This is a genomic window from Helicobacter salomonis (assembly GCF_017979425.1).
Lineage (GTDB): Bacteria > Campylobacterota > Campylobacteria > Campylobacterales > Helicobacteraceae > Helicobacter > Helicobacter salomonis.
Genome location: NZ_JAERIS010000004.1, coordinates 1 through 57,671, shown reverse-complemented (window position 1 = coordinate 57,671; position 57,671 = coordinate 1). Strand labels below are relative to the sequence as shown.

Annotated in this window: 61 protein-coding genes and 2 pseudogenes (1 of these 63 running past the window's edge); 37 read left to right on the top strand and 26 right to left on the bottom strand. The window is 43.0% G+C overall.

Annotation, left to right across the window (positions count from 1 at the left end; all coding sequences use genetic code 11):
* Positions 1–1,237, top strand: the 3' portion of a protein-coding gene (locus KCO92_RS01745) for a replication initiation protein (protein WP_158653570.1). The gene continues 485 nt to the left of window position 1, outside the view; 1,237 of the gene's 1,722 nt are visible here — the last part of the coding sequence; its start codon lies off the left edge, out of view; the stop codon is at positions 1,235–1,237.
* A gap of 353 nt (positions 1,238–1,590) precedes the next feature.
* Positions 1,591–3,912 carry a coiled-coil domain-containing protein gene (locus KCO92_RS01740; RefSeq protein WP_199766179.1) on the top strand — a complete coding sequence of 774 codons (2,322 nt, stop codon included), beginning with the start codon at positions 1,591–1,593 and terminating at the stop codon, positions 3,910–3,912.
* Between the two features lie 169 nt (positions 3,913–4,081).
* Here KCO92_RS01740 and KCO92_RS01735 read toward each other — a convergent pair whose 3' ends face one another.
* Both KCO92_RS01735 and KCO92_RS07560 read right to left on the bottom strand, forming a co-directional pair.
* Positions 4,082–4,465: a type II toxin-antitoxin system death-on-curing family toxin gene (locus tag KCO92_RS01735; protein ID WP_104695721.1), complete on the bottom strand. Its 384-nt coding sequence runs from the start codon at positions 4,463–4,465 to the stop codon at positions 4,082–4,084.
* Positions 4,466–4,591 (bottom strand): hypothetical protein, encoded by a 126-nt coding sequence (locus KCO92_RS07560; protein ID WP_013470077.1) that lies wholly within the window; start codon positions 4,589–4,591, stop codon positions 4,466–4,468. It lies immediately after the preceding gene.
* Positions 4,592–5,389: 798 nt separating this feature from the next.
* On the opposite strand from KCO92_RS07560, the gene KCO92_RS01730 reads away from it, so the two are divergent.
* A complete protein-coding gene (locus KCO92_RS01730; protein WP_210647444.1) occupies positions 5,390–5,608 on the top strand; it encodes a hypothetical protein in 219 nt (72 codons plus the stop codon).
* A gap of 821 nt (positions 5,609–6,429) precedes the next feature.
* Here the strand turns inward: KCO92_RS01730 and KCO92_RS01725 are convergent.
* From KCO92_RS01725 to KCO92_RS01700, 6 genes are all read right to left on the bottom strand, one after another.
* On the bottom strand, positions 6,430–7,824 hold the full coding sequence (locus KCO92_RS01725; protein WP_104695718.1) for a DNA double-strand break repair nuclease NurA: 1,395 nt from the start codon (positions 7,822–7,824) through the stop codon (positions 6,430–6,432).
* Between the two features lies 1 nt (position 7,825).
* On the bottom strand, positions 7,826–9,739 hold the full coding sequence (locus KCO92_RS01720) for an ATP-binding protein (protein ID WP_104695717.1): 1,914 nt from the start codon (positions 9,737–9,739) through the stop codon (positions 7,826–7,828).
* Between the two features lie 3 nt (positions 9,740–9,742).
* Positions 9,743–10,927 carry a DNA methyltransferase gene (locus tag KCO92_RS01715; RefSeq protein ID WP_104695716.1) on the bottom strand — a complete coding sequence of 395 codons (1,185 nt, stop codon included), beginning with the start codon at positions 10,925–10,927 and terminating at the stop codon, positions 9,743–9,745.
* Between the two features lie 662 nt (positions 10,928–11,589).
* On the bottom strand, positions 11,590–12,717 hold the full coding sequence (locus KCO92_RS01710) for a hypothetical protein (RefSeq protein ID WP_158653568.1): 1,128 nt from the start codon (positions 12,715–12,717) through the stop codon (positions 11,590–11,592).
* A 232-nt stretch (positions 12,718–12,949) separates the two neighbouring features.
* Positions 12,950–13,813: a DUF262 domain-containing protein gene (locus KCO92_RS01705; RefSeq protein WP_104695714.1), complete on the bottom strand. Its 864-nt coding sequence runs from the start codon at positions 13,811–13,813 to the stop codon at positions 12,950–12,952.
* On the bottom strand, positions 13,810–15,531 hold the full coding sequence (locus KCO92_RS01700; protein ID WP_267892246.1) for a DUF262 domain-containing protein: 1,722 nt from the start codon (positions 15,529–15,531) through the stop codon (positions 13,810–13,812). The genes KCO92_RS01705 and KCO92_RS01700 overlap by 4 nt, the downstream gene beginning before the upstream one ends.
* A gap of 1,173 nt (positions 15,532–16,704) precedes the next feature.
* Here KCO92_RS01700 and KCO92_RS07360 point away from each other — a divergent pair.
* The 3 genes from KCO92_RS07360 to asd all read left to right on the top strand — a co-directional run bounded on the left by KCO92_RS07360 (position 16,705) and on the right by asd (position 19,536).
* Positions 16,705–17,175 carry a methyl-accepting chemotaxis protein gene (locus tag KCO92_RS07360; RefSeq protein ID WP_104695712.1) on the top strand — a complete coding sequence of 157 codons (471 nt, stop codon included), beginning with the start codon at positions 16,705–16,707 and terminating at the stop codon, positions 17,173–17,175.
* 64 nt (positions 17,176–17,239) lie between these two features.
* Entirely contained in the window at positions 17,240–18,550 is a 1,311-nt protein-coding gene (gene hisS / locus KCO92_RS01690) for a histidine--tRNA ligase (protein WP_104695711.1), read from the top strand.
* Positions 18,547–19,536: an aspartate-semialdehyde dehydrogenase gene (gene asd / locus KCO92_RS01685; protein ID WP_104695710.1), complete on the top strand. Its 990-nt coding sequence runs from the start codon at positions 18,547–18,549 to the stop codon at positions 19,534–19,536. The genes hisS and asd overlap by 4 nt, the downstream gene beginning before the upstream one ends.
* Here the strand turns inward: asd and KCO92_RS01680 are convergent.
* Both KCO92_RS01680 and KCO92_RS01675 read right to left on the bottom strand, forming a co-directional pair.
* Positions 19,533–20,042 carry a DUF2147 domain-containing protein gene (locus KCO92_RS01680; protein ID WP_104695709.1) on the bottom strand — a complete coding sequence of 170 codons (510 nt, stop codon included), beginning with the start codon at positions 20,040–20,042 and terminating at the stop codon, positions 19,533–19,535. The two genes, asd and KCO92_RS01680, sit on opposite strands and share 4 nt — an antisense overlap.
* A 10-nt stretch (positions 20,043–20,052) precedes the next feature.
* Positions 20,053–20,613, bottom strand: a complete 561-nt coding sequence (locus KCO92_RS01675) for a YhcH/YjgK/YiaL family protein (protein ID WP_233710473.1) — start codon at positions 20,611–20,613, stop codon at positions 20,053–20,055.
* A 287-nt stretch (positions 20,614–20,900) separates the two neighbouring features.
* Between KCO92_RS01675 and KCO92_RS01670 the strand changes: the two genes are divergently transcribed.
* From KCO92_RS01670 to KCO92_RS01635, 8 genes are read left to right on the top strand one after another with little or no spacing between them, the layout of a single operon-like run.
* Positions 20,901–21,476: a DUF3943 domain-containing protein gene (locus tag KCO92_RS01670; protein ID WP_104695707.1), complete on the top strand. Its 576-nt coding sequence runs from the start codon at positions 20,901–20,903 to the stop codon at positions 21,474–21,476.
* Positions 21,477–21,535: 59 nt separating this feature from the next.
* Entirely contained in the window at positions 21,536–22,123 is a 588-nt protein-coding gene (ribA, locus tag KCO92_RS01665) for a GTP cyclohydrolase II (RefSeq protein ID WP_104695706.1), read from the top strand.
* Complete coding sequence (locus KCO92_RS01660) at positions 22,123–22,344, top strand: MoaD/ThiS family protein (RefSeq protein WP_104695705.1); 222 nt, start codon at positions 22,123–22,125, stop codon at positions 22,342–22,344. The genes ribA and KCO92_RS01660 overlap by 1 nt, the downstream gene beginning before the upstream one ends.
* Before the next feature lies 1 nt (position 22,345).
* A complete protein-coding gene (locus KCO92_RS01655) occupies positions 22,346–22,786 on the top strand; it encodes a molybdenum cofactor biosynthesis protein MoaE (RefSeq protein WP_104695739.1) in 441 nt (146 codons plus the stop codon).
* A gap of 9 nt (positions 22,787–22,795) precedes the next feature.
* Positions 22,796–23,326, top strand: a complete 531-nt coding sequence (gene mog, locus KCO92_RS01650) for a molybdopterin adenylyltransferase (RefSeq protein WP_104695704.1) — start codon at positions 22,796–22,798, stop codon at positions 23,324–23,326.
* Complete coding sequence (moaC, locus tag KCO92_RS01645) at positions 23,323–23,802, top strand: cyclic pyranopterin monophosphate synthase MoaC (RefSeq protein WP_104695703.1); 480 nt, start codon at positions 23,323–23,325, stop codon at positions 23,800–23,802. Before mog ends, moaC begins: the two co-directional genes overlap by 4 nt.
* 4 nt (positions 23,803–23,806) lie before the next feature.
* Positions 23,807–24,559 carry an HpaA family protein gene (locus tag KCO92_RS01640; RefSeq protein ID WP_104695702.1) on the top strand — a complete coding sequence of 251 codons (753 nt, stop codon included), beginning with the start codon at positions 23,807–23,809 and terminating at the stop codon, positions 24,557–24,559.
* A complete protein-coding gene (locus KCO92_RS01635) occupies positions 24,559–26,682 on the top strand; it encodes an LTA synthase family protein (RefSeq protein ID WP_104695701.1) in 2,124 nt (707 codons plus the stop codon). The genes KCO92_RS01640 and KCO92_RS01635 overlap by 1 nt, the downstream gene beginning before the upstream one ends.
* Here KCO92_RS01635 and flgL read toward each other — a convergent pair.
* Positions 26,673–29,204 (bottom strand): flagellar hook-associated protein FlgL, encoded by a 2,532-nt coding sequence (flgL, locus tag KCO92_RS01630; protein ID WP_104695700.1) that lies wholly within the window; start codon positions 29,202–29,204, stop codon positions 26,673–26,675. The genes KCO92_RS01635 and flgL overlap by 10 nt on opposite strands.
* A 119-nt stretch (positions 29,205–29,323) precedes the next feature.
* On the opposite strand from flgL, the gene rplU reads away from it, so the two are divergent.
* Genes rplU through KCO92_RS01585 form a run of 9 tightly spaced genes read left to right on the top strand, consistent with a single transcriptional unit; the run spans position 29,324 to position 36,266 of the window.
* On the top strand, positions 29,324–29,635 hold the full coding sequence (rplU, locus tag KCO92_RS01625; RefSeq protein ID WP_104695699.1) for a 50S ribosomal protein L21: 312 nt from the start codon (positions 29,324–29,326) through the stop codon (positions 29,633–29,635).
* Between the two features lie 12 nt (positions 29,636–29,647).
* Entirely contained in the window at positions 29,648–29,905 is a 258-nt protein-coding gene (gene rpmA, locus KCO92_RS01620) for a 50S ribosomal protein L27 (protein ID WP_104695698.1), read from the top strand.
* 37 nt (positions 29,906–29,942) lie between these two features.
* A complete protein-coding gene (locus KCO92_RS01615; RefSeq protein ID WP_104695697.1) occupies positions 29,943–31,526 on the top strand; it encodes an ABC transporter substrate-binding protein in 1,584 nt (527 codons plus the stop codon).
* A 15-nt stretch (positions 31,527–31,541) separates the two neighbouring features.
* Entirely contained in the window at positions 31,542–32,546 is a 1,005-nt protein-coding gene (locus KCO92_RS01610; protein ID WP_104695696.1) for an ABC transporter permease, read from the top strand.
* The gene (locus KCO92_RS01605; protein WP_104695695.1) at positions 32,546–33,403 is read left to right on the top strand and encodes an ABC transporter permease; all 858 of its coding nucleotides are present in this window, start codon (positions 32,546–32,548) and stop codon (positions 33,401–33,403) included. The genes KCO92_RS01610 and KCO92_RS01605 overlap by 1 nt, the downstream gene beginning before the upstream one ends.
* 9 nt (positions 33,404–33,412) lie before the next feature.
* Positions 33,413–34,285, top strand: coding sequence for an ABC transporter ATP-binding protein (locus KCO92_RS01600; RefSeq protein WP_104695694.1), 873 nt, complete (start codon positions 33,413–33,415; stop codon positions 34,283–34,285).
* On the top strand, positions 34,282–35,082 hold the full coding sequence (locus KCO92_RS01595; RefSeq protein ID WP_104695693.1) for an ABC transporter ATP-binding protein: 801 nt from the start codon (positions 34,282–34,284) through the stop codon (positions 35,080–35,082). Before KCO92_RS01600 ends, KCO92_RS01595 begins: the two co-directional genes overlap by 4 nt.
* 3 nt (positions 35,083–35,085) lie before the next feature.
* Positions 35,086–36,084 (top strand): GTPase ObgE, encoded by a 999-nt coding sequence (obgE, locus tag KCO92_RS01590; RefSeq protein WP_210647443.1) that lies wholly within the window; start codon positions 35,086–35,088, stop codon positions 36,082–36,084.
* An 8-nt stretch (positions 36,085–36,092) separates the two neighbouring features.
* The gene (locus tag KCO92_RS01585; protein ID WP_199766192.1) at positions 36,093–36,266 is read left to right on the top strand and encodes a tetratricopeptide repeat protein; all 174 of its coding nucleotides are present in this window, start codon (positions 36,093–36,095) and stop codon (positions 36,264–36,266) included.
* A 369-nt stretch (positions 36,267–36,635) separates the two neighbouring features.
* Here the strand turns inward: KCO92_RS01585 and KCO92_RS01580 are convergent, their stop codons facing one another.
* Positions 36,636–36,899, bottom strand: coding sequence for a hypothetical protein (locus KCO92_RS01580; protein WP_104695967.1), 264 nt, complete (start codon positions 36,897–36,899; stop codon positions 36,636–36,638).
* Positions 36,900–36,978: 79 nt separating this feature from the next.
* Positions 36,979–37,281, bottom strand: coding sequence for a hypothetical protein (locus KCO92_RS01575; protein ID WP_104695968.1), 303 nt, complete (start codon positions 37,279–37,281; stop codon positions 36,979–36,981).
* A 268-nt stretch (positions 37,282–37,549) separates the two neighbouring features.
* Here KCO92_RS01575 and KCO92_RS01570 point away from each other — a divergent pair, with 268 nt between their 5' ends.
* Complete coding sequence (locus KCO92_RS01570) at positions 37,550–37,795, top strand: hypothetical protein (protein WP_199766193.1); 246 nt, start codon at positions 37,550–37,552, stop codon at positions 37,793–37,795.
* A 318-nt stretch (positions 37,796–38,113) separates the two neighbouring features.
* Here the strand turns inward: KCO92_RS01570 and KCO92_RS07355 are convergent, their stop codons facing one another.
* The 9 genes and pseudogenes from KCO92_RS07355 to KCO92_RS01530 all read right to left on the bottom strand — a co-directional run bounded on the left by KCO92_RS07355 (position 38,114) and on the right by KCO92_RS01530 (position 42,387).
* Positions 38,114–38,317, bottom strand: coding sequence for a hypothetical protein (locus KCO92_RS07355; protein WP_233710501.1), 204 nt, complete (start codon positions 38,315–38,317; stop codon positions 38,114–38,116).
* A gap of 86 nt (positions 38,318–38,403) precedes the next feature.
* Positions 38,404–38,508: pseudogene (locus tag KCO92_RS07555) on the bottom strand (hypothetical protein); the annotation flags it as partial.
* Positions 38,483–39,400 carry a DUF2779 domain-containing protein gene (locus KCO92_RS07550; RefSeq protein WP_267892250.1) on the bottom strand — a complete coding sequence of 306 codons (918 nt, stop codon included), beginning with the start codon at positions 39,398–39,400 and terminating at the stop codon, positions 38,483–38,485. The gene KCO92_RS07550 and the pseudogene KCO92_RS07555, both read right to left, overlap by 26 nt.
* Before the next feature lie 42 nt (positions 39,401–39,442).
* Positions 39,443–39,628 carry a hypothetical protein gene (locus tag KCO92_RS01555; protein ID WP_199766194.1) on the bottom strand — a complete coding sequence of 62 codons (186 nt, stop codon included), beginning with the start codon at positions 39,626–39,628 and terminating at the stop codon, positions 39,443–39,445.
* 33 nt (positions 39,629–39,661) lie between these two features.
* Positions 39,662–40,015, bottom strand: coding sequence for a PI-PLC domain-containing protein (locus tag KCO92_RS01550; protein ID WP_199766195.1), 354 nt, complete (start codon positions 40,013–40,015; stop codon positions 39,662–39,664).
* Between the two features lie 16 nt (positions 40,016–40,031).
* Positions 40,032–40,454, bottom strand: coding sequence for a hypothetical protein (locus KCO92_RS01545; RefSeq protein ID WP_158653580.1), 423 nt, complete (start codon positions 40,452–40,454; stop codon positions 40,032–40,034).
* A gap of 269 nt (positions 40,455–40,723) precedes the next feature.
* Entirely contained in the window at positions 40,724–40,981 is a 258-nt protein-coding gene (locus KCO92_RS01540) for a hypothetical protein (RefSeq protein WP_158653581.1), read from the bottom strand.
* Between the two features lie 256 nt (positions 40,982–41,237).
* On the bottom strand, positions 41,238–41,516 hold the full coding sequence (locus KCO92_RS01535; protein WP_104695972.1) for a hypothetical protein: 279 nt from the start codon (positions 41,514–41,516) through the stop codon (positions 41,238–41,240).
* A gap of 166 nt (positions 41,517–41,682) precedes the next feature.
* Positions 41,683–42,387 (bottom strand): Fic family protein, encoded by a 705-nt coding sequence (locus KCO92_RS01530; RefSeq protein WP_104695973.1) that lies wholly within the window; start codon positions 42,385–42,387, stop codon positions 41,683–41,685.
* A gap of 140 nt (positions 42,388–42,527) precedes the next feature.
* Here KCO92_RS01530 and KCO92_RS01525 point away from each other — a divergent pair, with 140 nt between their 5' ends.
* From KCO92_RS01525 to KCO92_RS01465, 12 genes and pseudogenes are all read left to right on the top strand, one after another.
* Positions 42,528–42,776, top strand: a complete 249-nt coding sequence (locus KCO92_RS01525; RefSeq protein WP_104695974.1) for a hypothetical protein — start codon at positions 42,528–42,530, stop codon at positions 42,774–42,776.
* A gap of 344 nt (positions 42,777–43,120) precedes the next feature.
* The gene (locus tag KCO92_RS01520; protein ID WP_104695975.1) at positions 43,121–43,366 is read left to right on the top strand and encodes a hypothetical protein; all 246 of its coding nucleotides are present in this window, start codon (positions 43,121–43,123) and stop codon (positions 43,364–43,366) included.
* A gap of 14 nt (positions 43,367–43,380) precedes the next feature.
* The gene (locus KCO92_RS01515) at positions 43,381–43,863 is read left to right on the top strand and encodes a hypothetical protein (protein WP_104695976.1); all 483 of its coding nucleotides are present in this window, start codon (positions 43,381–43,383) and stop codon (positions 43,861–43,863) included.
* A 46-nt stretch (positions 43,864–43,909) separates the two neighbouring features.
* A complete protein-coding gene (locus KCO92_RS01510) occupies positions 43,910–44,362 on the top strand; it encodes a hypothetical protein (protein WP_104695977.1) in 453 nt (150 codons plus the stop codon).
* Between the two features lie 1,085 nt (positions 44,363–45,447).
* A pseudogene (locus KCO92_RS07660) lies at positions 45,448–45,507 on the top strand (hypothetical protein); the annotation flags it as partial.
* Between the two features lie 194 nt (positions 45,508–45,701).
* Positions 45,702–46,925, top strand: a complete 1,224-nt coding sequence (locus KCO92_RS07655) for an N-6 DNA methylase (protein WP_233710499.1) — start codon at positions 45,702–45,704, stop codon at positions 46,923–46,925.
* Positions 46,925–47,632, top strand: a complete 708-nt coding sequence (locus KCO92_RS01490) for a DUF3800 domain-containing protein (RefSeq protein WP_104695979.1) — start codon at positions 46,925–46,927, stop codon at positions 47,630–47,632. Before KCO92_RS07655 ends, KCO92_RS01490 begins: the two co-directional genes overlap by 1 nt.
* 44 nt (positions 47,633–47,676) lie before the next feature.
* Positions 47,677–48,129 carry a hypothetical protein gene (locus KCO92_RS01485; RefSeq protein WP_233710500.1) on the top strand — a complete coding sequence of 151 codons (453 nt, stop codon included), beginning with the start codon at positions 47,677–47,679 and terminating at the stop codon, positions 48,127–48,129.
* 127 nt (positions 48,130–48,256) lie between these two features.
* Positions 48,257–48,979 carry a hypothetical protein gene (locus KCO92_RS01480; protein WP_104695981.1) on the top strand — a complete coding sequence of 241 codons (723 nt, stop codon included), beginning with the start codon at positions 48,257–48,259 and terminating at the stop codon, positions 48,977–48,979.
* A gap of 150 nt (positions 48,980–49,129) precedes the next feature.
* On the top strand, positions 49,130–49,549 hold the full coding sequence (locus KCO92_RS01475; protein ID WP_104695982.1) for a restriction endonuclease subunit S domain-containing protein: 420 nt from the start codon (positions 49,130–49,132) through the stop codon (positions 49,547–49,549).
* Between the two features lie 23 nt (positions 49,550–49,572).
* Positions 49,573–50,532, top strand: a complete 960-nt coding sequence (locus KCO92_RS01470) for a restriction endonuclease subunit S domain-containing protein (protein WP_158653582.1) — start codon at positions 49,573–49,575, stop codon at positions 50,530–50,532.
* A gap of 725 nt (positions 50,533–51,257) precedes the next feature.
* Positions 51,258–52,328: a hypothetical protein gene (locus KCO92_RS01465; protein WP_104695984.1), complete on the top strand. Its 1,071-nt coding sequence runs from the start codon at positions 51,258–51,260 to the stop codon at positions 52,326–52,328.
* A gap of 47 nt (positions 52,329–52,375) precedes the next feature.
* Here KCO92_RS01465 and KCO92_RS01460 read toward each other — a convergent pair whose 3' ends face one another.
* The 4 genes from KCO92_RS01460 to KCO92_RS01445 all read right to left on the bottom strand — a co-directional run bounded on the left by KCO92_RS01460 (position 52,376) and on the right by KCO92_RS01445 (position 54,919).
* Positions 52,376–52,699: a hypothetical protein gene (locus KCO92_RS01460; protein ID WP_233709718.1), complete on the bottom strand. Its 324-nt coding sequence runs from the start codon at positions 52,697–52,699 to the stop codon at positions 52,376–52,378.
* A gap of 442 nt (positions 52,700–53,141) precedes the next feature.
* Positions 53,142–53,405 carry a type II toxin-antitoxin system YafQ family toxin gene (locus KCO92_RS01455; RefSeq protein WP_281728030.1) on the bottom strand — a complete coding sequence of 88 codons (264 nt, stop codon included), beginning with the start codon at positions 53,403–53,405 and terminating at the stop codon, positions 53,142–53,144.
* 45 nt (positions 53,406–53,450) lie between these two features.
* Entirely contained in the window at positions 53,451–53,687 is a 237-nt protein-coding gene (locus KCO92_RS01450) for a hypothetical protein (protein WP_104695985.1), read from the bottom strand.
* Positions 53,688–54,340: 653 nt separating this feature from the next.
* Positions 54,341–54,919 carry a hypothetical protein gene (locus tag KCO92_RS01445; protein WP_104695986.1) on the bottom strand — a complete coding sequence of 193 codons (579 nt, stop codon included), beginning with the start codon at positions 54,917–54,919 and terminating at the stop codon, positions 54,341–54,343.
* A 922-nt stretch (positions 54,920–55,841) separates the two neighbouring features.
* On the opposite strand from KCO92_RS01445, the gene KCO92_RS01440 reads away from it, so the two are divergent.
* Positions 55,842–56,105 carry an SEL1-like repeat protein gene (locus KCO92_RS01440; protein ID WP_158653583.1) on the top strand — a complete coding sequence of 88 codons (264 nt, stop codon included), beginning with the start codon at positions 55,842–55,844 and terminating at the stop codon, positions 56,103–56,105.
* Positions 56,106–57,671: the final 1,566 nt, after the last annotated feature.

The following is a 57,671-nucleotide window of genomic DNA, read 5'->3' as shown; positions in this document are numbered from 1 at the left end:
CAAAGCAATGGTACATGCGGTTAAAATCAGTAAGAATGAATTAAGTAGTGTGGTCAAAAGACTTTGGAAAAACATCAGACTAGCTAACTTTTGGATACTCCTACCCAAGAGAGATGAAAGCTACATGCTCTTTAAGACTTTTGCCATCAACTACCACGACACCAAAAAGACACAAGTCAAGAGCATAGAAATCCAAGTAAACATGCCTTGCTTTGGTTATTTGCTCAATTTTTTGAACGCTAACTTCACTTCTTTTGAATTGCTAGAGTTTCAGAATATTCGTAGCAAATACGCTAAGACCCTATATCGCCTTCTTAAGCAATGGAGAAGCACAGGAGTGCCTCCAAAGAAAGAGTGGAGTGAGTTTAGGGAGTTGATGGGAATACCAGCGAAAGTCAAGTTACTTGAAGTAGTTGAACGCGCCATCCTCAAACCCGCCCTCAAAGAACTCAGCAAACTCCCTCACTTTGAAAATCTTTGCTACAAAAAGCTAAAAACAAAGGGCATGGGCAATCGTATCACTCACATTCAATTCTACTTCCAACCTCTCACTAAGACTAGCAAAGAGAAAGAACAAGCCCAACATGATCTAAGAACCATTGCATGGCATATCCGCAGTGAAAAAACCATCAAGCAACTTCAAAAACAAATGAAGCAGAGACACCAACATGGCGAAGCTATGAAAGTCTTAGGTTTATGTTTTTATAAACCTGAACAACCTGAGATCGTTCTTGCTATTGATAGTGTGCAACCCACTCCAGAGGGTTATGAGTTTTTAGTCAAATATTACCAAGATGGTCAAGTGTTTAAAGAGAGATGCGCTGTAGCACCCAACAAAGAAGTTTTGTTAGCGCAAATATTCCAATCAGGTTATCAAAAACTAGAAATACAAACAGACTACACACTACAACAACAAGCACAACCAACACTAGAGCTACAAGAACACAATGGTTTTAAGACTTTGCAGGGCTTGATAAAGCCAAAGAAAGCACAAAAGTCCAAACAAACTCAAGTCTCAAACTCTAACAATGATTTAACAGAATACATTGGTAGAAATCTCTACATGAACACTAATGGCATTCCCTCTAATCTTAAAATCAAAAATATCTCTACACTAGAGAGTGGACAAGTCCAAGTAGAGATTAAAGATGTAGACAAACCGCGCAAAGCTTTAGAATCTTTTAGTTTTAAGAGTGTCAAACATTTTGAGAATTGGTTTAAGAAGTATGAAGAGTAAGAGTATTTTAAACTAACAATCACCACATACAAAGAAAATTTCTCAAAGCCCCCATAGCATTTGAAGGGTAGATAACAATCAAATTAAACAGCGCAATGGAACACCCCAAGACACTAAGATAATACAAATTTTGATTTTTTAGATGATTGCCTTATAATGATTTTTTGAGCCTCCCCGGCATTTGAGGGGCATATTAGGCAAGCGAACTTGTGAGCGCACCCTTTAGGGTCGCCTAATTTGCTAATTTGCTAATTTGCATATTAGGCGACCCTAAAAGGGTTTCGTTCGCAAGCTCACCGCCTAGTTTGCCCTTGCAGGGGGCTTTTAGAGAAAATTTTAGAGGCATTGACTAAATGAGTAGCATTGCATCAATCAACTTTAAACCCACAAATAACATACAATTACACCATAACGACCGCACAATACCACCTACATATTTGCTAGCCAAAGAATTGGATTATGGCTGTGAGTGTGATAGAAGCGGTGATGATGCGTTAGCATTAAGACATGAACTAATTACTCAGGCTATTAAGAGGTATAGGCGCACTTTCAATCAGCCCTTTAAATCTGAAAGTTACCTTTGGAGCGCTGTTATCAATATCAAGCCTGATAGCACCATGCAAGACCTAGAAAAGCTTGCAAAGCACTTTAAAATAAAATACGGGTTTCAATGCTACCAAATCGCCATCCATAGAGATGAAGGGCATATAAATGACGAGGACAAGGTGCAGATCAATCACCACGCCCACATGGAGTTTGTCATGCTTGATGAGCTCACGGGTAAAAATGTTTTTCGCACCATAAAGCACAAACACCTTAGAGAGATTCAAAGTGAAGTTGCCGAGATTTTGGGTATGCAAAGGGGTATAGACAAACGCATTAGCGGGGTTAAACGCGTTGAGCCTAGAGCTTATGCCAAGCTCATGGAGCAAGAGAAATCCAAGCGGATTACGCTAAAGCACAACCAAGACAAAGAGGTTACAAAACACAAAGTACAAATCGAGGACTTGCAGGCAAGTGTAGAGAACACCCTAACAAAGCTACACGCCCTACAACAAGAAAAGACAACGCTAGAACAAACCAACACCACTTTAACACAAGAAAATCAAAGACTCAAAGACAACCAAGTAGAGTTAGAGAGCACACTCATAGACCTTGCTACCATCTTTGATCTACAAGATAAGCAAAACAAGAAACTTACCCTTAAAGAAGCCAAGCCACTCATAGAGAGTGTAAGAAAGCAAATGATTACCATTAATCAAGGCTTAGGCGATCTCAAACTCTTTACACAAGAGGATTACAAAGCTTTAAGAGCTTTGAAAGATGAGGGTTTAAGCATTGCTGATCTGAAGAAACGCATTACACAGATAGAGCAAGAAGCTAAGAAGCGTTATGAGAAATTGCAAGAGCAATACAAAGACTACTTAAACCCCAAGCAAGTAGAGGACAAGATAACAGCCACAAAAGCCCTATACAAGGATTATCTAAGTCCTAGTGCCATGCAAGAGCTCGAACAAAAATACACTCAAGAGCTTGAGATAAAAGAGCAAAGCCACACCAAAGCTTTGCAAGAAAAGGACATAGAACATGCTAAGGCATTAAAGGACAAAGATAAAGCTTTAGAGAAAGTGACACAAGAACTGGAGGCTAAAGAAAGGCAAGTGCAAGAGCATGCTAGAGATTTGGCTGATAGGAACAAAGACTTAGAGAAACTAACACAAGAACTAAAAGCCAAAGACACAGAGTACACCAAAGAGTTAGAGATACTGCGAACACAGCATGCCAAAGAACTAGAAAGGGCAACAAGAGAGATTGATAAAGAAACCAAGTTGCAAGAGTATGTTGTTAAGGTAGAAACCCTGTTGCAAAGGTTTGTGGATCAAGTCATGAATCCTATGTTAGAGAAACTCCAAACAGAGAAAGGGGCAGAGCTTGAAGCTGTGATCCAATGGAAAAAGGACAATGAAAAAGAGAAAGCAGAATACCACGCATACCTAGCAGCCTTTGCAGATAATTTACTTGCAGGAAAATTCTCTACAATCAACGCTATGGCAAAACTATTTGGCAAGGGTGTTAAAGACGCGATGAGCCCAGAATACTTTGAGAGCATCGCCAAAGATAGGCGAGATAGGTTTTTGAACAAACACATCAATGAAATTGAAAAAAGCCTCAATCAAGAACTCAAGCCCATTCTTGCCAAGATAGAACAAACTAGAGAGTGGGAGCACAAAGCCTTGTTAGAGGGGATAAGAGGATTAGAAAATGGCATAGCCAAACTAGCTGAAGAGTTTAAAAACAGCGATACATATGGGCAAATGCTAGAGACAGCCAAAGGGGATACCCAATACTATAAGGGCAAAACCTTGAAACTCACAACAGAACTAGAAGAGAATGGTAAAAAGATTAAAACCCTTGAGGAGGAGAACACCAAGCTTAGAAACACCGATCTACGATTGGAGAATAAGGCACAAAAAGCCAAGATTACAGGGCTTGAAAACCAAGTAGAGAGCTTGCAAACACAAAAAGATGATTTACAAAGAGAGCAAGACAAATTACAGACAGAGCTGACAAACACGCAAACGCAATTAAACGAGCAAATTGCCATAACTACACAGCTAAAGGCAGACTTAAAAAAATCTTTAGCGAGTCAACAAGGCAAGGGGAGAGGGATTTGAATAAATATTGATAAAAATGTTTTTTAGCCACGCTAGAGGCCATTCCAAGTGGCGAAAGAGCTTGAAACAAGGGTGGTTTATGAATGACTTAAAACCTAAAAACCCTAGCAAGACACAAGACAACACCATACAAGGCATGTTTTGTTGTTTTTTAGACTTTAATCTAGAGCTAATCTAGCTTTTGTAAATGCTCTGCAAGGATTATCTCTAGCTGTTTTTTATTGATTTTGTCTGTGGCTATATCTAAAACTAAGGGCTCAAAAAATTTTTCACAATCTGCGCTGATAGGCTTGTCATTGAACTTTAAAAAGTGGATTGCCAAATACACGGCTGTGCGTTTATTGCCATCGACAAAAGGGTGGAACTTCACACAAGAAAAGACAAGATGCGCCAATTTAGATTCAAAAGTGGGGTAATAAATGTCGTTTTGAATATTGTTTAAAGCACTCTGTAAATACCCAAGGCTTGTGCGATTGTAACCCCTTAACCCTTGCGTGATCTCTAGGATTTCATCATGGATTTCAACCGCAGTTTGTAGATCGAGATAAAACACCTACTTTTGCGCCAATCGTTGATAAACCGCCAAGATTTCGGGGTTTTTTAGTCTCTCTTTACATTCGGCACGCACCTTTTGGAGCTTTTTAGCGTATTCTTGGGAACTTGGTTTTTGTGATGGCATGGACATCCTTTTAAAAAGGCATTCTAGCATAACTAAACCACTCTAAAACCAAGCCACGCTAGAAACCACTCTAAAGAACCTAGAGAACACAAAGACTAAACTAGAGACAAGCCAAGCAAAACTAAAGCAAATGCAAAGCGATCTATGGTTTTAGAAACGCTAGAGAGCAGCATACGCGTCACAATTTAGTCAAGTAGTCTAGTATAAAGTAGAAGTGGCATGAGCTGGAAGCAAAAGCATAAACAGTGTTTAATGGGTTTGCCGACCTTAGTTAATGTGATTCCTGATCCTAGTATAGAGAGATTCAGCAAGCATTCTGCAAAACCACAGTCAAAAGCTACAAAACACGAATGAAAGTGCTCATAAAGGTTAGAGAACAGACAAAGCAATTTGGGGACTTTGGAGACACTGGAGGGCAAATATACCACAATTAGCCAAATAGGCAAGACAAGTCCTGAAGTGACAAGAGAACTAGGAGTGATGGCGCTAGTGGCTTTTAGTGACTTTGGCAACCTTAAAGAGGCTTGCCTAAAGCTTTGGCACAAGTGAAAGCCATCCAAGAGCAACAAGGGCAAGGGTAAAAGGGGGATGGGGCAAGCATATTTAGTACTTAGTCTTGTGCTTTCAATATCAATTTCTACTAAAAATATGCGAAAAAATACACAGAAATAAGTTAGATTTTGTATATTTTGTTCTTTAAATTTACCAAAATTCTAATAAAAAGCGTGCCTAGTTAAGGATTAGAGAAATGGAATTAAAAGTATGTTAGACATAGAAAACCTATTATCAAAAAGGCGTTTGGACTCTTATGGTGGAAATTTGCAAGCACACCTAGAAAATCTAAAACTCATAGGCACATACACGCATAAAATCGCCCTTATAGAGATTGCCTTGCGTAACCCTTTAAACCACTTGCTTAGTGCCAAAGATATAAATTGGATCAATAATTCTACAGACTCTCGTGTGATCCAAGTAAGAGAAAAGGCTCTTGAAAAAAGTAAGGGGGGTATCTCTTGACCATGAGAATTGTCTCTCCAAGATGACTTTAGTGTGGTGACCCACATCATCGAAAAAGAGAGATTATTTGCGCGTGTTTTAAATGCAGAAAAGATTCAGTTTGAGCAACTATAACAAGGTTGAAGTGACTTTGAACTTATTCCACATGCTGTACAATCGCTGTTATCATTGGGAGAATATCACAAAGACAAGACAGAAAAAAGAGGGGAAACCATATCCAAGAATAACAACGAAAATATTCAACATTTACATAGGCATATATCCAAACAAAATAGAAAGATTCCTAGACGGCCTGATGACAGCCTTTAACGAAGATCTGCTGAGACACTCCAACTGTCTATAAACAAGCAGTTGATTGGCGAAAGTCCGCCTTAAGAATTGGGGGTTATCATGGCGAAACACACATAAAGGCTTGCTAAGCTGAAAGAAGCCCAACGAGGATGAGAGTTTGACAGTCAAAACTTGTATTAACACCACTAGATCAATGCTATTTTCAATATTGGTTGTTATTGAAAATGACAAGGGATTAAGACAAAAGCGCAAAGCTAGGGCTATAGCCAGCCTTGGTGAATGCGAATCTTAAAACACAAAAGCTAAATGAGTCATACCCCCGGCTTTGTCTAACAAGGGCAAATAAATATCTTAAGTATAGTAACAATTAAATATGCAAAATTAATTATTATTCTTTAATTAAGTATTTTTAGCGCACATGCCTAATAACACTTGGGAGATCATACGAGGGGGGCAAAATTATAAGTCACAGAATAAAAGAGGTGATGAGGCAAATCATTAAATGGGAGAAGCATTATAGGGCAACCACTTTACTTGTTCCCTTGTTCGCCCGTAGTTCGATCCAAGAGCTCCAGCGAAAAGCTTTTTAGAATCCTCTGACCCGGTTTATCAGAGATCGACACGAGTTTATTGAGCATTACAACGGGAACGAAGGATTGTTGATACATGTCACACCTCAAATCTTTCAAAATTTCTAAGATATTTTTGAGAGCTAAGAAATCCTCAATATTGGGATTTTCCAAATAATGTTGGTATGTCATATCCAAGCCAAAGGGAACAGCTACATTCAACACAAAAGCACGATCGGACTTAACCAGCATTTTAATGCCAAAATAAGTGTTGAGTCCAAAAATAGAGTCCGTATCGCCGGTGATATACTTTTTGATGTAGGCAGAGTTAGGCAAAACAAGGCTTTCTGCTGGAATTTTATACTCCAAGTTTTGTAGGTGATCCACAAATAAGCCACTCTTATCTAAACCAATCCAATTAACATAACTGGCATTATCTTTCAACGATCGATCGTAAAGATATTGTAAAAACACTCGCACCACTTTAAAGGCAAAATCATCTAATCGGCTAAAAAGAGCCAAGGGACCATCTTGAATAAAAAGAATTTTAGACAACCATTCCCACTGGCTAGTCTCTATCAAAAATCTAAACACAGAGAGCATAAGCACCACCTCAAACACCCTCATCACATAGGATTCTATAGCCCCAGCCCCTAAAATTTCATCGACCAAAGTGTGCAATTCAAAACAATCGGTGATATAAATTTTTGCCCCGCAAGAGCAATCCAAAGAATCGTTTTGCAAATCTTTGTAAGACACACCTTGTTTTTTCATAAAGGTGTGCCCACTCCCACAACCTGCACATGCAATCTCTATAGACCCATCTCTCCCTTTGTATTCTTGGAACACAAGCCATTTAAGGGTATTTAACAGAGAGTCATCATCCTCATTAAGACTATTTTCCCTAAAAATTTCATAGAGTCTCTCTCTAGTCGTGGTGATAAAATCTTTTTTGTCATGGCAGTAGCCCTGAATGGAGAACACAAAAGAAAAACGTTGGAAATCTTTTTCCAGCCTCCCTAAGTCATCAGGATTAACACTCTGTTGTTTTGCAAGGGATTTTAAATCTTTGAGTGAAAAGGTTAAAATTCCCACATTGTAGTAACAAAGCCTTTTAGAAGGGAACTTATCATCAACACAAACTTCTTGATAACCCCCATCCACAACAATAAGACGTTCGATCTGAGAAAGTGCCTGGTTTTGGATTTTAGATAAATCAATGGCAACACTTCGACAATCTAACTCTGCTAGTGCATTGTCTACAGTTCCGCATCTAGTCAAATACGCCTTCACTTTCTCGTTTTCAACAATGTGTTGGTGGTTGATCTTGGATGCTCTCTCCCCGCGATAACCCATACTAATCCTTATCCTTGAATTTATCGATCTGCACGGGGATAATAAAGTTATTGGAATAGGTTTTGACTCGCGCAAAGCCCACATCATTGTTCTTAATAATGCTTTGGGAAAAGTCACTAAAGTCGTAGTATTTTTCCAAAACTTTAATTTCATCCTTGTTGTTTAGGTGCGAGATGAACCAATTTTGGGTGTTCTTCAAAATGCTAGGAGCGATGGAGCTGACCTCTTGGGTGGAATAGCTAATCCCAATATTAAGTTTAGCTCCCTCTTTGGCTAGGCGGTTGTAGATGTTTTTGAGGTCTTTGTCATCTTTAGGGAAAATGTTATGCGCTTCCTCAAAATACATCTGTATGAACTCGGGGGGTTGATCATTGGTGAACCTTCCCATAGACTCAGCAAAAATGTGCGCACAAAGTCTTGTGATGTATTTTTCCTGCACTTGTGTAGAAGCTGTGGAGAGATCAACCAAAACAACTTTTCCTGCACGCAGAGCAGAATCTATTTCTTGCTTGTAGTCCTTACCTCCCTGCGCAGAATGCAAATGTCTTAAGCCCATCAAAGCCTTATACCCGCTCACACGCGTGGCTTGCAAGACTTTTAGCAAGGCTTCGTAATCTTTGTCATCTTTGTATTTCTTATCCACATTTGTAAAATCCAAATGCTCAAAATATTGGCATGCCTCTTCAAGAGAGATTCCCTCGTGGGGTTTATGGTATTCCTTATCTTCTTTGTCTTGTTTTTTATCGGCAAGCTCAAAACGATAAAAACGCACTCTATAGTCGGTAGGTTCAAATCCAGCCCTATGTAAGATACACTTATAAATAGCTCGTTTTCTTTGATTGGCACGTTTCTTGCTCCCACATTTCTTGTTGACCTCTTCCTCTTGATCTTCCTCACGATCAAACATGCGCACCCCCATAAAAGCCTTAAAATAATCTGCCTGTTTTAACAGCGCAATTTCATCGCACAGCAACTCAAAGGATTCCTCTAAAGTTTCCTCTTTGTAAAAATCATATTGGATCACCTTCACATCTTCATGGTCCTCTACCTTGCGTACAGATGTGCTAAAACGCAACGCCCTATCTTTGAGCTTGTCGTAAATACAGGTGTTATCTTGTTGGTTAGCAAAGGTGTATTCTCCATTCACATCAAAGATAATCTGCCCAATTTGTGGCTCATGGCGCTTATTGCGTTCTTGGTTGAGTTTTTCAATCGCCATGACCACAATCTTGATCGTGTTGGATTTTCCGGTACGAGTCATCCCAAAAAAGGCACTCCTACGTGCCACAACATCTTCTACACGCAAATAGACATTGGGGGCATAATCCCCCTCTTTGTCATAAGATTGGCTTGAGGCGTATCTAAGCTTACCTATTTGTTGGCGCAGATGATCGCTATCTTTGGTGTTTTCATTAACAATGGTGTTTAGCTCTGTCTTTTGGGGCTTATACACCCTGTAATGATGTACACCTAAAAAATTTTCTATATCAGTCCCAAAGACAAGTTTGTCTTGCTCTACATAAAAGGTCCCCAAAACACGGCACAACAAACCTGAAAACTGGTAAAAATATTTAGTAATTGCATCGGGCTCTAAGAGCTCTTTTCTGTTTTCTTTTCTATCAATGTGGGCGTTAGTGAGGGTCTCCATAATCTCTTTTGTCTGTGGAATTTCAGCAGTCCCCACTACCCTAAGTAAAACCCCCTCTGTCTCATTCTCTCGCAACTCATTGCTATAAATCGCCACCAAAAAGCAACCCAAAGGCACTCCCTTGACCTGATTCTTGTCATAATCATTGAGTAAAATTTTAGCCTGTGCGTAGTCTAATTCATAGAGATTACCCACAAAATTCTCTTCTTGCTTGATTTTTTCAAAAAAATCCAAGTTTTTTGTAGTTGCAAAATCTGTAAATGCCATCTACTAATCCTTTTTTAACATTAAAATTCGATCTACTTTAGTCGCTTGCCCCTTTTTAGCCCCCCAAATTCTTGTTGTTTTTCCGCTATACTCTGGGTTATCCTCTAACATAGATTCCAAACGCAACGCACACCCTCCATTAGCTTGTATCCAATCCCAAGTTTTTTGGGCTAAATTGAGTGTGTGCAGATCGCCAATGACCACCACTGCGCGCCCGCCGGGTTTAAGCACTTCTGCCCAGCTATTAAAGAGCTCTTGCAGATAATGGGCATACTTTTCAAAAATTAAATTGTCTTTGAGCCCATCAAGTCTGTATTTATTCTGCTTAAACCCTTCAAAATCCTCTTGGAATAACCAAAAGCGAATCCAGTTGTATTTGCCATAGGAGATATTTTTAAGATAGGGCGGGCTAGTGATGATCAAAGAAATGGCGTTTTGACCATACTTTTTTATCACTTTTTGGGAACACTTTAAGGCATCTGTGCTAAAGCAATATCCCCTTTGATAGTGGCTCATATTCTGCTGGGGGTATTTGGAAGGCGTGAATAAAGAGTCTATTCTATGCTCTAGTAATTGAAACACATCTTGGCGTAATTTCTTAAGATCGTGTTTGGCGACAAAACCCCTAATGTAGTTGGGTGCCATGCTAAAGGTGTTAGGCATATCAATGCTACAATACATCGAAGTGCCATCTTTGCGGCACTTACCATGCAAAATCCCTGCTAGAGTAGCCATGATGAAATTATCTACAGACCTAGAAAGTTTTAAGCTTTGCTTGAGATAGACTAACTGCGGGAGTGTTAAGCGCTCTTCAAAGAGCACTTTAATGTCTGTATCCACTCCCTCAATATCGGGAGGTGCGTAGTGGCGCGCTAAATCCTTCAAGCGTCTTTTAATTTTACTCGTCTCTGGAATATTTATTTTGGCTTTGATCAAACAAAAAGCTAATGGACTAAGATCGTTGCCAATACCAATGCGTCCCATTCTACAGGCTTCAAAGGGAACCGTTCCGCGTCCAGCAAAGGGATCGTAAATCAAATCGTTTTCTTGAGAATACTGGGCAATGAAAAAATAGGGCAGTATTGGGGGGAACATCGCCAAATAGGAAGCCATAGAGTGAATTTTAGAAAACTCTCTATAAGAGTGCTGTTTGCATGTTTTGTAAGCCTTAACACAGAAGTCTTGCATGACTCACTCCTCTGATAACATTCGTTGACATGATACTCCTGGTATTTTTTGAGTATTCTTGGTCAATGCCATGACCATTTCCATATGCACTCTTTCTCTGCATAATCTCTAGCACCTCCTACTCGATCGCAATTTTCCTCAAGAGTAGAAGAATATCGATCTACCACTTTCCATTCGGTAATATAAAAAGCTTGACAATACATCGCTACATCACACATCCCACATTTTCTTAAATGGGTTAGTAGTGATCGTATCGTAATGAAAAATTCTTATATCTCCTACAACCCCTCTAACCGTACTCAGACCCAACCACCAACCATCCGATTTATAACTCCCTGAAAGCGATTTAATGGCCATATTTGTTTTGCCCTATTCTCTCTAAGGCTTGATTTCTCCAAAATCTTTAAACTATGTAGTCTTTGATTTCTACTTCAATATTTATATTTTACACCGTCACTCAGAAAAAAAACAATTCATTGAACACAGACAGCACCGATAAAGCACTCACACTACCCACAATATGATTCAAAAACATTATCGCCCAACAACTTAGAATTTGCGATTATCACCTATCGACAATACCCTTCACTCTCACCTAACTTCGATCATTCTCGTCCCTTGACCCCTTGCGTTCACCCACACTCCTTAGCCTTATCTTTTTGTTACTGATGGACAACTTTTTGGATTTGAACCACTGCCCTTTCAAATTCTTGAAACACATCCGTGTTTTGGAGATTGAGCGGGATAAATTTAAGTGCTGTTGCATCCTCTTCCATGGTATCCGTAGCATTAGTATCTGCAGTATTAGTAAGTCTAATGCCTTTAGGTTCCACATATACTGCAAAGTTTTGAATAACAAATTGGCGTTCGCCAAACTGCCCACCCTCATATTCTCCCCCTAACCCCTCTAACCTCTTCCTTTGACAATATTTGTAAAAGGCATAGCCCAACAAATCTACATAAGGACTTCTCTTGTTTATAGCTTGCAAAAGATAGACCTGCCCTCCGTCCATCTTGATTCGCCCACAGTCTTTGCTTTGGTTAGCATTGATATATTTAAACAATTCTTCGTCTTGTAGAAGGCACTGCTCCCACCAAGACCTTTTGATCAGTTCTTCTCTTTGGGCTATATAATCCCTGACAATAGAGCGCATTCTCTCCACCAAATCTTGTTGAGAGGCCTTTAATAAGTAGTCTAAAAAATTGCGGAAATAGGTTTTATTGGCAAATAACTTAAATACCGGATTTCTAAACCGAAACGCCCCCACTTGATGACGGTTACCAAAAAACTTGTTATCCACCTCAATGCCGTAATCCCCAAAACACAACCAAGCTCTTTGCAACACACCTAAATCGTGACTGCTTTCGAGAAAAAATGTGTCTAAAATTTGTATAGTGAGTTGGGTATAAGCCTTGAATTTTTCAAAATTTTCTTGGCCACTTTTTTGACTAAAATCCAATAAAAAGTCCACATAGCCCACTAGGTAGGAGTGTTCGCTTGTGATCCGTAACATCTCCTCCCAATCCTTACTCCCCTTAGATTCTCGACTCTTGAGAATCAATTTAGCTTTTCTTGCCTCTGGCTTAAACTTATCGGTGCCCCCTTTAAAATGTTCAAATTGTTGAGCTAAAAATGCATAAACACCACCCTCTATATGTTCGCTAGAAAAGGCATTAGACACAAAGTCTAAGTGCCTGAAAAACTTTGGGATATCCCTATCTTGGATATTAACATCATTCTCGACAAGATGTCGCACCACTCTAAAATAATCTCGCAAGTTTTGGTTCAACTCGACCTTTGGGTGTTTTTTGAGTACAAATAACAATGCGAAAAAATAACAAATTTCCTTTTTTTCAAGTTTATTGGTGAAAAAATCATGGCTTTTGAATATAGGATTTAGATCTCTTAAATCACGCCATGTTTGCAACGCATCTATCACTCTATCCAATAAAGATAGGTTGGCTTCTTGTCGCAGAGGGGTGTATAACTTGTCTATGGGGTGCTTTATGTCAAGTATGGGCTTAATCTCTTTCTCTATCTCTTGTTCTGTCTTTTCTCTGCACAATTTGTCTAGCATAAAAAAAAGCATTGGCGTAGTGTAAAAAGTGAAAAGAGCGCGGATCAAAAGTCTCTGGCTGCGTTGAATCAAAAAAGTAATCACTCCATTTATTGTCAATAGCACACAAGAGATCATGAGAAATATTAGTCTGCTCTATAAAAGCTTTAAGATTTTCAAATTTGCTCAAGAGTTTGCCACGCGCATTTAACTTAATGTAAAGCTCTTCACCCAATCCTAATGCGCCCATGTTAATCACACTAAAAGAAATGTGATCTAATCTGCTTTTTAAGACATTTATATTCTTTAAGGACTCCATGTCCTTGGTGGGACGCAAGTGTTCGTATAGGCGATCGAGGGTGCGGATCATGGCTTTAATAGTGGCATCGTTTCTAAGATTCTCTTTACTCCCAAATTTCCCTCCTTGTAAGATCGTCTTACTGGGTTGTTGGTCAGTTGAAAAAGAATCAGATTTATTTAAAAGTTTTTCACAAAACTCCTTAGAGCTCTCCCGTGTATGATAGGTAAACTTGGCTAGCTGTCCTCTTATGGCACCTAACCCTTCTGCCCTTCTATACAAAAGAAAATGCAGAAGCCACAGAGTCGTGATGCGTTGCTGTCCATCGATGAGTTTGAATATTTTTCCATCTTCATAGCCATAGATGAGATCAAGGTGCAAACGTTTTCCACCATCCATCACAACTTGAAAAAGGGCATGTAGAAAATTATCAGCTACACCTTCTTGGGATCGTCTTCCTTGTGCATAATCTCTTTGCAACATGGGGACTTCTATATGGGCAAAACGATCTAAAAATTCTAAAAAGGTCATCCATTGTCCTTATTGATGCCGTACTTTTCCAAGTACTCTATGATTTTGTCCAAATAGTCTTCTTGATCTTTTGTTGTAAAAACATCCGGGTTGCCTATATTTTGTGAAAAAGCCTTTTCAAACACTTTTTGTGTACAAATGGGGATTAACTTATCTTGGTGTTTGCGCTTTTCAATTTCCTTTCGCTTGTGACTAAAGATGAGGTTGCCTATCGCGCTATTGGATTCCACATCTAGTAAAGTGAGATTTTGTAGACGGTGCAACGACCGGTGGTCGCTAAAATCCTTATCGATCATGCCTAATAAGTTCTGACTTCCCAAATATTGAAAAAATTTCTCTCCTGTTTTTTTAAGAGAAGTAGATATCTTCCTGTAAAGCAGATCGTTTTCTAAATATTTTTGTACCTCCTTGAGCCACTCCTTGATTTCTTCCTCTTTTTCCTTAGCTTGCCGTTGATCTTCAGTAGAACACACACTTTTAGAGTTTTGTGCATAGATGTGCTCTAAGCTCCACTGCTCTAAGACAAAGCGGTTGAATTGAAAATAGACATTAGAAGACTGGTCAGCAATGAGATAAGCCAAGTTAAAAAGTAAGAGGAGAGTTTGTAGAGTCTGCTTATCTTTATCTTCATGATAGGTCAATTCTTCTATTTTCTTCTTATACAACGAGGATTGGACTTTCTTTTGCACCTGTTCAAAAAGGTAGTTAGCAAACTCTTGTTCATCAGGATGCGTCAACCATCGTTTGTACAAATCATATACCCTGCCACCGGCATAAATTAAAAAGCCGAGATAGTGAAAAATTTGTCGCTCTACAAGTTCACTACCCTTATTCGAAGCAAAGCCAGAAAGCGTGTCCATCGCCTCTTCAAGCTTCCCCCATTCACCACTCATAGATCTATCTTTATATTGTTTATAAAAATAATCAAACAGATAATCCGCCTCGTCTCGATAGGGCACAACTGCCTTTAGATAAGCCGTAATCCTCTGGATGTCGTCTGATAAAACTGGCTTCTTATCCCCCACAGACTCTGTTGTGCGCATGATGTCTTTTGACTCTACACGCTCTAACACACAAAAAACAAAATCCCTATTCTCCCTAGCCCCCTTCTCTGCCATGTACCATTTTTCAGCCCTTCTCTTGACCTCCTCTTCACAATCCTCATCTCTCTTAATCAAAAATAACGCCTTGATCTTTTCTGCTTCCATTGGGGGGATCTTTCCGCTATTAAGACGTACAAACACCTCTTTTTCTTTATCTTGACTTTCATGCCAAAGCACTTTGCACCTATCATATAAAGTGTCTAAAAATTCCTGTTTTTTAGTATCAAAAAATTCCTTTTTCTCCTCTTCTACACATTTTTTAATCGCTCTGTAAGCCTCGCTAAAATGGTAAAAATCAATATTCAGACTTTTGTTTTGTGCGGATTGCTCTTGGATATTTTGTAAAAATTGAAAACTTCCCCCCCTTGTTTCATAATGGAGGGTGAATAAATCCCTACCCTCGAAATATTTGATAATTAAAAAAATCGTGGTGAGTCGTTGTTGTCCATCGATGACATGGTAAATCCCGCCTTCCTCTATTTTTTTCACAACAATGGGCTGTAGGCTATAAAAGTCTTTCTCTTGCTTGCTTTCTTGAATGAAATCTACAACATCTTCTAACAAAGCTCGCACTTCCTTTTTGGTCCAACGATAGCCCCTTTGATAAGCAGGGATTTTAAAGACACGCCCTTCCAGACCGCGTACATGAAGTGGTTCATCTGGATCTCACCGCTGTGCACTAAACCTCCTCTTTAGAATCTACGGAATTCATGTTAACAAAAACCAGTAATGATATCACAAATGGATGGAACATCTCCCATGTAACAACGAACACCCAGTGGGCTTATGAGTACTTCAGGTTCACTGCTAGGCTCTAAGCCTAATGTTCGCCTATATGATTTCTGCTCTTAAGAACATAAAAGCTAACAATCTAGACAACCCATAACCCACTCAAGAGAATACATAGCGTTTTCAGCCCTATACAAGCTCATAGAGCGCAACTTAGACAAAAACCATACCTAGACCCCCTACCCTCAAATGCGCTTAGAATCGATTTTAGAGCGTTTTAGAGCATATAACCCAAAAACTCTCCTATCTACAAGTTTCTACAAGCTCACCTAACCGCTAATTCCCCCAATGTGTTGCCTAGTTCTACACTGCCCAATCTCTTAAAATCTCACTTTCAAAGCCTATCTCAAACCATATAAGTGTGTTGTAGAGTGTCTCCAATGTGTTATGCTCTATGCCTTGTATGCCTTGTCTTTACTCCCAAAGAACACCTGATCTCCCCTCACTCCAAAACACCCTCATAAACCCCTCTAAAAAGCTCTACAATCAACACAACACCCTCAACCCATACCAACTACTTACACCCCAAAAGCGTTCTATGACCTTCTAATCTCAATTTTCTCATCTCAAAAGCTAAAGGGGGGTGTGGGGGGTTTTCCCCCCACAGACAATATGTAAGCAGTGCGTCAGCACTGCATTCCGATCTTAATCCAGGGATTTGCAATTTTTTCGTTTAAGCAAACTGACTCCTCTTGGGGCTGATCCACCTTCACGGGCGCATGCGCGCGCGCGATTTTAACCTTTTAAAAATGAGGGAACAAAGCTTTCTAATGACATCAATGAGGTTAACATCAATGTTGAAGGGGTAATCGCGGAACTTGGAAAGGCATTGGTGTTATTGGAGGAAAGTAAAAACGGCGTGCATAGATTGCATGAGGCGATTTTAGAGGACGCGCACAATGAAAGAGAGCTCGCTCTTCAGATGGGAACATTAAATCAAAGTGCGAATAACGCTAAGAATATTTTGCAAACCATTGATGAAATTGCCAAGCAACGGATTTGTTCGCGCTCAACGCAGCTATTGAAGCGGCACGCGCGGGCGAACATGGAAGAGGTTTTGCTGTAGTGGCACAAGAAGTTAGCAATCTGGCTGCGCGCACCCAAAAAGCATTGATGGAAGTTAGCACCACTATCTCGACCATCATGCAAGATGTGGACGAGGTTGGAAATAAAATGGGGCAACAAACCTCGCGTATTGAAGAGGCTAGTGCCTTAAGCGCATCTGTGCAAGAAAGCTCTATCAAAACTTCCGCGTATTTGGCAAATCTGATCGAGCGCATCAAAGAGGTCAATTTGGTCTTTATCAAGCTTGGGCACAATACGCAAGCAATTATAGGCGATGTGGTTTCTGTGGAAGTTTCTGCGAGCGACACGCTTAAGAATGCTAATAAAATGGAGCTTATGATGGAACACTCTAAGAGTGTTGTCGAACAAATCTACCATAAAACCAACGAATTTAAGACGACATAAAGAAGGACTCTTTTAGTCCTCTTCTAAAATTGCTATAATTGGCCCATTTCAATAAAGGATCGTTATGATCACCCCTAAAACCTTGAGTGGCTTTAGAGATAGACTCCCCAAAGAGGCGATGGCTAAGGGAGCGGTGCTAGATAAACTAGCCAGTGTGTTTAGAAGTTTTGGGTTTGTGCCCATTGAAACTCCTCATTTGGAATACGCCTCCATCTTAACCCAAGAGGAGGGGGAGATTCAAAAAGAAATCTACTTGTTTAAAGATCATGGCAAAAGAGAAGTGGGCTTGCGCTTTGATCAGACCATCCCCCTAGCCCGTTTCATCGCCCAGCACCACCACGCTTTAGGTCTACCCTTTAAACGCTACGCCATTGGCAATGTCTTTAGAGGGGAGCGTGCCCAAAGAGGGCGTTATCGAGAGTTTACCCAATGCGATTTTGACTTCATCGGGAGCAAGAGCTTGCTCTGTGATAGCGAGATCATTCAGGTGATCATCGCTAGCCTGAAAGCTTTAGGCTTAGATGAATTCAGTGTGTGGATCAACCACCGCAAGATTTTAAATGGCCTATGTAAACACTTTGGTTTGCACACTCAAGAGGAAATTCACGCGCTCTTGCGGGTGGTGGACAAACTGAGCAAGATCGGTCAGGAGGGCGTGCTCTTGGAGCTCAAAACCCTTTTCCCGCAGTTGCAGTTTGCAGACCTGCTAGAAATCATCAACACAAAGCAAAATGGCGACCCCTTAGAATTTTTTAAAAGCGTGGCTTATTTGAAAGCTTATAACTCCACTTTAAAGGAGGGCTTGGAGGAGTTAGAGAGCCTCTTTAATCTCCTCCTCTCTTTAGAAATCAATCCTGAGCATTTTAAAGTAGATTTCTCCATTGCTAGGGGGCTTGGGTATTACACCGGGATCGTCTATGAAACCACCCTCAATGCCCTAGCGACTTTGGGAAGTGTATGTTCAGGGGGGCGTTATGATAATCTTTCTAAGAGCTTTAGCACCCAGAGTTTGCCCGGTGTGGGCGCATCTATTGGGCTAGATCGCTTGCTAGTGGGTTTAGAGGAGCTCGAATTAGTGGAGAGTAAATCCACGAGCGCGCGGGTGTTAGTGGTGTGCATGCACCCCTCCCACTTCGCCTATGCTAGTCAAGTTGCCCAAAAATTCCGCCAAAGTGATGTGAATGCAGAACTCTACCCTGAAATCGAAAAACTCAAAAAACCCTTCAGTTATGCTAACCAAAAGGGGCATGAATTTGTGGTGGTTTTAGGAGAAGAAGAAGTGCGTAACAAGAGCTTAACCCTCAAGAACATGACGACGGGGGTGCAGGTGAATCATTTGAGCTTTTTGGGCGCATTGGCGATGGTGAGCGAATGAAGGGCTATAATGTCGCCCTTGTAGGGGCAAGCGGGGCGGTGGGCTTGGAGATCATCACACTTTTAGAGCAATGGCATTTTCCTCTTAAGAGTTTCAAACCCCTAGCTAGCAAGAGAAGTGCTGGGACAAAACTCACACTTATGGGGCAAGAATATGAGATTTTACCAACCACCCATGAGAGTTTTGAGGGTATAGACATCGCCTTTTTTAGCGCGGGGAGTGGAGTGAGTAAGCTCTTTGCTCCTAGTGCGGCTAAGGCAGGCGCGCTGGTCATTGATAACACTAGCTTTTTTCGCCTAGAAAAAGACATCCCCTTAGTGGTCCCAGAGGTCAACGCGCAGGATTTAACAAATTGCCCTAAAAACATTATCGCTAATCCTAACTGCTCGACTATCCAAATGGTGCAGGTGCTTGAACCCCTACATCAAGCTTTTGAAATTGAGCGGGTTTGTGTGAGCACTTATCAGGCCGCTAGTGGAGCTGGCAAACGAGGGATCGAAGAACTGCAAGCCCAAATGGCAGGTAGCCAGCAGAGTCAAGTCTTTCCCCACCCCCTAGCCTTAAATGTGATTCCTCAAATTGATATTTTCATGCCCTCTGGCTACACTAAAGAAGAGATGAAAATGGTGCAAGAAACCCATAAGATCATGCATGCAGATTTTCCCATCAGCGCGACCTGTGTGCGTGTGCCTGTTTTGCGTAGCCATAGCGAGAGTATTAGTATTCATTTCAAACAGACTATAGACGCCTATCAAGCCCAAGAAGTGCTCAAAAGTGCGCCTAATATCGTGCTCTTAGATGATCCTAGCAAAAATCTCTATCCCATGCCCCTTAGTGCCAGTCATACAGATCAAACCTTTGTAGGGCGTGTGCGATCCGATCTCTTCGATCCTAAAATTTTGCACTTGTGGTGTGTAGCTGATCAGCTCAGAGTGGGCGCGGCCAGCAATGCGGTGAAAATTGCTCTCAGATATCTAGGACTTTAAGAACCCTCCCGCTGGATTTCTTTGAGAGTTTCTAAGACTCTGGAGAAGTCTGGCTTAGTAATGCCATGCTCTTTGAGATAGGCATCGTCTACTTTTTTCCAGATGAAAGTTTTGCCAAAAAACCCGCGCCGATCGAAGCTAGGTAAGAATTTTAAGTCACCGTTCTTCTTTTGACGCACCTGCACATAGTAAGTCCGCCCATCGTAGAAATTATAGGCTTTACCATTCTTGTAGGTATTCTCATCCACATAGGTTAAATCGTAAAGAAATACCACTCCCTTATCACTGCGATCGCGCAGAGCAGGATCTCTATTATAAATATCTTTTTGGGCTTTTGAACCATCCACATTGGCGATTCCATAGGCATAATACTTGCCCTTATACTTGAAAAATTCCACATAAGAACTCTTCATATAAAGAAAGGATTGGGTTTCATACACCCCCTCCAGAGTGCTAGCCCCCAACACTCCAAACATCCATCCGATCACAATCCAACATAGTCTCATCGACACGCTCTTATAGTTTCAACTTGATCAGGTCTTTGGGTACTTTAGCCACCACCTTGCGCACAATCTGCTCATTGTATGGCCGCGTTGTGTGGGCATCGTTCTCTAAAAAAATACCCAGCATCCCCGCGCGCATGCGCAATTCAGACACATCTAAACTAGACTCATAGGTTTCCTGGTCTAGTTTAGCATCATAGGGGTTCTTGACCTCTAAATCGTGGCGATCTCCCCACACCACCAGCTCGCTTCCTTGCACCACCAATAAAAAATCGACATAGTGCCTATGTGTTTCTAAAACCCCATGCACAGGGTAGTAGACGATCTCCATAGCATGCATCCCATGCGTTAACTCCCGCCTAAAAGACCCCACCTCTTGCCGCATAAGACCTTGATGATGCGTGTGCGTCTCCTCCAACACGCTGTGCAGGTATGCATATAGAGATTCCAACTCCAAAGTTTTACCAAACAAGGGCTCAAGAGAATCCAACTTGCCAAAGACTGCCATATTTCCTCCAAAAACAAGAAAGAAATATAGCAGTAAAATCTTAATGATTTTTAACAAATCTAGCAAAAAATTCCAAAATACTTACATTTTGTGCTCTAAAGCCCACAAACCTAAAGCATGGGGACATAAGACTGCATGTGGCAAATTTGTGCTATAAATACGGGAAGTGCGGTGTGTAAAGAGTTGGGGTGTTAACTCTTGGAGTGGGGGTTATAAGGTCTTTTGGGTGGGAGGCCATCCCTGATTTTTGGCTATGGGAGGTGCGTCTCACATTTGCCGTGGCGGTGCGCGTCCAGATCATCACAGAAAGGTTGTTGTAGAGATTGATTCCTAGGCACCTAAAACCCGTCGTCATGCGCTACTATATCCCCAATCATCGTTTCAAATACCTAAGTGCAAGTGTGGGGATTTTAGGACTGTGTTTTATTCTAGGTATTGTGGGATTGTACCTCATGCCTGAGAGCATCACACATTGGAGTAAAGAAAAGTTTGGATGGCTGAGTTGGTGTCAAAATGTACTCTTGGGGCCACAGCTTGATCACGATCTCTTTATCTTTAATGGAGTTTTGCACCCCTATTTTGGCGCGATTTACTACATGCAGGCTAGAGTGGCAGGGTATCGCAAGCGCGCCTGTGTCTTTTTCACCTTTTTAGTATCTACTTTTTTTTGGGAATATGGCCTAGAGGCCTTTGTAGAAATCCCCAGTTGGCAAGACCTCATCTGCACACCCACTATGGGACCTCTACTAGGAGAGCTATTCTTCCATGGAACCCGCTACATTCAAAACCGTCATGGGAGGTTATGTGACTCTAAAGGCCTTGGCACTCTTGCGCTCTTTGGCATGGATTTTATTGGCTTTGTGATCCAAAACCTAGGGTTGGCAAGAGCATTGGGAATCCACAACAAAAACACTTTCAAGCAAAGTTAAGCGATTTTCACCATAATATCACCTTCAAGTGGTGGAATACCACCTTTAAAGGCAGTTTCATGGAGCGTTGTGTACAGGTTTCCAGCGAAGCGGGGTTACCCACTAAGTTTGGGGAGTTCCGCATCCAATCTTTTAGAGAAACCAAGGAGGGTCAGAGTTTCGATCATCTCGTGGTGTTCACTGCACATTTATCCAGTCCTCCCTTGGTGCGCTTGCATTCGGAGTGCTTAACTGGAGATGTATTTGGATCACAAAAATGCGATTGTGGTGAAGAATTAGAGATGGCTTTGCAGAGAATTCAAGCCCACCCTCAAGGGGGCATGCTTATCTATTTGCGCCAAGAGGGGCGTGGCATCGGGCTGTTTAATAAAATTAATGCCTACGCTCTGCAGGATCAGGGTTATGACACTATCGAAGCCAATCGCGCTATTGGCTTTAAGGATGATGAGCGCGATTATGATATTGTCAAAGATATTATGGAGCATTATGGCATCCAGCACATCCACTTACTCACCAACAATCCCCAGAAAGTGCAGGCTCTGAGCGCCTTTGTGAGAGTGGAACGGCATAGTATTATTGTGCAGAGTAATTGCCATAATAGGCAGTATTTGGAAACTAAGAAAAATAGAATGGGGCATTTACTTTGATGATTAGTGTAGAATTTTTAGGACCTATTCCAGAAGAGGATATGCAGCTTGAAATAGGCGATCTTAGCGCGCTCAAAGCCATTTTAACGCAAAAGGAGAGCCTCAGACCTTGGTTACCCCTCAGTGCCATTGCGATCAATGGGGTTTTAGTCGAAAATATCCACACACCTCTCAGAGACGGCGATAAGGTGGTGATCTTGCCTCCTGTGTGTGGAGGATAGTTTGCTAGAGATTTTTGAGGGTGGCTTGGACACAACAGGGCTTTATGCGCAGTGGGAGCGCGAGTGTGCTACGCATAATTACGGGGCTTTGTGCGTCTTTACGGGCGTGGTGCGTGCTCAAGAAGAAGATTTTAGGGGGTTGAGTTTTGAGCTGTACATGCCCTTATTGCAAGCATGGTTTGAAGGATGGCAGCGCAAAGCGCAAGCTCGAGGAGTGCTGCTCAAAATGGCGCATTCAAGGGGGGATGTCGCTCTGCACCAGAGTTCTTACATGGTGGGATTGATAGCCAAACACCGCAAAGCCCCTTTGGAAATTTACGGCGCTTTCATTGAAGATTTCAAGCAGAGTGCGCCTATTTGGAAGTATTATTTGCAAGGCGAGCAGAGGGTTTACGCGCAAGATCAGGGACATCCCTTGAGGGGAAGTGGGTTATTAAGCTGAAAGGTATGCATGGAGTGTATTAAGGTTGGGATTGTCGTAACCAGTGATCGCGCGTCCTTGGGAGTGTATGAGGATTTAGGGGGACCAGCAATCCGCGAAGTTTTGCAGGGTTATATCTGCAACCCTTTGGAATTTGAATACGCGCTCATAGCCGATGAACAGGAGAGTATTACACAAACCCTAATACACCTGAGTGATGAAAAGCGTTGCGATCTCATTGTAACTACGGGAGGGACGGGGCCCGCCCCCAGAGATGTAACTCCTGAGGCCACGCAGGCGGTGTGCTCTAAGATGTTGCCCGGCTTTGGGGAATTGATGCGCATGGCTAGCCTAAAATATGTTCCCACCGCCATTTTATCCCGCCAGAGTGCAGGTATCAGAGGTTCAAGCCTCATTGTCAATTTGCCCGGTAAACCCAAAAGCATTAGAGAATGCCTAGAGGTGGTTTTTCCTGCTATCCCTTATTGCATCGATTTGATCGGAGGAGCTTATATTGAGGGTAACTCTGAGAATATCCAAGTGTTTCGCCCTCAAAAATGACACTCAACCATTTGGATCGTAGCCACAACCCCACCATGGTCGATGTGAGCGCTAAGGCTTCTACACAACGCGTAGCCATTGCCAGTGGCAAGATTTACATGAATGCTCAAGTATATCAGGCTATCTTGGACAACGCACTCAAAAAAGGGCCTGTGATTCAAACGGCCATCATTGCGGCCATCATGGGGGCTAAACAGACCAGCGCACTCATTCCCATGTGTCATCCTCTGAATTTGAGCGGGGTGCACGCGCAGGTGCTGGAATGTCCCTCTGAGAGTGCCCTGTTGGTGCGGGTACAAGTGCAATGTCAGGGGCAAACGGGTGTGGAGATGGAGGCCCTTATGGGAGTGAGTGTAGGGCTCTTAACGATTTATGACATGGCCAAGGGCATGGATAAAAGCATGGTAATGGGAGAGATACAATTAGAGCATAAAAGTGGGGGAAAGAGCGGCAATTATACCATTGACAAGGAGTAAATAAATGTGGAAACGGCGATTACTAGGGGCAGGGTTGTGTGTGGTACTGGCAGGGTGTGGGCCTGAGATCACCATCACTAATGAAGTCCCCCTGCGACTAACCTACCAAACTAGTGCGCATCAAGCCCCGATGACTCACGAGCAAATTATTCTCTTAAAGCCTGTCTTGCAGTATAGTGATAATGTCGCCAAAGAATACGAGAATCAATTCAGGCAACAGCTCGCGCTCAAGATTCAGGATTTGCTCAAAAATCAGGGTTACAAGGTAAATCCTCTTGATGTGAGCGATAAGAGCGATTTGACTTTTGCGCAAAAACGCGACAACTATCTAGCCCTAGAAATCAGTGGGGAAATTGTGCTCAGGCCAGACCCTAAAACCACAGAACAAAAAAAATCCAGCCCCGGACTCATCTTCTCTACGGGCATGGATGTCATGAAGGGCACATTATTGGCCATGGGATATGTGAAAGTGGTGTTTGTAGAACCCGTAAGCGGGGAGTCTGTAGATTCGTTTATGATTGATTTAAGTGAAATTGATGTAAAAGAACCCTTTGTCAAATCTAGCCGATCGGAGCATACTGGTGGCTTGTTGAGCTCCATGTATAAGGGAAAAGACAATTCTAACGACGCGGTGAAAAAAGCACTCAATACCATCTTTCAAGCTGTGATGCGACACCTAGACTCCAAACTCACCCAAGAGAGAATTAAATCCTATACCAATGATATTGCTGAATTAAAAGCACGCAAACCAGAGTGATGGCACGGCACCCCCGCACACCTCTCTCCCAACAACTTTTAAATCTTGGCCTAGGGGCGTTATGCTTTAGCTTGTTCTTGAGCGCATTTTTTATCTGCTTGCGACTGGGTTTTATTGCTTACACAGGCATTTACAAGGGTGCGCTTGCCCAGAGTGTTAGTACACTCTGGGGGGCTATTTGGCAGGTGCTAGGCGATGGAGTCAAATATGACAATCGCATTGTAGCCATTTTTGGCCTTCTCTTCTTACTTCTAGGACTTTTTACCCCCACACGCTTACGATCTAAGTTACTTGCTTCCTATGCCTGTTTTAGTATCGCGTTCTGTCTGCTCCTACAACTTGCCAACATGACTTTTTATAGCATTTATGGCGATGTCTTTAATGCAAATTTGCTTGAAATCTTGGACGAGAGCCCTAAGACACTCTTGAGTATGGCGGTTACGGGGGAGTATTTCATCGGCACAAAAGTTTTAATCTGGCTGGTTTTAAGTGCTTTAAGTTTTAGGCTCTACCTAAAAGCTACGCACCTAGCGACCCATGCATACACAATTCTCCAAGTCTTCCCCCCTAAATTTGCCCTGAGTGCTGTATTATTCTCTTTTACGCTCTTTATGCTCGTTTCAATCAATTCACGCTTGGGGCTGACCGGGGTATCCTTGGATTTTATAGTCCAACCCGCTGAAAATCCTTTCTTGCGCAAAGTAACTCCCGGGGCGTTTCGCAATCTCTATCTGGTCTTTAAGGATTATCGCAAAAGTCGCCAGATTCATTTTGCTAGCTTTAGCTCTAAGCCACTCTTGCAGGCGACTCAAGAGTATTTTCATCTCCCTCCCAGAACTTCTTTTCCCCTCGATCTTAGAGAATTACTCAAACAACAGAGCCACAATCCCCTATCCCCTCACATCACCCATGTTTTTTACATTGTCTCAGAATCCCTCTCCACATGGCATTTTGATCCCAAATTTGACTCGATCGGGTTAGTCAGCGCACTCAAAGGGCTCAATGACCACCAACACGGCTTTATTTTCCCGCTGTTTTTAGAAAATGCAAGGCGCACGGTGAAAAGCCTCGATGTGCAAATCACCGGGCTTTTTAATATTAACGACACGAATTTTGTCAATATGGGAGTTAAAATCCCCTCTCTGCCCACTGCCATTGGTAACCAGATGAAGGGATTGGGGTTTCATAATCTCTTTTACTATGGGGGCAGTGGGATTTGGAATCGTTTGGATAGCTTCACCAAAACACAAGGGTTTGATGGACTGATCTTCAACACCCGCTTGCTCGAATTTGCTCACCATAAACTTGCCACAAATCCCACGGCTTATCCAAAACCCTTGGAGAGCAATTGGGGTGTGCATGACAATATCTTGTTTGACTATATTTTAGAGGCAACTCCCTCAGATCAAAACACATTCACTATGGTGATGACCTTGAGCAACCACACAACCAGAAATGTCAACCTAAAAGCCTTTGGGGTGCCTGTGGAAGAGATTCAAGCTTTTGTGGATCGTACCCCCGCATCGGAGAATTTACCCGATGCGAACTTTCTAGGCCATGTCTATTGGTATGATAAAATCTTGGTGGACTTCATTAAAAAGGCGCGTATCAAGTTCCCTCACTCTCTCTTCGTCATCACTGGCGATCACTTCGATCGCAGTTTTGATTATGCCAAGAATAATTTCTACATGACAAAGAGTGTGCCCCTCATTCTCTACGCCCCCTCTTTAGAACCCAAACAGGTTCGCTGTATCGGCGCGCATATCGACATTGCGCCCACAATTATGGAACTTGTCGCACCTAAGGGTTATACTTATGCCAGCTTTGGCAAGCCTCTCTTTAGCAATGCCAGCATACCCCAAGAGTGCGCCCATGACCATGCGTTAGGTTTTGATGTGGTGGGAGCTAGGGGGGTAGATGGGGTGGATTTTGTCTATGGGAGTGGGGGGTTAGAGGGGCTAAATTATGTGCAAAACCAACTTTGGATCAAACACTCCCCCAGTGCTCAGGATTTGAAACTGGCCGAAAACCTCATGGAGCAAGAGAGAATTGCCAATGGACTAAGCTGGTATTATCTCTTTAAGGGACCGGTTTTACGCGAACCCCCAGTGCCTCATAAGTAATTGCTCAATGCCATTTGATTGATCTTGCTACTTGAAGAGAGCACGGCATCGTAATTATTGCGCAACTGGGAAAACTTGTTATAGGTTTCTGCGATGTCTGTGCCCACCGTATCGCCCCGGATAGATTGCACTTGGGATTTGAGCACCTCATTGCGTCTTAGAATATGCGCAAAACTACGGCTATGGGCTCCATTAGCGGCGATGACCTTTTCGATATGATCACTCAAGTGATCCACCAACTCAATATTATTCTGAATCCCTAAATTACGCATGTGTTCATTGTAATTATCTTGCAGGGCATCGGGACGGTAAATCCCTCTGCGCACTGAATCGATCACGCCATCTAACTGCTTGAAAAAGTTAATGTGGGGTTGATCGATGGTGAGCGCGTTATTGGCGTTCAAACGGATGGAAGGTGCGTCCTTTTGCAACACATGGGCAGAAAAATCATCAGATTGACTATCAAAGAACATGAATTGCATTAAAGTTTTAGAGTGGATTTTATCGTGAATCACCACCTGTCCATTTTCGTTTAAATTGACATCTACGCGCGTATCGGCTTGTTGAAGCAAGGCTAGAAACGCCTCTTTACTCTCATCAGAGGGCACATGGGCTTGCGCGCGTGCATAAACTTTAGTGTCTTGGTTGCTGTAATTCATTGCTAAGGTGATGGCATCCATGAGCTGGCGGTAAGTAACTTCATTGGGTTTAGTAAGAGTGGGTGGATTTTGATTGCGGTTATACAAGGGGATGTGATAGGGTGCACCCCCGTTTTTGTTGGGCAATTCTAAGAACGCGCCACGATCTTCCAAAGACAAGCGCGCTTGCAAGGGCACGCCATTGTGGTCTTGCAATTTGAGGATATAGCTTTGTTCCCCAATTTGCGCTCCCATTACCTCAGAGAGTGTTGTGGCCCCCGTGGCATAATCCATGCTTTTGGGCACTACCTGAGAAACATTACCTACTAAACGCGCGCCTGAGTGCGTGAAGTAGGTTTTTTGATATTCACTAGCATAATCTGTGGGCAAGGCTTTGACCTCTTGTCCTTTGGCATCTAAACTTCTAAGCGTTAGACTAAGACCATGGGGGCCATCAAAGGGAGGGGTGTTACTATCATGGGCGGTGTTTTTGACATTGTGATCGACAAGGCGCAATCTCCCATCTTCAGAGATTTCAACCTCCAAATTTCCCTGAAAGTGCCCTTTGATAGCGTTTATCACATCTTGTAGAGTGGATTGTGTGCTTAAGACAAGGGGTTCTAGGGGAGTTGTATTGATGGTCCCATCTGGATTGTTGGGGCGTGTGCCACTAATTTCCAGAGCAGCGGCATTAGGACCCAAAATTGCGCTCAGCTTTGTGTTGCGGTTGGCTGGGATATTGTCTTGGGTGATAAATGCGCTGGAGAGATCGAGCATGCGGCGATCGTAAGGATCGCTCACGCCATGTAAAGTTGAAAGACCACGATCGGTGAGAAAGGGGCTTTTGACATAGTGGGTAACACGCGCGTCACTGGCGCGCAATTCTTCAAGATTGTCCACATCTTTATCACTAGAGATCATGTGAAAATCAATTGTAGCATTGCCACTAGTGAGGTCTTTAATTTCGATCTCTCCCCACGCATTCAAACTTACATCCACGACTTTGTTAGTCGAGGTATTACCATAAGCCTTCCCGATTTGCTCTAAAAGATCACTGATGGTAGTGGCATCCTCTTTTTTAGTATATGCCTTGTCTAGGGCGAACTTCGACTTAAAGGCGTTGCCATCAGGGCGCACCCCCTGCAAATAGAAATACTCTTTGGGGTCGTTGCTAGGGTCATCATCGCTGTCCCCAATGAGATCACGCAGAGTATCATCTGCCTGCACAAAAACCTCACTAGGTTCAGCAGTTTTATTGAGCGCGTCCATAATATCAGGGTGTAATTTATTTTGATTGAACATGCGGATATTAGTGGTGATGTGCTTTTGCTTATCTAAATCTTTGCCTAGAAATAAATCTTGACCGGTTACATTATAGGGCACGAGATTATTGGCACTCACTAAAGCGTTGAGATCCTCATCATTACCATAGTAATTACCCGTACTATCAAAGGGTTTGCGATCGACTTTACTGCCTCCAAATAGGTATTCACCTCCAATGGAGGTATTAGCCACATTGATCATGTGAGCCTTGAGCTTTTCTAAATCGAGGGCAATAGCTTGGCGGGAGGTGGTAGAATGCACATCGCTAGCGGCTTGAATCAATTTGGTTTTAAATTGCTCCATCGTACTGGAGAGCTCACTTAAAGCTTTATCGGCATTGAGCGTAGCGGTGTGGGCATTCTTGGCCACATCAATGCCTTGATCTAGAGTATTTTCTTCAAAACCATATTTGAGATTCTGGTTATTGACATTGCTATCTTGGTAACCATATTGTATTTTTAGACCCGAAGCAATTTTGGTATTAGCTGTGTTGAGTTTATTTTGCAATCCGTTTTGGTAATAGTTCATCTGGTTATAGCGGCCACTATCACTAATGCGCATAACTTCCCTTTTATGTGAGTTATTAATGCACACATGCAAGATGTATACCAGTATGGTGGCTGATCTTTTAAGCTTTTTCGTGTTAGAATGGGGAGAAATTTTGTTTTTTAGGATTTGGTATGTACGCAGTGTTTAAAAATGGGGGCAAACAGTATAAAGTACAAGAGGGGGATGTGGTTTTACTGGACAAGCTCGATCTAGAGCCTAAGGCGCATGTGGAGCTAGATCAGGTTTTGGCGGTGTCAAAAGAGGGGGGGGTTGTTTATGGCACACCCCTAGTGAGCGGAGCTAAAGTGGAAGCTGAGGTGATCAATGAGGGACGGGGCAAAAAAGTGATTATTTTTAAGAAACGCCGCCGTAAAGATAGCAAAACCAAAAGAGGCTTTAGGCGGGATTTCACTCGCGTTAAAATCACAAAAATCGTAGCATAAAGGATTTAAAGCATGGCACACAAGAAAGGTCAGGGGAGCACACAGAATAATCGCGATTCGGCTGGAAGGCGTTTAGGGGTTAAAAAGTTTGGTTCGGAGTTTGTCAGGGCGGGTAACATCATCGTGCGCCAGAGGGGTACTAAGATACACCCAGGAAAAAATGTGGGCATGGGTAAGGATCACACGCTCTTTGCTTTGGTTGATGGCTTTGTGTGTTTTAGCCACAAAGATAAAGAACGCAAGAAAGTGAGCGTATTAGCGGAAAAGTAAGGCGTTAACAGAACTAAAGGAGGGGAAGGAGTAGTGGATGAAGAATTGGCTTGTGGGTTTTTTAGGGTTGTGGCTGTTGTTGTGGGGGAATTTAGGGGCGCAGGGTAAAAACGGAGGAACTCTGATCTATGCACGGGGTGCGGATGGCTCGAGCATGGATCCGGCATTAGTAACTGATGGTGAGAGCTATGCGAGCACAGGCAATATTTACGAAACTCTTGTGCGTTTCAAATATGGCACTACGGAAATTGAGCCTGCCCTAGCAAGCAGCTGGGATATTTCTAGTGACGGTTTGGTATACACTTTCCACCTACGCAAAGGGGTTTATTTCCACACCACCAAATACTGGGACAAAAAAGTTGAACTCACCGCTAAGGATGTGCTCTTTTCTTTCAGACGCCAAATGGTAGGAGGCGATCCTTACTACAAGGGGCGGAGTTACATCTATTGGGAAAGCATGGGAATGTCTAACATTGTCAAGAGCGTTGAAGCCCTAGATAAATATACCGTCAAGATTACACTTAAGAAGCCAGAGGCTCCCTTTCTGGCAGATTTAGGGATGGATTTTCTCTCGATCTTAAGCCAGGATTACGCGCAACATTTAGCCAAGCAAGGTAAGCAAGACGAGCTTTCCAAGAAACCCATTGGCACGGGCCCTTTCAAGTTTGTTCTTTGGCTTAAAGACGATAAGGTTGTCATGGTCAAAAATCCTCAGTATTGGGGTCCTAAAGCCTATTTGGATAAAGTTGTCATCCGTGTGATTCCCAATCCTTCTTCTCGAGCTCTCGCTTTGGAAAAGGGAGAAGTGTCCGTGATCAAATCTCCTAATCTCAGCGAAGTACCCCATTTGCAAAGTCTTCCTAACGTGGTTGTTGACAAAGCCCCCTCCTTGATGACTGTATGGCTCAGTCTTAACACTCAAAAGAAGCCCTTTGACAACCGACTTGTGCGCCTTGCCCTCAACTACGCCATCAATGCCGACGACTACATCAAGGTCGTGTATGCAGGCTATGCTAAAAAGGCAGTCAATCCCCTACCTCCTGGCATGTGGGGTTATAACACCAGTATAAAGCCCTATCCCTATGACCCTGAAAAGGCCAAACAGCTTTTAAAACAAGCGGGTTATCCCGATGGGTTTGAAACCACTCTCTTCACTGCAGCACGGCATAATAAAAAGGGTGCAGAATTCGTCCAAGCGCAACTGGCCAAGGTGGGCATTAAAGTCAAGATTGAGTTTTTTGAGTGGGGAGCTTATTTGAAAAAGGTGGCTATGGGAGAGCATGCTATCGCCTTCAGTGGCTGGATGGCAGATACGGGCGATCCTGATAATTTTCTCTACACGCTCTGGAGCAAACACGCAGCTCTGCAGAGCCCCTCACAGAACCACTCTTTCTACAAGAGCGATGCCTACTCTGATTTAGTCACCCGTGCCAAGGAGATCACGGATGAAAAGGAACGCACAAAGCTTTATGAACAAGCGCAGGAGATTTTCCACAAAGATGTTCCATGGGTTCCCCTGGCTTATCCAGATGAAGTTCTCCCACATTTAGCCAGTGTGAAAGGTTTGAAGGCAACTGGAGTACAGTTGAACCGCTTCTCCAGTGTGTATTTTGACAAATAAACTAGCGAGAACGCCTTGCTAAGTTTTATCCTCAAGCGGGTTTTTTGGACTATCCCTACTTTGTTTGGGGTGAGTATCATTGTCTTTGCCATGGTACACTTGGTGCCAGGAGACCCCGCGTTGGTGATCTTGGGCGAGCATGCTAGCAAGGAGGCTGTGGAGGCCCTGCGAGAACAAATGGGCTTGAATAAACCCCTCTTAGAGCAGTATTTTCTCTATATCAATCACATTTTCCATGGGGATTTTGGGAAGTCTTTGATGTCGGGTGAGCCGGTGATGAGCGAGTTTTTGCAGCGTTTTCCCGCCACGATTGAACTCTCCCTAAGCGCCCTTGTAATTGCCATTGTACTGGGACTCTTTGCAGGCATTGTAGCGGCTATCAAACGCTATAGCGTTTTTGATTACACTAGTATGGGAGTGGCTTTAGCTGGGGTATCCATGCCCGTTTTTTGGCTAGGTTTACTACTCATCTATTTTTTCAGTGTCAAATTAGGCTGGTTTCCGGTTTATGGGCGTTTGAGCGATGAGTTTTACCTAGATGGACCTACCGGGTTTTATCTCATAGACAGCTTGTTAGCCCATGATTACGATGCCTTTCTTGACACGATCAAGCATTTAGTTCTGCCCAGCATCGCTTTAGCAACCATTCCCACCGCCATCATCGCACGCATGACTAGGGCCAGTATGTTGGAAGTGGCTAAAGAAGACTATGTGCGCACGGCTAAGGCCAAGGGATGTTCTCCCTTTAGAGTGGTTACTATCCACACTTTGCGTAATGCGCTCATTCCCGTTACCACCATTGTAGGCTTGATGCTTGCGGGCTTACTAGGGGGAAGTATTCTCACCGAAACCACCTTTGCATGGCCGGGGGTGGGCAAGTGGATGGTCAATGCACTCAACCAACGTGATTTTCCCATTATCCAATCCTCTAGCTTGATCATAGCAGTAATCTTCATCGCTGCAAATTTGATCGTAGACATTCTATACGCCTTCATCAACCCCAGAATAAGGCTTTCATGATGGAACGCATCACAGAGTTTTGGGGGCGATTTAAGAAAAATAAAGCGGCCGTGGTGGGAGCATGGATTGTGCTTTTTTTAATCCTATGTGCCCTGCTAGCCCCTGTGATCAGCCATCATGATCCTTATGCACAAAATGCCCAAGAGAGGCTAGCCCTGCCTGCCTGGGACAAAGGGGGGAGTGCTAAACACCTCTTGGGTACAGATGACTTGGGGCGGGATATCTTCACCCGCCTGCTCTATGGAGCGCGCATTTCTCTGACTATTGGAGTGATTTCCATCGGCATTGCTGTCTCTTTTGGGATTGTCTTTGGGCTCTTGGCGGGTTATTTTGGCAGGCGCACGGACATGATTATCATGCGTTTGATGGATTTAATGTTGGCTTTACCCTCCATTTTACTCATTATTATCGTGGTAGCGATCTTGGGGCCCTCCCTGTTTAACGCGATGTTAGCTATCGGTATTGTGGGGATTCCCGGGTTTGCCCGCATTGTACGCGCCTCTGTCTTAGCCGAAAAAGAAAAAGAATATGTCATCGCCTCCAAAGTCAATGGCTCGGGGCATTTGCGCCTGATGTTTAGGGTCATCTTCCCTAATTGCGCCGTGCCCATCATTGTGCAAGCCACGATGGGCTTTGCCTCTGCTGTGTTGGAGGCGGCTGGTTTGAGCTTTTTGGGCTTGGGCGCACAGCCCCCCACACCCGAATGGGGCGCGATGCTCTTGGACGCGATGCAATACATCACCACCGCTCCCTGGCTCATCATCTTCCCGGGGGGTATGATTTTTTTGACGGTGATGGGCTTTAACTTGCTGGGCGATGGGATCATGGATGCGCTCGATCCCAAACACACGCGTTAGGGAGTTACTATGTCTGAAACCCTACTCAAGGTGGAAAACCTTAAAACCTACTTCTTTACTGATAAGGGAATCAATAAAGCCGTGGATGGGGTGAGCTTTGAGCTCAAGAAATCTCAAACTCTGTGTATTGTTGGAGAGAGTGGGAGTGGGAAAAGTATCACCTCGCTTTCCATTCTAGGTCTCATTGACAAGCCCGGTAAAATTGTAGATGGGGTGATCGAGTTTAGACAGCAGGATTTACTCAAGCTCAGCCAGAAACAAATGCAACAAGAGATTCGGGGCAAGAAAATCAGCATGATTTTTCAAGAACCCATGACCAGCCTTAACCCCTCTTACACGATCGGCTTTCAAATCAGCGAGGCGCTTAAAATCCACCACCCCGATTTGAACCGCAAAGAACGCTACGAGCGCGCTTTGGCCGAGTTGGAGCGTGTGGGTATCCCGCATGCCAAAGAACGCTACCATGACTACCCCTTTAAACTCAGCGGGGGGCAACGCCAAAGGGTGATGATCGCCATGGCAATGGTGTGCGCTCCAGAACTCTTGATCGCCGATGAACCCACTACCGCTTTAGATGTTACCATTCAGGCCCAAATTTTAGAACTCATGCAGGAGTTACAAGCCACTAAGGGGACTTCGATCCTCTTTATCACCCACGATCTAGGCGTTGTCGCCCAGCTAGCGGACGCGGTGGTGGTAATGTATAAGGGACATGTGGTAGAAAAAGCCAGTGCCAAAGAGCTTTTCAGTAATCCGCGCCACCCCTACACCCAAGCCCTGCTCAATGCGATCCCCAAACCGGGCAAGGAACACCGCAAAAAACGCCTCCAAACCGTGGATGAGAATGTCAATTATTTAGAATTTCCCAGGGAGATTCGATGATCTTAGAAGCCAAAAATTTACAAAAAACCTACCATATTTCTCAAGGTTTGTTTAAAGAAGCCAAACAGATCCACGCCGTGAAAGACATCACCTTCAAGGTGCATGATGGGGAGATTTTGAGCGTGGTTGGGGAAAGTGGGTGTGGGAAGAGCACCACTGCCAAACTTTTAATGGGGATTGAGAGCCCTAGCGGGGGGGAGATTTTATTCAAGGGCAAGAGCCTAGCCCAATTTAGCAAAACTGATTGGCAGGAATACCGAAAATATGTCCAAATAATCTTCCAAGACCCCTATTCTAGCTTGAACCCTAGGTGGCAGGTGGGGGACATCATCGCCGAACCCCTTTTGCTCAACACAAATTTTTCCAAACAAGAGCGGCACGAAAAAGTTTTAGAGATGATGGATAGTGTGGGGCTTAAACGCGAGTGGATCGGCCGCTACCCCCATCAATTCTCAGGGGGGCAACGCCAGCGCATTGGCATTGCGCGCGCACTCATCATCCACCCCAAAGTGGTGATCTGTGATGAGCCCGTTTCGGCTTTAGATGTCTCCATCCAAGCCCAAGTGCTCAATCTGCTATTAGATTTGCAAAAAGAAATGGGCTTAACCTATGTCTTTATCAGCCATGATTTGGGCGTGGTGGAGCATATCAGCGATCGTATTTTGGTGATGTATCAGGGCGAGATTGTAGAACGCGGCGATGTGGAGAGTGTGTTAAGCGACCCTAAAGACCCCTACACCAAAAAACTCTTACACGCCGTGCCCCATTTAGAAAAATCCATGCAACGCTTTTCCTAGTCCATGTTTGTCGATAGCGTAGAAATTGTCATCGCCTCTGGCAAGGGCGGATCGGGTGCGGTGAGTTTTAGGCGCGAAAAATTTGTGATCAAGGGCGGACCGGATGGGGGCGATGGGGGCGATGGGGGCGATGTTTTCGTGCAGGTGAGCAATAACACCGACACGCTAGGGGCCTTTAGGGGCAAAAAACATTACAAAGCTAAGAATGGCGCGCCCGGGGGTCCCAAAAATTGCAGTGGCAAAAAGGGGGAGAGTGTTACCCTCATCGTGCCCCCGGGGACGCAGATTTATAATCAGCAAAGCGGGGAGTTGTTAGGGGATTTCATAGAATGTAACGTGCCTATTAAGATTTTAGAGGGGGGCAAGGGGGGGATGGGCAATGCGCGCTTTAAAAACGCCGTGCAACAACGCCCCACCTACGCCCAAAAGGGGCTAGAGGGGGTGGAATTGAGCGTGCGCTTAGAGCTAAAGCTGATTGCCGATGTGGGCTTGGTGGGCTTGCCCAATGTAGGCAAATCCACTTTAATTAGCGTGATCTCTAATGCGCGCCCCAAGATCGCTAACTACGCCTTCACAACTCTAGTGCCTAATTTAGGGGTGGTAAGCGTGGGGGATTTTAAAGAATTTGTGATTGCAGACATCCCGGGGGTCATAGAGGGAGCCAGCGGGGGCAAGGGCTTAGGGCTAGCTTTTTTAAAACACATCGAGCGCACGCAGTTTCTCCTCTTTGTGCTGGATGTGGGCTTGGACTTAAAAGAGCAATATGAAAATTTACGCCATGAATTGGGCGCGTTTTCGCCCACATTGAAACAACGCACCTTTGGGGTGGCGATCAACAAAATAGACTTGCTAGAACCTAAAACCCTTACAGATATTCTAAACGCCTTTGAAAGAGATTTAGACCCCAAGCCCGCCTTTATTCTGCCTATTTCTGCCCACACCACCACCAACACCGCCCAGCTGGTGCAAACCCTAGCCAGACATTTAGATAAAAGTCTATAAGGAGTGGCATGGTTTGTGGCCGTATGATCAAAGTCTTATGGGCGCTGGTTTTGTCTGTGGGGCTGTGCGGGGCGCAGAGTGCCCATGATCTGCTTGAGCAGGGACGGACTTATTATAAGCAAGGAGACTATAGCAAGGCATTTGAATCCTTTCAAAAAGCCGCCGGACATGTTACATCATAGCCCAAGTTTGGGTATACCAAGGGCGAAGGTGTGGAGGTAGATAAAGAAATGGCACATGAATATTTTAAAAAGGCTTGTAAGATGGGGAGCGAGCAGGGTTGCAAGAACGCCAAGACTCTTTTGGGGGATTAGGCAGTTTTGCAGAGTTAGATTTTTTTACATCATAGTGGCGACCTTATTTGCAAGGGGTTTTTGTTTGCCTTTGATTGGATTTGTTAGCCTTACCCCTCTCCCCTCAGCAACAACCAAATTTTCACTCTAAATTTCTTATCTACATCACAAATTGTGCTCAAAACGAGCGAGACCCAATAACCACATAGTCTACATGAAAGATTCCCGTGGGTATATCCGCATTATGCATATTTTGAACTAGGCGTTTTCTAAAGGGCTCATGGAGGACAATGTTTTTCTCCGTTCTTCATATACCCTTGCTTGATTAAAATACTCGATCTTTCTAATATGGGGATAATTAGTTTTAGAAACGATACGATGAAGTTGTTGGAGATAGGCGATCGCATCTAGCCCAGCCCTTTGGGCGTTGAAAAGCGGGGCATAAAGCCATGCGTTGATATGTAAAAATTCGTGGGCAATAAATGTCGCCTTTGCTTCTTCTCCTTCACGCAAATTGTCCATGAGTCTAGGGCATGGAACATGGCCATATCCTTCACATGGGCTAAAAAAGCTCTTCTCTTTGGTTTTGTGTTTAAACTCTTTAAACAAGTGATACTTGTTGTCTTAGGGCTTTGGCTAGGGGAATGGAGGCATCTGTGTAATCTCCCATGGCCAAAGTCAAATCGGATTTATCAACATATGAGTCATCATCCGTGATGTTTAGGCGTTTGTATATCTTGACATAGGATTTTTGCGTGTAGTCATAGAGTGCCTTAAATGCCTTGAAAAATTGTTGGGTGTTTTTAAATTCTTGGAGCTTGCCTATTGGAATAAAGATAGTCAATACATCTTCTTTAGCCTGCAGATTTAATGCCAAGAGAGCTAAAAGAAGTAGGCGGGTCATTTAAAGAAACCATCGCCTACAAGAGAAATGTGTCGGTCTTTGTGAACTATGTGTTCAACTTTTAGGCCTTAATTGAGAGGAGGGGGCTGCGAGTAGCTACCCTTGATTGATAGTTGTGTCTATGGCTTTGGGGGCTTCGTCCAAAGTGGGGTTTTAGACATCGCTCAAGCTAGCCAAGCCACCACCATCCCCCGCACGCCTCTTTGCAACGCCCTTTTAAAAACTATTGAAGCTATCCAAGAGTCGCAGACTTTAAAATGCTTTGGTGGTGTTTATTACCGACTACCAAAGTCTAAAGGAAAAAGAGCAAGCCAGTTCTACCTTGCAATCTAACTTCAACGATTTAAACTTTTTCTTCTTCAAACGCTCCAAGATTTTAGAAAACTCCATGCGTAAGGGACTGAGCTTTAAAGAACTCTCTTTACAAACCCCGCTCTCCAGACTCCATTACAAGACTTCCATCACGGAATACCAACGCCTTTTAAACACCCTAATACAAGGAGCAATTCAATGAATGAAAACACCCCTAAAACTATCTAGGACGCTTTGAAGAATGCCAGCAATGCCAAAAAAACACTTTTAAGGTTAAAGGCAAAGCCAAACCGGGCAGAAAACCTTTACCCGCACATTTAAAACAAAACCACATCATTACCATATCGTTCCGGTGCTCTATGCAGTCATAGGCGGTTTAGGTGCGGAGGCATATCGAAAGTATAGGACATTAAAAACAAAAGTCTAAGCCGCCCAAAGCCCCTAACCAAACTATCCAAGAGCAAGCGCAAAAAGGAGTTGGGGTAGGGCCTGCAAGCTACTCACCAATGCCATAAAGCCTCTATATCCCCTTTAACACTTCTAGCACCTTCACCATCGCTAAAGTGTCCAGCTTACAATACTCTAAAAGTGCTTGTTTGTATCTATCTTGCTCGTCTCTTGGCAGGCTAGACATTTTAGCGTAAGCTGCCATCGCTTCCTCACCATTGTGCACCAAGTCCAAATCCTTATAAGTCTTTTCAAAGTCAGGCACCAAAGCGGGCAAGACGTTCTTAATGGAATAGCTACCCCCATTTTGGGATCGTAGTAATATCCCTCTTTAAATGGGATCATCAGATCTAAAATCCTATTTCTAACCTGCAGCAAGGCTTGAGACACCTTAGGTATCGTTGGGGCAAACAAATCTACCAGTCCTTGCAACACGCTTTTTTCAAAAAAAGCGTTGTAAGCGAGCACACAGGCATTTTCTGGAATGTCTTTGATTAACTGCTCTGCCAAAGCTAAGCCCATCTGTGCCACACTCGGCTAAAAACTCTTGGTGTTCCATGCGCCCGTCTGCATACTCTATGTGGAGCGAATACTGAAAGGGGATTTGGCTATAGGGTTTCATGCCATCGAATGAGGGAATCGCGCTCTGATAAGTTTCAAAGTCCAAATGACAAAGAGGGTAGTTCAGGGTGTTTAAAAACTCTTGGATCGCCTCTTTGTTAATGTGGGTTTGTTGCTCGAGGCTACACACCATTTGTCGCCTCTGCTTGTCGCTCAACTTTTTTAAATCCGCTGCCGTTAAATCCTTGAAGAGTACCTGCCCATTCTGATAAAATTTCATTTTTTTATCCATTCTCAAGTTAGTGATGGCAAACACATGGCTGGTGCCGACAATCCCCTTTTGCTCTTGCCAACAATACGCCATAGCTTTGCAACGGTAGGGGTTGTCGCAATGCGCACCAATGTCTTGACTAGGTTCTTGGGGGTTTTCTAGGATTTGGCGCATGCGCTCCAACTCTTTAGAGATTTGACTTTGGAAGCCCTTGATAAACTCTAAAAAGTCGTTTTTTAAGAACAACTTTTTCAAATCTAACGCCCCTTGTCTTGTATAGGTGTGATTGAGGCAGATTAAATAAACTCCCTTAATGTTGTAGCCCAAACCTTTAAGGACATAGTATTGGATACCTAAATCCCATAAATATTCCTCTTTAGGAGGTTGTGCCTTGGTGTCTTTAAAGGCACCCGTAGAGCTCTTCACTTCGTTTAACACCACGCCATCGTTTTCTACTTGCAAAATATCCACCATCACAAAAATCCCTTGGTAGTAATACTTCTCCAATCCGCTAGGATCGCAACCCATTTTTTCTAAACGGGCTAGGTATTGATCTAGTCTGCTTTGGAGCTATTTAGTCTGTTCGCCCTTGCATTGAGAGATTTGCACTTTTAAAAGCTGAAGCAACATCGCCAACGCCCCATAGTGGTGTTGCTCCTCCCAAAAGGGGGTGAGCAATTCTAGCAACTCTTGGCATTTGTCAAAATCTGCATCTTTTTGATCTAAAAACTTGTTTGCAAGCTCTATAGCGCACAACGCCGCCTGCCTTAGCACCCGTTTCTAAACTTTCTAGGCGTTTTTGGGCATAAAACTCTTCACCATCATTCTCCGGGTCTTCAGGGAACAATTCCTCAAAAAACGGGCATGTGTCCTCTTCCCCCCATCCCCCTCTTTTTCACGTAAAAGTTTTAAGCCCTCATAAAAGCCATTCAAATCGTGGATTTCCCCTGCATCCAAAGCATCTAACTCTGCGCTTAAGACCACTAGTTCCTTGGAAGTATCCGGGTCTAAAAACTCTAAAAGATTTTTAAGCTTCTCTTGGGCGTTTTGGTGGGCTTGTTGAAAACCATTGATGTGGGGCGTAATGCTATCTTTTTTGTTTTGATGGATGGCGGTTTGTAACTCTTGTGCCCGCTCTTGCAAGGTTTTTAGGCCCACCTCAAAAATTACGCAAATGCTTGCCCAAATGCTCGCAGATGTTGTTGCGTTTTAACTCCGTGTGTAGCCTTTCTTCCAAAAAGGCACGGGTTTGTGCCAAGTCCATAGATGCGGATTGTGGGCTGTTGGCACCACTTGCCTTGAGTGGGGCCTCGTCTAACTCTCCAACATACCCCACATGTCTTAGAGCTTCTTTTCCCATTTTGACAATGTTTTCATACCCATTACTCGCCACAAAAGTTTTTAAGCTTGCCTTTAAAGACTCTAAGCCCTGATCTAAAGAGTTGTAAAGGACCTTGGTTTCTTTGTCGGTCACAATCCCCTCTTTGACAAGGGCTTGGTGGGTCTGCTCGATCTCTGCAAGGGTCTCTTGGATTTGGGCGATATTTTTTGCAACTCTGCTTGGAGTACGCCTAAAGCGCATTTAGGTTCAGCAACTAGCCCCAATGCTTTGAAATACTCCTCCAAAGGTTTGAGCACCTCCTTCTCTAAAGCTGTTTTAAAGCCCGATTCATTGTAATTTCTTGTATATTTTGCCTTTTTAACCCCCAAAACTTGGCGTACAACCGCCACGCCTAAGCTCGCATCGCAAGCCTCCAATAGAGCTTCAATGTCTGCTTGTAGGCTATCTGCCGATTTCTCAAAGGGTGCTCTAATTTTATCCCGCTCTTGCCAACTCTTGTCTTGAGCCTGCTATAAAAGGGCGATGACCTTTGGCAATTCCTCTTGGCACTCAACGATTTTTTGCTCTAGCACTTCTTTAGCATTCAAGACTTTAGCATCTGTGCTCGCCACAGCCCCCATAGCCTCTTTAAGTTCTAAGAGCTCTTGTAAGCCCTCCTCGCTATAAGGGATGGATAAACTGACCTTAGAATCATAAGAATCCCACCCCAATTTGCGTAGTGCCGCTACTCCCCCTAGGCGATCCGCGCATGCCAAAAGTTGTTTCAAGCCCTCTCTTAACAAATCACGAGGCTTCTTAAAAATTCTCAAAAGCCCATTTAGTCGCCTCCTGTATCTCTCTAGGATAAAGCTTTTTGCACCCTTTGCCTTGCACTCCCCTTTGTAAAGTTTGTCAAACTTCTGCCATGCCTCTAAACAATGCCCCACTCTAATTCCACAAACACAAACCACCCTTGCAATTTTTCTGTATCAGAGAGTGTAGAGGTGTCTCTTAAAAAGGGTTCTAGGTATTGGCAAAACGCACTCAAAGCCCCTTAAATTTGTGTTCTTGCTCTTGGTAGTCCTTTAAAGAAAGGCTGTGGTAACTGCCATCGTAACGAATATCTTGTTTCCCGATACCACAAAATGGCGTGTCTAGTATTTCTTGCACTGCTTGTAAGCCCACATCTTCGGGAGCTAGACGCACACAAAAGGGCAAAATGCCATCTCTGCAAACCATTAAAGGTTTGTAAAACACCTCGTTTTTAGAGTCAAACACATTATTTTGCAAACGCCATTTGTGCCGTAAAGGGGTATATTTCATCCCACCCCTCTTTTAAGGTGGCATAAAGCTTATTTGAATCCGTGTATGCTTGCGTGGCATTACTTGTTCGCAACTGCTCGGCGGTTTTCAAAATACCTAGCATGCCTCACCTCCCAAGCCAGCCACGCCAGCCCCAAAAATAACTAAAACAACATTAAACCACACCTCATTCTATACACTGCAGACTCTGGCATTGACATTGTTTTAGAAAAATCTCAAAGCGAGCACAATTTAAATCTGTCTGACACTGCTCCAAGAGACTAAGATACTCTGTGCGTTGTTGATCTAAGATCAAAGGAGGCACGAGGTCATTTTGAATTGATTGAAAAGCCATGATGAGACGACCTGTACGCCCATTGCCATCAATGAAAGGGTGAATGCGTTCATACTCTGCATGAAACAGAGCAATTTGCGCTAATGTGAGGTTATTGCTCGGCAGTCTAAACAAGAGATTTTCTAATTCTTGAGAGATCAGGGTAGGGATTGTAGGTGTAAAATTTGCCCCTGCAATCATCACTTCAGAAGTGCGATACGCTCCAATAGGCTTGGCGACAAGCAGAGGGGTAACATCTAAAGCAGGCTTGAATAGCAAATAATGCAAGTCTTTAATAAAACTTGTATTTAGGAGCTTACTTCTATCACTCGCTTCACGCACCACAACATCATAGGCGCTTGCAAAACCTAGCACAATGAGTTGCTCATGCAAAGGCTTATTGCTTGCTGTTAAACCCCTTTCTAGAAGCGCACGGGTTTCCCCTAACTGAAGACTCAATCCTTCAATGGCATTACTATGGTGTGTAAGAGCCACACGCAGTGTTCTAAAAAGCCTTTCTCTTTCGAGTAAAGATAAATCGCTTAACCTGTATTCCATCTCCATCCTTCAACAGCACTCAACTAAAGATTATATTAACAAATCTATCATCGCTAGAGTTGTATCTTTGATACTTTTTTAAAGACATAAATTTAAAATTATAGTAAGGATTTTATCTCTATAGCTCCGCAGGACAAATTATGCAAAGAGTGCAAACAGCGGTGAATGTAGCGCTGCAAACAGCGCAGATTGAACATCTAGCAGACTTGAGCAAGATACGCAGCACAATGGGCAAACCTTTACCTGAGAGCAAAAACCTAGATGTGACTAGAGAGCAGGTGAAAGAAATATGTGTAAAGATGAAAAGAGAGTTTGATGAGGCTCAAAAAATCATACAGAGGTATGCAGAGCTTTTTAAACAGCAACAAGCTACCATCGCACAATTATAAGAGGCTCAAAGTACATCCAACACTCTAGCAGAGAGCGGTCTAGTTATAGAAGTAAGCGAGGATACCAACACACCTGATGAGCGTTTCAGGGTGGAGCAGTCTTTTCGGAAAGCAAAAAGGGACAACATACGGATGGTAGGCATTGTGACAGGCGACAGCATGGATGTCGTCAAAATGCAAAAGCCCGAAGCCCGAATTTGAAGCCGAGATATTCAACGCTCTAAAAGGGGGAGTATGATGAGATCGCTGAACTTGTCTGCAAGGGCAAGCAAGGTAGGGATATTTGTGATCACATAGAGAAACTACTCTGTAAAAAGACAGGAAAGACTACTTTTGAACCACGAATGTGGTTAACGCATATCCCCGCAGGTTTTAAGCCTCCCTATGAAGTACCTCTATATAAGTTTGCCCCTGAGCTACCCAAGATAGACAAGCTCGCCTACCAGCCTAGACCGCCTACAACACCCACTCAAAGTCCAGCCCAAGAGGTTAAACCACCTACCACAGATCAATCACCCCCACAGCGCGCTACACCTGCATTGCAAGAAACACCCAAAGACCCTAGCAAGGGTGGTGGCTTTAAATCTTAACAAAGGAGTTTGCCATGCCCAAAGTAGATGAAAGTCGATTATTAACAACCTTGAGCACCTTAAAAGCAGACAAAGAGAAGGAGTTTGGGGCTTTACAAGAAAGACTAGAGGCAAACTTTAAGCTCAGTGAGCAACTAAAAAAAGAACGCAACGCAAGGCAAGATGAGATCAAGAGCTTTTGTAAAGAGTTACGCAAAGTAATGGCGGGCAAGGGTTTTAAACGGGAACATTTTAGCCAGCTAGAGCAATGGGTTGATCAAGTACAAGATCAAGCGGTTAGCTTTACAGAGTTTCAGCGGGTAGCTTTAGCCATCTTTGGCGATTATGGAGCAGTGTTTGCCAAAGAAACCATTGTGGAGCTTAATAGACAGGCTGATAAACAAGCGGAGCAAATCACGGGCTTAAAGGCGAACTTGCTAGTAAAACCCAAGAACCCCATACACCCACGCAGAACGCCCCACAATCAACGCAAAACAAGCAAGGGGCAGATCCACTAATGGCTTAAAAGCGCACTATGAGGCTTTAGAGCGCAAATATAATGCATTGGAGTTACAAAGCACAGAGGACAAGAAAACCTTGCGGGAGTTTGGAGACAAGATAACAGAACTTACAACCGCATTGGAAGAGGCTTTAAAAACCGCTCCCATTGCCAAAACCCCCGCAGATGATCTCGCTTTTAAAGAGTTGCAAGAGCAGAATAAAACTCTGCAAGAACAGAGCGAGGCTAAAGACAAGACCATCGCCGATCTGCAAGCCCAAATCGCCACGCTACTCAACACAACCAAAGAGCAGGCATTGCAAACGCTATTGGGGGAGGCGTATGTTTTAGAACAACAACTAGCCCCCATAGACCCAGACCAAGCCGACTACTTGAAAGGACACGCCGATCTGTTTGCCTCAAATGTGGCACGCCTAAGAGAGTTGCTAGAGCAGGGATTGGCAACACTCCAAGAACACAATCGCAAGGACAAGGGCGGGGGCAAGGGGCTACATTAGTATCCATGCAAGGACTGAGTAAATACCACTTTACTTGTTTTTCTGTCCGCAACCCCCATTTTGTCCGCCTTTAACATGACATTTTACCCCGCCATTAACATAACCGATGAATACAAAAAGGTGTATTAATAATACCGACAATTTTAATACCAAAGGCGGGTAATAAAAAAACCTCTCCTTCACCTAGAACAAACATCCCATCAAACACCCCGCCTTTTAGTTGTGCTATGGGTAGGGAAGGTTTTTTTTGTTGCCACTCTGTGCAATGGAGGAGTGATCTGTTCCGCATTGTCCAAACACCCCACACCACGCAGATAAGCCCGCTTGACTATCATAAAAACGCCCATCAACAATGTAAAACATGTTAGAATAGCGGGTTTTTAACTAGATGCCTTGACATACTCTCCCATAACTAAAGTTAGGGGATTCTAGCTTTAGTAACCGCGCCGATGTGGTGGTGCTGGATGAAACCACGCAGAGTGTGTATATTGTGGTCGAACTCAAAAGCCCACAAAAATGGACGCGCAGTATAGCAAGCTAGGCAAAATTAACCTATGGATATTGCATTCTACTTTGCTAGTGGACAATATTATCCCTTTTGTGCTGTAAAATATGTCCTTAAATAGACTAATGGGGTATTTATGATAACAATAGTGTCTTTAAAAAACCGTGTGGGTATTGTTAAAAAATGTCAGATTGGCGGTCTTAGCGATTCAAATTTCTTCTTTGGCTTTCTAACGCCTCTTTGGCATTTAAATATAAAAATGGCGATTGTGCAATTTCTTGTGCAGATACCACTGGGCTTAATAGCGATGTTGATACTCGACGAGATGGGACTATCTTTTAGATCAGATACAGTATTCATGTCCTGCATGATCGCTTGGTTCTATATCACCAGCTACATCTTTGCGTGCTTTTATAATCGCGTTTATCTAAACAGCTTATTAAACAGAGGCTGGACACCCTTAGAGGAAAAAGATAAGATAGCATTGAATAATGCTGGCTATGCAATCTCTTAAAGCCAAGATGCCTTTGAATACCTTGCCAACAAGGATTCTAAGGGCGAAAAGGGGCAGTTTTTCACCCCGCGCTATGTGATTGACATGTGCGTGAGAATGCTCAATCCTAAACCCCATGAGAGTATGATCGATCCAGCCAGTGGGAGCTGTGGATTTCCCATCCATATCTGTTTCCATGTTTGGGATCAGATTTACAAGGCAGAGGGTTTGCCTGAAAATGAAATGCTCAGTGCTGAAGAGAAAATCCCCAAAGCCACTGACTATGTCAAAGATCATATTTTGCCATCGACTTTGACCCCCGCACTACTAGAATTTCTAAAATGCTCAATCTTATCGCTGGGGATGGGCATAGCAATGTGTTTAAGCTCAACTCTCTTGATTTTTCTAAGTGGCACGCTCAAAAGGACATCGATAAAGCCACAAAGACTTTTAATAAAAATTTTGAAAAGCTTGAAAAGAAGTTGCCCCTAGCAGAGCAAGAGAAAGACGATCACAAGCGCAGTTACAAGTATTTTGAATTTGATATTGTGATGGCTAACCCCCCCTTTGCGGGCAATATCAAGGAGAGCGGGATTTTGGAGCATTACGCCCTAAGACAGACAATCACTTTAAGAGACATCACACCAACGCATGAGGATAGAGAAAAGCGAGAAGACCTTGTAGAAACTACAACAGGCTATAAGAAACATAGAATCAATCAAAAGGTGGTCCCCACCCAAAAAGATTTGAAGCAAGAAAAGCTCATTGAGGAAGCCATCGCTCAAGGGCGCATTTTTGAAAAAACCCCCACTTACTTAGAAATGCTAAACCATCCGGACTACCTCATTAAAACCCCCAATGGGTATCAACAAATCGTTATCAATGAGTGCAAACAAATCACGCGCGATATTCTTTTCATTGAAAGGACTCTAAACTTACTCAAACCCGGCGGGCGCATGGCGATTGTGTTACCACAAGGGCGTTTTAACAACGACAGCGACAAGTATATTCGCGAATTTATCGCTGATCACGCCCGTATTTTAGCGGTGGTAGGTTTGCACCCCAATGTCTTTAAACCCCACACGGGCACAAAAACCAGCGTCCTATTCGTGCAAAAATGGCATAAAGAGTTATGCCCCAAGCAAGAGGATTACAACATCTTTTTTGCCACCATGCGAGAGCCCAGCAAGAACAACTCCGGGGATAAAATCTATGTCAAACAAGAGAGTATCAAAATTGAACGCACCACAGAGGGGCAAACCACCACACAAGAATACAGCCTAAAAGACTTTGACACTCAATATACCAGCCTAGAGGCGGCTAACTTCATCGAATTTGAAGGGCGCAAAATCAGCCAAGAAGGGTATCAAAAACTCAAACCCGAGCAACAACGCCAAGCCACCATACAAAGTGCAATCTTAGAGAGTCGCCCACTTTTAGACCAACATGGACATTTGATTGTCAAGCACGACCTATTTAACCACGAGGGATTAACACAAGATGGCATTGCTGAGGCGTTTATCGAGTTTGCCAAAAGTGAGGGCTTGAATTTTTGGAGGGAGTGATGCAAGAATATAAAATTTTTTGCGATGAAAGCAATCACCTAGACTATACTCCTTCTTTAGGCTCCAAGGTGATGGTGCTAGGGGCAATCAGCCTGCCTTCAAGCGAATTAGCCTCCATCAACCAAACGATCAAAGACTTAAAACGCCAATTCAACCACCAAAAAGAGCTCAAATGGACAAAACTCATCCAAAACCAAAGAGGGTTTTACGATGCCTTGTTAGAGCTTTTCTTTTCTAGTGGCCATCTACGCTTCCAAGCTATTTTAATCCCCGATAAACAAAAGCTTGTTCACGACCGCTACAACCAAAGCAACCCAGACATTTTTTATTACAAAATGTTTTATTATGTGTTGAGAAATCTCATAGAACCCCAAACCGCCATCAAAATTTACTTAGACCACAAAGATTCTAAATGTGCGGTGCGGATGCGGGAGTTAGAAAGGGTGTTACACCACCACTACAAGAACACCATCCAAGCCCAATGTTTCACCGCCAAATCCCACCAATCCCAGATTATCCAGCTAGCCGACCTACTCATAGGGGCAATCGCCTACAAAGCCCGCGATGACATCCCCCACCAAAGTGCCATTAAAAACCATGTTGCCCAAAAAATTGAGGAGTGGGCGGGATTTAGGCTTGAAGAGGGCACACCCCCTTGGGAGAGTAAGTTCAATGTATTTAAAATCACGCTCAAACAAAATGCCTAATGTTCCCGCTTTTAGATTTTAGCACATGCTCTGGTGAGGAGGAGATGGTAGAGTTAGCCTACCAACAATTCAAGCAAGATTTCCTAGACACACCCCTTTATCTTGCCAACAGCCTTTACATCGACCCCTTGCAACCCCCCGGTCGCCCCAACCAAAAAGAACAAATCTTTTGGCACTTGATCATAAGGGAAAACAAAGAACATAGAAGGGTGTTTGACCCCAAAAGGGCTTGTAGGATTGGGTGGATTAGGCAAATCATCTTGGACTATGAAAAACCCCATGTCAAATTGTTCTACTACCAAGACAAGAAGATAAGACTATATCTATGGCTCTATGATTTTGATTTTGTGGTGATTTTGCAAAAATCGCACAAGATAGAAACGGCTTTTATCGTAACAGGTTTTTATATAGACGAAAACGACAACAAAAAAACCTATGGAGACCGCTACAAAGCCTATAACAATGACCTAAAGCTCAAAAGTTGTGCGTGGTTTTAGGGTGCAGATTGAGGCACTGCAGACCATCTCTTTCTACCACCGGTAGTTGAGGTAGCTATTCTATCCTATAATGGATAAGAATTACATTAAAATACAAACACTTTTGGGAAGGAAATAGGAGGACACAATGACTCAGAGCACCCAAGAAAAGCTGTTTTCAGCTAAACGGCTAGGGGGGTATGCCAGCCTAGCAGAACATGAAGCAAATTTTACGCTCATAAGGCACATAAGCCACAAGATCGGTATTTTAGAAGTGGTGATCCGCAACCAAATAGACTCAGTGCTCTTAGAAAAAGTGGGGGATTGGTGGCAACTCTTGCCAAAGGATATTGAGGTGCTAGGCGGTATCTCCACACATAAGGACGCTTTAATTTCCAAACAGAGCATGGGCTTTTGGCCAAAAGTGGTGGAGCATTTTAAAATCTATGACAAGGTGTTTAATTTAGATTTTTTAGACCGCCTAGATTTTAAGAGATATTACCCTAAGAATAAAAACCGCTTTGGCACTAAAACCCATTTGGCGCACCGCAAAAACGCCCATCTCAAACGCCATGAAAAATCTGACTTGCTCTTACAACTTTTGCGTAAGCTAAGAAATCGGGCGTTTCATTTTGAAAATCTTTACAAATGCAGCCCTAAAGGTTATCCTAGACTCAATGCCAACATTGCAGACAATAAACACGAAAGCCACCCTGAAAACCAAAAACAACAAGAAAAACCTCAAGCAGAACCACAATATCTATATGTTGGCCTACACCCTGATAAGATCGTGCTGTTTTTAGAGGATTTACTAGGGAGTTTTGCGCCTGAACTTGTGAGTTATGCCAGCGGTGGAAAAGAATCCACCTAGAAAGGCAGTTATTCTAACAAAAAAAACATAAAAATCAAGTTTTAAGTTGTAACAGAGTGGCGGAGAAGGCCCGCCTATAAATGACCGATACTTTAGCATTTTTATGTTAGAATGTCAAATTCTCAATGCTTGAAGTTTAAGGACGCTTGGATGCCCCATTCTCTAGCCCAAAACTACTCCCATTTAGAAGTGAGCGTTTTAAAGTTAAGCGAAGTTTTACACGACAACCCCACCAAGCGCATGGACGCAGAGTATTTTAAGAGGGAGTGGGTGGAGATATTGAAGCTGTTAGAAAATAGCGAACCGCTTGGTGCAATCTCAGACACTTACGAATTACACTCAAATGGTAGTTTCAAAGATATTTATGACATTATCCACGACAACAACCCTAAGCAAATAAGATACATAGAGGCTAAAAACATTGAAGAATGTTTTCTTGGCGATGAAACCGACATGATTTCCTTGCAAGCTCACCAACAGCTACAAAAAACCATCACTAAAGAGGGAGATATTTTAACAGCTAGAACGGGCAAAATAGGCGGGGCTTGTATGTATTTAGTGAGTGGGTAGATTGCAACACAAACCAAAATATAGTGAATATTAGGATTAAAGATGGGCGTTTTAATAAATTATTTGTAACCTTGTTTTTAAATACAAAATTTGGGCATTTGCAATTTAAACAGGCTTCAACAGGCAATGTCCAGCCTTGGCTTAATTTGAGTCTACTAAGAAAAATAAAAATCCCCCTTCTCCCCCTCCCCTTCCAAGAACACATCGCCCAGCTAGTGCAGAGTGCCCACCACGCCCTAGAACAGAGCAAGAGTCTTTATAAAAAGGCGCAAGAGCTGTTAGAGCAAGAATTAGGCACATTGCCCCCAGCCCCACTCAAAGAACACAGCATTAAAACCCTTAAAGAGAGCTTTTTAAGCACGGGCAGGCTCGATGCGGAGTTTTACCAACACAAATACACCCAAATAGAGGATTTGATTAAAAATTATTCGGGTGGGGTTTGCACCCTGACAGAGAGCGAAATTTGCGATGCCCCCTTTGAGCCCCAGCCCAACACAACCTACCGCTATGTTGAGCTTGCCCATATTGGCAACTATGGCAATATTACAACCCACACAGAAGCACAAGGTGCACACCTCCCCACACGCGCAAGGCGACTAGCCCAAAGTAGCGATGTCTTGCTCTCTAGCGTAGAGGGGAGCTTAAGTCGTTGTGCCCTTGTCCCACCCCATTTAAGCCCCTGCGTGGTGTCTACGGGTTTTTTTGTGCTCCGTTCATCCCGCTTTAACCCTGAAACCCTTTTAACCCTCTTTAAATCCCCGCTGTTTCAAATCTACCTAGCCAAATTCCCCAGTGGGACAATTCTATGCGCTCTATCCAAGAGGGCTTTACAAAGCGTGTTACTCCCCCAAATTCCTGCTCCCATTCAAGAACAGATCGCCCATTATGTGCAAAAGAGCCTAAAGCACCGCCAAGAGGCTAAACAACTCTTAGAAAAAGCCAAGTTGGAAGTGGAAGGTCTTTTAGTTTTTGAAAATTACTAAACAGAATACAAAAACTTGAGGGTGATATTCACGCCATTAAGGACACCCCCACAGCACAGTCCCCACAGCCAAAGGTACAAGCCAACACCTCAACGAGTACAGACCAACAAAGCGGGCAACGGACTTAGATAGCGAGTTTTTAGCCCACATCAAAGAGATAGGCACAAAAGACCCGCAATTAGCCCAAGAGCTCTTAAACGATTTTTAGGATAACTCAATGCGTTGCATCAACAATGCCAGAAATGCCCTTGAGTGGCTAGAAAAACATCCGCCCCCAACCCCAAAAAGGGAGCGGAGGTAAGCATATTTAACTCTTTTAACGCTTTTGCAAGACTAAACAATCGTTATATTAGATTTTTATTCAGTTAAACTTAAAAATCTAATATCTTAGGTATTTTGGTTTGTTTTTATGGATAATTTTAGTCTATTATTTGTATTTTGATAGATTTAGTATTATTTTTTGCTGCTTAAAACCATACAACACCCCAACCCGCCACGCCCGAACAGAGCGGTTTGGTTAGACGTGTTGTTGTGGTGTGTGATGAGCCCGACCCCGTTATAAGTGTAGAAGTTTTATCTAGTGTTGATGATAAGAGCGGAGCTCACAAGGGTGCGTAAGGCATGAAACCTTTTTAGCACGCTAGTATTTTTGCTAACATGCAAAAACTTAAACAAAACAAGGAAATAACATAAAAAGATCACTTTTAGCTTGTACTCTAGCTCTTTTGCTCGCATCTTGTGCTCAAAATACGACTCAAGATGTAGCTAAAAATACGAGCCAAACTAAAAATACTGCTCAATATGCCACAGAATGCTCCAAAACAAATATTGCACCCAAAAAAATGAGTTATAAAGAGCTAATTGCCTTAATTAAAGACAAGAAGTTCTATTTACTAGATGGCGAATTCTATGGAGAAAAAACTAAGGCATACCTAGACCTTGCAACTACAAGTATGTACGACAACCCTGCCTTTTTTGTCGTAGGCGTGGATAAAGATTATGGACCTTTAGACTTAGACACTGCTAAATTTGGCTTTGAAAAGGGCTTGCTAACTTTAGAGGGTACGCTTAATGGAGTAAAATTTAAATTCAAACAAGATGCGAGCGCAAAAATTAGTGAAATTTCTCTTGTGTCAAATGAATTCAGTGCAGGCACAGACATTAACTCATATGATTATTCAATGCTAAAAATATTCATCCCAAGATGCAATAACAATCTCTCAAATGAAGTTTATACAAAGCTAAATAATGCCATATCTTTAGGAGCTAAGAGCGAAAATGAACTAAAAAGCAAAATATTATCCGAGCTAAAAGAAGAGTATGCAGACTATGCACCTGATCAAGACGAATCTCCAAATCATGAATATAATGATGAATATGTTGTTGTCGACTTACTAGATGATCGCACACTATTGTTGCATGTCAAGCACTTCACTAGCAATGGAAGTAAAGGCGTTGAAAATGTTACAATGGTGGGATACAATCTAAAAACTGGGAATCCAATTCCTAGTGATTTTGATGATGTATTTGATAAAACAAAGAAAACGCAGTTACTAGACTTCCTTAGTAAGAGACTCACAAACGACCCAGATTATAGCGATTTGATATCCCCATCGGCATTTCCCTTAACAGATGAACCAGAATTTTACATCACGCCCGGTTATGTTTCATTTGCATGGCATACATATGAAATAAGCGTTAGCATAGGAGGAAGTCTCAATTATCTTCCAATCAAGTTTAGCGATCTCAAACAATTCATTAACCCAAAATCTGAATACGCCTATCTATTTAAATAAGGCTTACTTCTTAGTGTTAGGTACTAGTATAATTTGGACTGGGTGTCTTAAAACGTGCCTGTATTTTTTAAATAACGCTTGCTGTTGGACCTTTCCCTCTTCTTTGAAAAAAGGCGTAAGGTTTCAATGAGGATGGATTTGCCCGCATTGGTTTTACCAAAAAAAGCGATCACAACCTCTGCTGTATCCTCCTGCTCTAGGTCTGCCATGCACCTTAGGCTCTTGGCCTTGTGTGCCTCAAAATCCACACATCCTTTTGCCAACCACTTCCAAAAGACTTTACGCTCTTCTAGATCGTTAAACGCCTCTGTGGCCCTCTGCAAATCCTTTTTGGCACAATCAAGTTGTGCCTTTACACCACCCGCTAACATCCTAACCAAACCTAGTCAGCGAAATCTTGAATGGCCTCTTTAATCAAAACATACGCCCCATACCCCAGCAATCCAAAAAGTAAACAACAATCAAAGACTCTTTGGCTATGAGGATTAAGAAACGGAAGAGGCGTTTTACCTCCTTATAGCTAAATTTTTGACATATCCCCCATAGCTAAAGCTAGGGAATTCTGGCATCATCAAAGTCCGCCCACAAGCGGACCTTACGACTTCTACTCCAAGAGTCGATGCCCCAACTCTATGAGGGACATTAGAGCACAAAAAAGATGCCTTATGGCGCAGATGGTAATATCTAAATTGCAAAAACCCCTACGCCTCAGTGCATCTCCTAACACAACATTCAAATAGGTCGTTTTTCTTCAGCAATCTATCCAAACAGCTCACTATGCGTACCCAGTCTCAACAGAATAAGCATATCGCCTTACACTTGGTAAATCAGCAGCAAATCTGGCTTGACATGGCACTCCCTAAAATCTTTCCATTGCCCTTTTAGGGCATGGTCTTTGTATTTTGCTTCAAGTGGAAGCTGTTGTTGAAGTTTCGAAACAATGACATCAAGCACATCTCTCGTAATATTCTTACTTTTGAAGTGTCTTGTATAATCTTTTTGAAAAGACTTCTTAGCAACAATCTCGAGTACGAAAGAGTTAATCTTCTTTTTCGGCTCTCTCTGCAAATTCAGCAAATGAGCTGGTTCTCATATATGTTTCGTCAGGATCATCGACACTCATCAAGGCCAGCTGTGTTGCTTGGTTAGGCATGTGATCTCTTCTTGCAACAAGCATAGTTTAATCTGACTTCTTTTTCTGTGAAGGTTCTGGAGCTTTTTTGTAATCTGCCTGCGCTCTGCTCGCACTTCCAAGAGCTGCGCCTGGGTGATGCTCAAAATCTCAGACAGTCGCTTCTCGTTGTACACCCGATAATCCTCCATACCCTGTTTGTCTTTTCTCTGATAACCTACTGACATACAATCACCTCTTCTCCTGTGAGTATACCCTAAAGTTGCTATTTACGGGAATATTTCTTTGCTGCTTCCCTCCAAACCACCCCACCAATCCATGAACCACTCCAATCGTTCTAACCCCCCCATCAACCCATCAAAAGCAAGACAAAAGCACAATAAAAACGACAATTTGGAGAATCCATGAGCCACTCAAAATCAAACATAGCATTCTTAGCCCCCTGGAAGCCTCATAGAGCGCGACTTAGACAAAAACCATACTTAGAAGCGATTAAACACAAAGGACTAATCAATGACGCCAAAAGAGCAAGAGCTTTTGCTACTTAAACTCGAAGTTATCAAAGGTGTCTCACGCTTGAAAGAGAGCGCGGGGGTGTTGCCCGAAGAGCAACGCACAGAGTAAACCCTAGAGCTTTTGAAAATGCAAGAACGCATCGAAGAGTTGGAGAGTGAAATAAAAAGCTAATCGCTGATAAAAATCCTTCACTTCACTTAGTTACACCTAGCTGTCTAACTACGACTCGTGTTGATCTAACCCAGACCATTCAACCACCATAAATTCACTTCTCAAAAGCTTACGCGCGCCTCCTTCGATGTGCTACAAAGCAACCCATGCCACTAGGCGCGCAATTCGGAGTCGTTGCCTTGTAGCGTGCAACTTATCTACCAAAAAGGAGAGACACCATGAGCGATCCAACTTGAGCATTGAGAAGCCAGAAAACAACTATAGCCACTAAACAGCGCAAAAACCAATGCGCGTTTCTAATGGGATAAACGCAAAGCGTGCAAAGAAGTACAATGCTATAGCAGCTCAGCGTGACTTTTAACATTAACACGAACGCCTTCCACTTAAACAAGGCATCATGCGACTCAAACAAGATAAGAATAATAGCGATTAAAGGCGGGATGGGAAAAAGCCACCATTTTTTATTACCAACATATGCCCAAAAGATGAGAGCTCCTACGCTAAGTACGATTGTTCCGTATTTTAGGGGAGGGATAAATGGAGCACAACATAGCACAAATCCTAAAGCAATGAGTCCTAAAGAGATGCGTTTGTTAGGGTATAACGCTAAAATAACAGCACCCATTTCAAGGCATGCTACAAAGAAAATTACATCAATTCCCCATCCCCATGCGCGTGAATCGCGAGTAAGAACGATGTAAAACACGATCAAGGCAAACAAAAAAATATTGGCGGCATGCAAAGCTTGTTTGATGTCTTGTCTCTTATCCATTAAAATCCTTGCTGAGTTTGGAAAAAGTATTTACACAAGATTAAGCATAGCGTTTTTAGCCCCGTAAAGGGGTCATAAATCGCAACTTTGCAAAAAAAGAGTTTACCATAGAACCCCGCCCATTAAAACGATTGTAGAGCGTTTTAGAGCGATTATTGAATATGTCCTCATAGACCTTGTTATGAAGTGATCATGCAACTAGGTGCATAACCCAAAAATTGTTGTTTTAATAAGAATTTAATAAAATTAAAATGAAAAATAATTGCAAATTAATAAATTTTTAATAAAATTTAGTTATCGAATTATCAGGCATTTAATAGAATTTTAATAAAATTTTATTCAGTCAAAAAACTCTCTCTAAGCTCCTCCTCCAAAATCGAACAACCCCCTAAAATAGGGCTTCTATATTCACTTGAACTAGCCAAGGAGACTAAAAAGAAGCAGGATTACAAAAAAGCCTATGGTCTTTACCAACAAGGCAGTGCTCTACACAGCATCCAAGCCCCGATATTCTTGGGCGATCTACTCTTTGAAGGGCAGGGCATCAAACAAAATAAAGATAGGGCAGGTTATTTTTACGCCCTGGGATCCACGCGTTTTTGGCAGCTTAGATATGCACTGAGCTATTTTCACAACATGTCTGTATGGAGTGGTGAATGGGACTATGACAAGCCCAATGATTATAATTACACGCACCAAATTTTCAACGAACTAGCCAACCACGTCTTTCATGCGAACTTCCAGCTAGCATATCTAACCAGCATCCACGCGTTGAAAACACTCTCTCTTATGGATAATTTCATATCGAGCGATTCTCCTATCTCTGGGTTTAAGATGTATCAAAATGTCTTGTTTTGCCAAAGGGTGCATGTCCACAAGCACAAGCATGGGAACCTACTTCGAACATGGATGGCGATGAGCGTTGAACTTTACAATCGATTCGAGGTATAAAGTGTGCGATCCTAAACTTCTAAAGCCTAGCAACTTTGACTATCAGCGCGCCAAGCAATCTAACATAGATACCAAGACTCTAGGCAAAACTCTTTATGCCATCGCTCAAGCCTACTTAGAGGGGCTAGGCACACCCAAAGACGAGCAACAAGGGTTAGAGTATTTGAAGAAGGCGGTAGAGTTTGGGAATAAAGACGCGATTTTAGCGTTAGAAAAATGGCAGAAACCACACTAGGGAGAAACGATGTGTCAAAATGTTTTAAGATGGGGTTTGTTGCTGGGTATGTTGCTATTAGGTGTCCTAAAAGCTGAACATACCCAAAACCTGCGTACTTTGTCGCCTCTGCAAAACAAAATTACCAACGTCTTGCCGTCTTGCCCCGTTTGATTACATACAAGCGGTAGTCTGATCCTGTGTGGATGCGTAGCTCAAAATTATACCCGTGATGCGTTTGTGAACACTAAGGTGCCCACTTTCCAAGGTCCACAGACGGCGCACAATCACACCCCGCTTTTTTAGATCTTTCAGATTTTCAAACCCGCTTGACTTTTTATTTCCATATTTCATTTTAGCGTAAAAACACCCACTTTAGGGTTTTAAACCCCGTAATTAGGCAATATTCTAAGATTATACAAGATTATACATCGATAAAACTCAACAAGCAGGTAAAAGCGGTGTTTGAACGAAATGAGGGCATGTTGGCTTGAAAAGGGCTCAAGAGCCCTAAAGTAGGTGGGTTTTGAGCTATTTTGTGCTAGGCACAATTTATTAGTAACCACACCCAAACTATACTAAGTCTTTACTATTCCCGACTTGATATATTCCCCTATAGCTAAATGGCAAAAAGCCTTTAGAGCTCATCCAAACCCACCAAGAACATCCCAAGTCCAAGAGCAAGAAAAAGTCCACACAATGAAAGAGACACGCCACTCAAGAAAACACATAGCATTTCTGGCCCCATAGAAGGCTCCTAGAGCGCAACTTAAACCAAAACCATCTCTGAAAAGCTATCCACTACCCTCAAATGCGCTTAGAATTGATTTTAGAGTCATTTTCGCCTATAAACTGTAATCTTGTCCTCACAGCTCTCTAAAAGCCCTCCAGAAGTTCTTGTGCGCGATACCATTGATGTCATCACTAGAAAAATCCTTGTAAACCTTACCATCAAAGTTCAGTATACTTCCATCTGACACTCCAAAAGCACACCTTTTTCTTCCTCCGTCTCAAAACACTCTTACCAATCCCTTTAGAATGCCCTACAATCGCTCCAACACTCTCAACCCATACCGAAAAAGCCTACCCATACCTTCACAACGATTGTAGAGCGTTTTTACAACACTTCTCTCTCCTCTCAAAAGCCCTAGGGGGGTGTGGGGGGTCTTCCCCACAGATAATCCCTTCTGTAAGCAGTGCGTTAGCACTGCATTCCGAGTCGATTCTCTGTCAATTCAATAAAAAAATTTTATTCTCAAAAAATTTTTTTATTCTTGCCAACCACCATGAATACGAAGCGCAAACCCAGATCACCTAACAATGACCATGCGATTTTTATAGCGATTTTCTCTCAAAATTACCCTAAAAATGACAAAAAATACACAAAAAAAAATTTTTTGTTAAGTTTTCTACCCAGTTTTTGAGCGATTTTGACCTGATCCCGATTCCCGAGCGCATGCGCGCGCGCATGCAGGTGTTTAGCCCTTTTAAAAGACTTCGTCTTTTTAACCTTTTAGGTCCCTCGGGAAGCCCGTGTAGTACGGGGCTCGTGGAGAGTAATACCCAATAAAATCCGCACTAACTCCG

Coding starts and splice junctions, on each gene's coding strand:
- KCO92_RS01740 (WP_199766179.1), top strand. CDS start 1,591: ATGAGTAGCATTGCATCAATCAACTTTAAACCCACAAATAACATACAA.
- KCO92_RS07560 (WP_013470077.1), bottom strand. CDS start 4,591: ATGCCATCACAAAAACCAAGTTCCCAAGAATACGCTAAAAAGCTCCAA.
- KCO92_RS01725 (WP_104695718.1), bottom strand. CDS start 7,824: ATGGGTTATCGCGGGGAGAGAGCATCCAAGATCAACCACCAACACATT.
- KCO92_RS01720 (WP_104695717.1), bottom strand. CDS start 9,739: ATGGCATTTACAGATTTTGCAACTACAAAAAACTTGGATTTTTTTGAA.
- KCO92_RS01715 (WP_104695716.1), bottom strand. CDS start 10,927: ATGCAAGACTTCTGTGTTAAGGCTTACAAAACATGCAAACAGCACTCT.
- KCO92_RS01705 (WP_104695714.1), bottom strand. CDS start 13,813: ATGACCTTTTTAGAATTTTTAGATCGTTTTGCCCATATAGAAGTCCCC.
- hisS (WP_104695711.1), top strand. CDS start 17,240: ATGATCACCCCTAAAACCTTGAGTGGCTTTAGAGATAGACTCCCCAAA.
- asd (WP_104695710.1), top strand. CDS start 18,547: ATGAAGGGCTATAATGTCGCCCTTGTAGGGGCAAGCGGGGCGGTGGGC.
- KCO92_RS01680 (WP_104695709.1), bottom strand. CDS start 20,042: ATGAGACTATGTTGGATTGTGATCGGATGGATGTTTGGAGTGTTGGGG.
- KCO92_RS01670 (WP_104695707.1), top strand. CDS start 20,901: ATGCGCTACTATATCCCCAATCATCGTTTCAAATACCTAAGTGCAAGT.
- ribA (WP_104695706.1), top strand. CDS start 21,536: ATGGAGCGTTGTGTACAGGTTTCCAGCGAAGCGGGGTTACCCACTAAG.
- KCO92_RS01660 (WP_104695705.1), top strand. CDS start 22,123: ATGATTAGTGTAGAATTTTTAGGACCTATTCCAGAAGAGGATATGCAG.
- mog (WP_104695704.1), top strand. CDS start 22,796: ATGGAGTGTATTAAGGTTGGGATTGTCGTAACCAGTGATCGCGCGTCC.
- moaC (WP_104695703.1), top strand. CDS start 23,323: ATGACACTCAACCATTTGGATCGTAGCCACAACCCCACCATGGTCGAT.
- KCO92_RS01640 (WP_104695702.1), top strand. CDS start 23,807: ATGTGGAAACGGCGATTACTAGGGGCAGGGTTGTGTGTGGTACTGGCA.
- KCO92_RS01635 (WP_104695701.1), top strand. CDS start 24,559: ATGGCACGGCACCCCCGCACACCTCTCTCCCAACAACTTTTAAATCTT.
- flgL (WP_104695700.1), bottom strand. CDS start 29,204: ATGCGCATTAGTGATAGTGGCCGCTATAACCAGATGAACTATTACCAA.
- rplU (WP_104695699.1), top strand. CDS start 29,324: ATGTACGCAGTGTTTAAAAATGGGGGCAAACAGTATAAAGTACAAGAG.
- rpmA (WP_104695698.1), top strand. CDS start 29,648: ATGGCACACAAGAAAGGTCAGGGGAGCACACAGAATAATCGCGATTCG.
- KCO92_RS01615 (WP_104695697.1), top strand. CDS start 29,943: ATGAAGAATTGGCTTGTGGGTTTTTTAGGGTTGTGGCTGTTGTTGTGG.
- KCO92_RS01605 (WP_104695695.1), top strand. CDS start 32,546: ATGGAACGCATCACAGAGTTTTGGGGGCGATTTAAGAAAAATAAAGCG.
- KCO92_RS01600 (WP_104695694.1), top strand. CDS start 33,413: ATGTCTGAAACCCTACTCAAGGTGGAAAACCTTAAAACCTACTTCTTT.
- KCO92_RS01595 (WP_104695693.1), top strand. CDS start 34,282: ATGATCTTAGAAGCCAAAAATTTACAAAAAACCTACCATATTTCTCAA.
- obgE (WP_210647443.1), top strand. CDS start 35,086: ATGTTTGTCGATAGCGTAGAAATTGTCATCGCCTCTGGCAAGGGCGGA.
- KCO92_RS01585 (WP_199766192.1), top strand. CDS start 36,093: ATGGTTTGTGGCCGTATGATCAAAGTCTTATGGGCGCTGGTTTTGTCT.
- KCO92_RS01580 (WP_104695967.1), bottom strand. CDS start 36,899: ATGGACAATTTGCGTGAAGGAGAAGAAGCAAAGGCGACATTTATTGCC.
- KCO92_RS01575 (WP_104695968.1), bottom strand. CDS start 37,281: ATGACCCGCCTACTTCTTTTAGCTCTCTTGGCATTAAATCTGCAGGCT.
- KCO92_RS07550 (WP_267892250.1), bottom strand. CDS start 39,400: ATGGGTTGCGATCCTAGCGGATTGGAGAAGTATTACTACCAAGGGATT.
- KCO92_RS01545 (WP_158653580.1), bottom strand. CDS start 40,454: ATGCGCTTTAGGCGTACTCCAAGCAGAGTTGCAAAAAATATCGCCCAA.
- KCO92_RS01535 (WP_104695972.1), bottom strand. CDS start 41,516: ATGAAATATACCCCTTTACGGCACAAATGGCGTTTGCAAAATAATGTG.
- KCO92_RS01530 (WP_104695973.1), bottom strand. CDS start 42,387: ATGGAATACAGGTTAAGCGATTTATCTTTACTCGAAAGAGAAAGGCTT.
- KCO92_RS01525 (WP_104695974.1), top strand. CDS start 42,528: ATGCAAAGAGTGCAAACAGCGGTGAATGTAGCGCTGCAAACAGCGCAG.
- KCO92_RS01520 (WP_104695975.1), top strand. CDS start 43,121: ATGTGGTTAACGCATATCCCCGCAGGTTTTAAGCCTCCCTATGAAGTA.
- KCO92_RS01515 (WP_104695976.1), top strand. CDS start 43,381: ATGCCCAAAGTAGATGAAAGTCGATTATTAACAACCTTGAGCACCTTA.
- KCO92_RS07655 (WP_233710499.1), top strand. CDS start 45,702: ATGCTCAATCTTATCGCTGGGGATGGGCATAGCAATGTGTTTAAGCTC.
- KCO92_RS01490 (WP_104695979.1), top strand. CDS start 46,925: ATGCAAGAATATAAAATTTTTTGCGATGAAAGCAATCACCTAGACTAT.
- KCO92_RS01485 (WP_233710500.1), top strand. CDS start 47,677: ATGGTAGAGTTAGCCTACCAACAATTCAAGCAAGATTTCCTAGACACA.
- KCO92_RS01480 (WP_104695981.1), top strand. CDS start 48,257: ATGACTCAGAGCACCCAAGAAAAGCTGTTTTCAGCTAAACGGCTAGGG.
- KCO92_RS01475 (WP_104695982.1), top strand. CDS start 49,130: ATGCCCCATTCTCTAGCCCAAAACTACTCCCATTTAGAAGTGAGCGTT.
- KCO92_RS01460 (WP_233709718.1), bottom strand. CDS start 52,699: ATGTTAGCGGGTGGTGTAAAGGCACAACTTGATTGTGCCAAAAAGGAT.
- KCO92_RS01450 (WP_104695985.1), bottom strand. CDS start 53,687: ATGTCAGTAGGTTATCAGAGAAAAGACAAACAGGGTATGGAGGATTAT.
- KCO92_RS01445 (WP_104695986.1), bottom strand. CDS start 54,919: ATGGATAAGAGACAAGACATCAAACAAGCTTTGCATGCCGCCAATATT.